This window comes from Cellulomonas sp. P5_C5 (assembly GCF_054049655.1).
The window spans coordinates 1-47,235 of the sequence record NZ_JBFULY010000030.1; the positions used below are offsets into that span (position 1 = coordinate 1).

At 72.9% G+C, this 47,235-nt stretch carries 48 protein-coding genes; 18 read left to right on the top strand and 30 right to left on the bottom strand.

The genetic code is table 11. The features are described 5' to 3' along the window. A partial coding sequence (locus ACXJKF_RS18540) for an AAA family ATPase (protein WP_456789197.1) occupies positions 1–1,001 on the bottom strand: 1,001 nt, incomplete at its 3' end. Positions 1,002–1,111: 110 nt separating this feature from the next. On the opposite strand from ACXJKF_RS18540, the gene ACXJKF_RS18545 reads away from it, so the two are divergent. Both ACXJKF_RS18545 and ACXJKF_RS18550 read left to right on the top strand, forming a co-directional pair. Next, a complete protein-coding gene (locus ACXJKF_RS18545) occupies positions 1,112–2,194 on the top strand; it encodes a class I SAM-dependent methyltransferase (RefSeq protein WP_456789198.1) in 1,083 nt (360 codons plus the stop codon). A 32-nt stretch (positions 2,195–2,226) separates the two neighbouring features. Beyond that, positions 2,227–4,362, top strand: coding sequence for an alpha/beta fold hydrolase (locus tag ACXJKF_RS18550; protein ID WP_456789199.1), 2,136 nt, complete (start codon positions 2,227–2,229; stop codon positions 4,360–4,362). On the opposite strand, the gene ACXJKF_RS18555 is transcribed toward ACXJKF_RS18550, so the two are convergent. Then, positions 4,359–4,655: a DUF1905 domain-containing protein gene (locus tag ACXJKF_RS18555; RefSeq protein WP_456789200.1), complete on the bottom strand. Its 297-nt coding sequence runs from the start codon at positions 4,653–4,655 to the stop codon at positions 4,359–4,361. The two genes, ACXJKF_RS18550 and ACXJKF_RS18555, sit on opposite strands and share 4 nt — an antisense overlap. A gap of 71 nt (positions 4,656–4,726) precedes the next feature. On the opposite strand from ACXJKF_RS18555, the gene ACXJKF_RS18560 reads away from it, so the two are divergent. After that, the gene (locus ACXJKF_RS18560; RefSeq protein WP_456789201.1) at positions 4,727–5,242 is read left to right on the top strand and encodes a mycothiol transferase; all 516 of its coding nucleotides are present in this window, start codon (positions 4,727–4,729) and stop codon (positions 5,240–5,242) included. A 31-nt stretch (positions 5,243–5,273) separates the two neighbouring features. Here the strand turns inward: ACXJKF_RS18560 and ACXJKF_RS18565 are convergent, their stop codons facing one another. The 3 genes from ACXJKF_RS18565 to ACXJKF_RS18575 form a co-directional block, all read right to left on the bottom strand. Next, entirely contained in the window at positions 5,274–6,461 is a 1,188-nt protein-coding gene (locus ACXJKF_RS18565) for an MFS transporter (protein WP_456789202.1), read from the bottom strand. A 2-nt stretch (positions 6,462–6,463) separates the two neighbouring features. Then, positions 6,464–7,288, bottom strand: a complete 825-nt coding sequence (locus ACXJKF_RS18570) for a hypothetical protein (protein ID WP_456789203.1) — start codon at positions 7,286–7,288, stop codon at positions 6,464–6,466. Positions 7,289–7,565: 277 nt separating this feature from the next. Continuing rightward, complete coding sequence (locus ACXJKF_RS18575) at positions 7,566–9,194, bottom strand: DapH/DapD/GlmU-related protein (RefSeq protein ID WP_456789204.1); 1,629 nt, start codon at positions 9,192–9,194, stop codon at positions 7,566–7,568. Between the two features lie 65 nt (positions 9,195–9,259). Here ACXJKF_RS18575 and rlmC point away from each other — a divergent pair, with 65 nt between their 5' ends. Both rlmC and ACXJKF_RS18585 read left to right on the top strand, forming a co-directional pair. Then, entirely contained in the window at positions 9,260–10,381 is a 1,122-nt protein-coding gene (gene rlmC / locus ACXJKF_RS18580; RefSeq protein WP_456789205.1) for a 23S rRNA (uracil(747)-C(5))-methyltransferase RlmC, read from the top strand. Positions 10,382–10,420: 39 nt separating this feature from the next. Further along, entirely contained in the window at positions 10,421–11,551 is a 1,131-nt protein-coding gene (locus tag ACXJKF_RS18585) for a flavin-containing monooxygenase (RefSeq protein WP_456789206.1), read from the top strand. Here ACXJKF_RS18585 and ACXJKF_RS18590 read toward each other — a convergent pair. Next, on the bottom strand, positions 11,538–11,954 hold the full coding sequence (locus tag ACXJKF_RS18590) for a DoxX family protein (RefSeq protein WP_456789207.1): 417 nt from the start codon (positions 11,952–11,954) through the stop codon (positions 11,538–11,540). The genes ACXJKF_RS18585 and ACXJKF_RS18590 overlap by 14 nt on opposite strands. Positions 11,955–11,980: 26 nt before the next feature. Next, entirely contained in the window at positions 11,981–12,568 is a 588-nt protein-coding gene (locus tag ACXJKF_RS18595) for a dihydrofolate reductase family protein (RefSeq protein WP_456789208.1), read from the bottom strand. A 92-nt stretch (positions 12,569–12,660) separates the two neighbouring features. On the opposite strand from ACXJKF_RS18595, the gene ACXJKF_RS18600 reads away from it, so the two are divergent. Continuing rightward, on the top strand, positions 12,661–13,005 hold the full coding sequence (locus tag ACXJKF_RS18600; protein WP_056592058.1) for an ArsR/SmtB family transcription factor: 345 nt from the start codon (positions 12,661–12,663) through the stop codon (positions 13,003–13,005). Continuing rightward, the gene (locus tag ACXJKF_RS18605; protein WP_456789209.1) at positions 13,002–13,445 is read left to right on the top strand and encodes an SRPBCC family protein; all 444 of its coding nucleotides are present in this window, start codon (positions 13,002–13,004) and stop codon (positions 13,443–13,445) included. The genes ACXJKF_RS18600 and ACXJKF_RS18605 overlap by 4 nt, the downstream gene beginning before the upstream one ends. A gap of 6 nt (positions 13,446–13,451) precedes the next feature. Here the strand turns inward: ACXJKF_RS18605 and ACXJKF_RS18610 are convergent, their stop codons facing one another. Both ACXJKF_RS18610 and ACXJKF_RS18615 read right to left on the bottom strand, forming a co-directional pair. After that, entirely contained in the window at positions 13,452–14,021 is a 570-nt protein-coding gene (locus ACXJKF_RS18610; protein WP_456789210.1) for a DUF998 domain-containing protein, read from the bottom strand. A 154-nt stretch (positions 14,022–14,175) separates the two neighbouring features. Continuing rightward, positions 14,176–15,861, bottom strand: a complete 1,686-nt coding sequence (locus ACXJKF_RS18615; protein ID WP_456789211.1) for a hypothetical protein — start codon at positions 15,859–15,861, stop codon at positions 14,176–14,178. Between the two features lie 193 nt (positions 15,862–16,054). Between ACXJKF_RS18615 and ACXJKF_RS18620 the strand changes: the two genes are divergently transcribed. From ACXJKF_RS18620 to ACXJKF_RS18635, 4 genes are read left to right on the top strand one after another with little or no spacing between them, the layout of a single operon-like run. Beyond that, a complete protein-coding gene (locus tag ACXJKF_RS18620) occupies positions 16,055–16,567 on the top strand; it encodes a hypothetical protein (RefSeq protein ID WP_456789212.1) in 513 nt (170 codons plus the stop codon). A gap of 9 nt (positions 16,568–16,576) precedes the next feature. Then, on the top strand, positions 16,577–17,995 hold the full coding sequence (locus ACXJKF_RS18625; protein ID WP_456789213.1) for a flotillin family protein: 1,419 nt from the start codon (positions 16,577–16,579) through the stop codon (positions 17,993–17,995). A gap of 16 nt (positions 17,996–18,011) precedes the next feature. After that, positions 18,012–18,827 (top strand): alpha/beta fold hydrolase, encoded by an 816-nt coding sequence (locus ACXJKF_RS18630; protein WP_456789214.1) that lies wholly within the window; start codon positions 18,012–18,014, stop codon positions 18,825–18,827. After that, positions 18,811–20,307 (top strand): SpoIIE family protein phosphatase, encoded by a 1,497-nt coding sequence (locus ACXJKF_RS18635; protein ID WP_456789215.1) that lies wholly within the window; start codon positions 18,811–18,813, stop codon positions 20,305–20,307. The genes ACXJKF_RS18630 and ACXJKF_RS18635 overlap by 17 nt, the downstream gene beginning before the upstream one ends. Positions 20,308–20,340: 33 nt before the next feature. Here the strand turns inward: ACXJKF_RS18635 and dhaK are convergent, their stop codons facing one another. The 4 genes from dhaK to ACXJKF_RS18655 form a co-directional block, all read right to left on the bottom strand. Then, a complete protein-coding gene (gene dhaK / locus ACXJKF_RS18640; RefSeq protein WP_456789216.1) occupies positions 20,341–21,336 on the bottom strand; it encodes a dihydroxyacetone kinase subunit DhaK in 996 nt (331 codons plus the stop codon). A gap of 74 nt (positions 21,337–21,410) precedes the next feature. Continuing rightward, positions 21,411–22,031 carry a dihydroxyacetone kinase subunit DhaL gene (gene dhaL, locus ACXJKF_RS18645; RefSeq protein ID WP_456789217.1) on the bottom strand — a complete coding sequence of 207 codons (621 nt, stop codon included), beginning with the start codon at positions 22,029–22,031 and terminating at the stop codon, positions 21,411–21,413. Between the two features lie 26 nt (positions 22,032–22,057). Then, positions 22,058–22,834: an HAD-IA family hydrolase gene (locus tag ACXJKF_RS18650; protein WP_456789218.1), complete on the bottom strand. Its 777-nt coding sequence runs from the start codon at positions 22,832–22,834 to the stop codon at positions 22,058–22,060. Next, entirely contained in the window at positions 22,831–23,691 is an 861-nt protein-coding gene (locus ACXJKF_RS18655) for a class II fructose-bisphosphate aldolase (protein ID WP_456789219.1), read from the bottom strand. The genes ACXJKF_RS18650 and ACXJKF_RS18655 overlap by 4 nt, the downstream gene beginning before the upstream one ends. A gap of 123 nt (positions 23,692–23,814) precedes the next feature. Here ACXJKF_RS18655 and ACXJKF_RS18660 point away from each other — a divergent pair, with 123 nt between their 5' ends. Then, complete coding sequence (locus ACXJKF_RS18660; protein ID WP_456789220.1) at positions 23,815–24,549, top strand: GntR family transcriptional regulator; 735 nt, start codon at positions 23,815–23,817, stop codon at positions 24,547–24,549. Here ACXJKF_RS18660 and ACXJKF_RS18665 read toward each other — a convergent pair whose 3' ends face one another. Next, on the bottom strand, positions 24,550–25,866 hold the full coding sequence (locus tag ACXJKF_RS18665) for an NYN domain-containing protein (RefSeq protein WP_456789221.1): 1,317 nt from the start codon (positions 25,864–25,866) through the stop codon (positions 24,550–24,552). 163 nt (positions 25,867–26,029) lie between these two features. On the opposite strand from ACXJKF_RS18665, the gene ACXJKF_RS18670 reads away from it, so the two are divergent. The 3 genes from ACXJKF_RS18670 to ACXJKF_RS18680 all read left to right on the top strand — a co-directional run bounded on the left by ACXJKF_RS18670 (position 26,030) and on the right by ACXJKF_RS18680 (position 27,237). Beyond that, on the top strand, positions 26,030–26,188 hold the full coding sequence (locus ACXJKF_RS18670; RefSeq protein ID WP_456789222.1) for a hypothetical protein: 159 nt from the start codon (positions 26,030–26,032) through the stop codon (positions 26,186–26,188). Continuing rightward, the gene (locus ACXJKF_RS18675) at positions 26,185–26,454 is read left to right on the top strand and encodes an acylphosphatase (protein ID WP_456789223.1); all 270 of its coding nucleotides are present in this window, start codon (positions 26,185–26,187) and stop codon (positions 26,452–26,454) included. Before ACXJKF_RS18670 ends, ACXJKF_RS18675 begins: the two co-directional genes overlap by 4 nt. A gap of 192 nt (positions 26,455–26,646) precedes the next feature. Continuing rightward, a complete protein-coding gene (locus ACXJKF_RS18680) occupies positions 26,647–27,237 on the top strand; it encodes a carboxymuconolactone decarboxylase family protein (RefSeq protein ID WP_456789224.1) in 591 nt (196 codons plus the stop codon). Positions 27,238–27,271: 34 nt separating this feature from the next. On the opposite strand, the gene ACXJKF_RS18685 is transcribed toward ACXJKF_RS18680, so the two are convergent. From ACXJKF_RS18685 to ACXJKF_RS18705, 5 genes are all read right to left on the bottom strand, one after another. Then, positions 27,272–28,390: a bifunctional 2-methylcitrate synthase/citrate synthase gene (locus ACXJKF_RS18685; RefSeq protein ID WP_456789225.1), complete on the bottom strand. Its 1,119-nt coding sequence runs from the start codon at positions 28,388–28,390 to the stop codon at positions 27,272–27,274. A gap of 95 nt (positions 28,391–28,485) precedes the next feature. Continuing rightward, on the bottom strand, positions 28,486–29,379 hold the full coding sequence (prpB, locus tag ACXJKF_RS18690; protein WP_456789226.1) for a methylisocitrate lyase: 894 nt from the start codon (positions 29,377–29,379) through the stop codon (positions 28,486–28,488). Continuing rightward, positions 29,379–30,905, bottom strand: a complete 1,527-nt coding sequence (locus ACXJKF_RS18695) for an MmgE/PrpD family protein (protein ID WP_456789227.1) — start codon at positions 30,903–30,905, stop codon at positions 29,379–29,381. The genes prpB and ACXJKF_RS18695 overlap by 1 nt, the downstream gene beginning before the upstream one ends. Positions 30,906–30,933: 28 nt before the next feature. Continuing rightward, positions 30,934–31,653, bottom strand: a complete 720-nt coding sequence (gene mtnN, locus ACXJKF_RS18700; RefSeq protein ID WP_456789228.1) for a 5'-methylthioadenosine/S-adenosylhomocysteine nucleosidase — start codon at positions 31,651–31,653, stop codon at positions 30,934–30,936. Then, positions 31,650–32,102: an S-ribosylhomocysteine lyase gene (locus ACXJKF_RS18705; protein WP_456789243.1), complete on the bottom strand. Its 453-nt coding sequence runs from the start codon at positions 32,100–32,102 to the stop codon at positions 31,650–31,652. The genes mtnN and ACXJKF_RS18705 overlap by 4 nt, the downstream gene beginning before the upstream one ends. Before the next feature lie 99 nt (positions 32,103–32,201). On the opposite strand from ACXJKF_RS18705, the gene ACXJKF_RS18710 reads away from it, so the two are divergent. Then, a complete protein-coding gene (locus ACXJKF_RS18710) occupies positions 32,202–32,669 on the top strand; it encodes an NUDIX hydrolase (RefSeq protein ID WP_456789229.1) in 468 nt (155 codons plus the stop codon). Between the two features lies 1 nt (position 32,670). On the opposite strand, the gene ACXJKF_RS18715 is transcribed toward ACXJKF_RS18710, so the two are convergent. Genes ACXJKF_RS18715 through ACXJKF_RS18725 form a run of 3 tightly spaced genes read right to left on the bottom strand, consistent with a single transcriptional unit; the run spans position 32,671 to position 35,303 of the window. Continuing rightward, positions 32,671–33,708, bottom strand: a complete 1,038-nt coding sequence (locus ACXJKF_RS18715; RefSeq protein WP_456789230.1) for an NAD(P)/FAD-dependent oxidoreductase — start codon at positions 33,706–33,708, stop codon at positions 32,671–32,673. Further along, entirely contained in the window at positions 33,705–34,229 is a 525-nt protein-coding gene (locus tag ACXJKF_RS18720) for an isoprenylcysteine carboxyl methyltransferase family protein (protein ID WP_456789231.1), read from the bottom strand. Before ACXJKF_RS18720 ends, ACXJKF_RS18715 begins: the two co-directional genes overlap by 4 nt. Then, the gene (locus ACXJKF_RS18725; RefSeq protein ID WP_456789232.1) at positions 34,230–35,303 is read right to left on the bottom strand and encodes a type III polyketide synthase; all 1,074 of its coding nucleotides are present in this window, start codon (positions 35,301–35,303) and stop codon (positions 34,230–34,232) included. It abuts the gene before it with no gap. Positions 35,304–35,405: 102 nt separating this feature from the next. On the opposite strand from ACXJKF_RS18725, the gene ACXJKF_RS18730 reads away from it, so the two are divergent. Next, on the top strand, positions 35,406–36,248 hold the full coding sequence (locus ACXJKF_RS18730; protein WP_456789233.1) for a UbiA family prenyltransferase: 843 nt from the start codon (positions 35,406–35,408) through the stop codon (positions 36,246–36,248). Between the two features lie 58 nt (positions 36,249–36,306). Then, positions 36,307–37,185, top strand: coding sequence for an LLM class F420-dependent oxidoreductase (locus tag ACXJKF_RS18735; protein WP_456789234.1), 879 nt, complete (start codon positions 36,307–36,309; stop codon positions 37,183–37,185). Between the two features lie 41 nt (positions 37,186–37,226). Here the strand turns inward: ACXJKF_RS18735 and ACXJKF_RS18740 are convergent, their stop codons facing one another. The 8 genes from ACXJKF_RS18740 to ACXJKF_RS18775 form a co-directional block, all read right to left on the bottom strand. Continuing rightward, a complete protein-coding gene (locus ACXJKF_RS18740; RefSeq protein ID WP_456789235.1) occupies positions 37,227–37,700 on the bottom strand; it encodes a VOC family protein in 474 nt (157 codons plus the stop codon). A gap of 105 nt (positions 37,701–37,805) precedes the next feature. Further along, positions 37,806–39,914, bottom strand: coding sequence for a LuxR C-terminal-related transcriptional regulator (locus tag ACXJKF_RS18745; protein ID WP_456789236.1), 2,109 nt, complete (start codon positions 39,912–39,914; stop codon positions 37,806–37,808). A gap of 128 nt (positions 39,915–40,042) precedes the next feature. After that, positions 40,043–41,323: an NAD(P)/FAD-dependent oxidoreductase gene (locus ACXJKF_RS18750; RefSeq protein ID WP_456789237.1), complete on the bottom strand. Its 1,281-nt coding sequence runs from the start codon at positions 41,321–41,323 to the stop codon at positions 40,043–40,045. Beyond that, positions 41,320–43,188, bottom strand: a complete 1,869-nt coding sequence (locus ACXJKF_RS18755) for a glycoside hydrolase family 15 protein (RefSeq protein ID WP_456789238.1) — start codon at positions 43,186–43,188, stop codon at positions 41,320–41,322. The genes ACXJKF_RS18750 and ACXJKF_RS18755 overlap by 4 nt, the downstream gene beginning before the upstream one ends. Before the next feature lie 19 nt (positions 43,189–43,207). Then, on the bottom strand, positions 43,208–44,758 hold the full coding sequence (locus tag ACXJKF_RS18760) for a GMC oxidoreductase (RefSeq protein ID WP_456789239.1): 1,551 nt from the start codon (positions 44,756–44,758) through the stop codon (positions 43,208–43,210). Positions 44,759–44,768: 10 nt separating this feature from the next. Then, entirely contained in the window at positions 44,769–45,536 is a 768-nt protein-coding gene (locus ACXJKF_RS18765; RefSeq protein WP_456789240.1) for a glucose 1-dehydrogenase, read from the bottom strand. Then, positions 45,533–46,588 carry a cytochrome d ubiquinol oxidase subunit II gene (cydB, locus tag ACXJKF_RS18770; RefSeq protein WP_456789241.1) on the bottom strand — a complete coding sequence of 352 codons (1,056 nt, stop codon included), beginning with the start codon at positions 46,586–46,588 and terminating at the stop codon, positions 45,533–45,535. The genes ACXJKF_RS18765 and cydB overlap by 4 nt, the downstream gene beginning before the upstream one ends. An 11-nt stretch (positions 46,589–46,599) precedes the next feature. Next, positions 46,600–47,235: cytochrome ubiquinol oxidase subunit I (locus tag ACXJKF_RS18775; protein ID WP_456789242.1), on the bottom strand; the 636-nt coding region annotated here is incomplete at its 5' end.

Below are 47,235 nucleotides of genomic sequence, written 5' to 3' on the forward strand. Positions count from 1 at the left end.
GCCCGGGCCAGGGCGGCGTGCACCGCGCGGCGGGCCGCGGGCGGGGCCTCGGCGTAGATGCCGGAGCGGACCAGGTCGTGGCGGAACGTGATCCGGGCGGCGTCGACGGTGAGCAGCCCCCCGCGCGCGGCCTCGTCGAGGTCGCCGACGGACACCCCCAGCAGGGCGCACGCGCTCGCGACCGTCGCCAGGTCACCGCCGGCCGCGGCGGCGACGAGCAGGGCGGTGCGGGTGTCCGGCGGGAGCGCGTCGGCGCGGCGGGCGAACGTCCGGGCCAGGGACGCGGGGACCGGCACCGGGGCGCCGGGCGGCAGGGCATCGACCCCCTCGTCGGTCATCTCGAGCAGCGCGAGCGGGTTGCCGCCGGCCGACGCCAGCAGCCGCGACCGTGCCTCGGCCGAGAGCCGGTGCCCGAGCCCGGCCGCGAGCGACTCCGCGTCGGCCGCCGCCAGGCCGCCCACCACGAGCTCCGGCATCCCGGCCGACCGGACCACGGAGGGTTCGTCGCGCGCTGCGAGCAGGACGACGACCGGGTCCGCGGTGAGGCGTCGTGCCGCGAAGCACAGCGCCTGCGCCGACGGTGGGTCGAGCAGGTGGGCGTCGTCCACGATCACCGCGAGCGGCCGGTCCTCGGCGACGCGGCTGAGCAGGCTGAGGACCGCGGCGCCGACGGCGAACCGCTCGCCGCCGGACCCGGGCAGCAGCGCGAGCGCCGAGCCGAGTGCCTCCGACTGCGGCGCGGGGAGGGCGTCGAGCTGGTCCAGCACCGGGCGCAGGAGCTGGAGCAGGCCACCGAACGGTACCTCCCGCTCGGCGTCCACGCCGGCCGCGCGCAGCACCCGCATGCCCGCCTCCGTCACCGCCGACGCGGCGTCCTCGAGCAGCGCGCTCTTGCCGATCCCCGCCTCGCCGGACAGCAGCAGGGTGCCGCTCTCACCCACGCGCGCGGCGGCCACCAGCCTGCTGATGACCTGCCGTTCGCGCTCGCGTCCGACCAGCACGGACCGAGTCTAGGGAGCACACCAGGGGGGTCCCCTGATGCGATGGCAGGTCCGCCGCGGCCAAGGTCGGAAGCGACATATCCGACACCTCCCCGAGGAGAGGCACGACCATGACCGACACCCTGCCCGCCCAGCGCACCATCGACCCCGACAAGCTCATGTCCTTCGTGTTCCGCGCCGTCGACGAGGTCGGCGCCACCCTGAACACCGCGCTGGTCGTGATGGGCGACAAGCTGGGCTACTACACGGTGATGGCCGACGGCCGCCCCGTCACCCCGGCGGAGCTGGCCGAGCGCACCAGGACGAGCGAGCACTACGCCCGCGAGTGGCTGAACAACCAGGCCGCGGGCGCCATCGTCGAGTACGACACCGAGACGCGCCGCTACACGCTCCCCGCCGAGCACGCCGTCGCGCTCGCGGACCCCACGAGCCCGGCCTACCTGGCGGGCTTCTTCCAGCTCGCCCTGGGCGCGGTCCACGACGCCGAGAGCATCTCCCAGGCGGCGCGCGACGGCGACGGCATCGGCTGGCACGAGCACCACACGGACGTCCACCACGGCTGTGAGCGCTTCTTCCGCACCATGTACAACGGGCACCTGCTGAACGAGTGGATCCCGGCTCTCGACGGCGTCGCGGCGAAGCTCGAGGCGGGCGGCACGGTCGCCGACGTCGGCTGCGGCCACGGTGCGTCGACGATCCTGCTGGCCAAGGCCTTCCCGAACGCCACGTTCGTCGGCTCGGACTACCACGAGGCCTCGATCGAGATCGCCCGCGAGCGCGCAGCGGCAGCCGGCGTGTCCGACCGGGTCACGTTCGAGGTCGCCCCCGCGACCGGGTTCACCGGCACCGGCTACGACCTGATCGCGATGTTCGACTGCCTGCACGACATGGGCGACCCGGTGGGCGCGGCCCGGCACGTGCGCGACGCGATCGCGGCGGACGGCACGTGGATGGTTGTCGAGCCGATGGCCGGCGACCGTGTCGAGGACAACCTCAACACCGTCGGCCGCGCGTACTACGGGTTCTCCACCCTGCTGTGCACCCCGGCGTCGTTGAGCCAGGACGTCGGGCTCGCGCTGGGCACGCAGGCGGGACCGGCGAAGATCCGCGACGTCTCCACGGCCGCGGGGTTCTCGGCGTTCCGGACCGCGGCGTCGACCCCGTTCAACAACGTGTTCGAGATCCGGCCGTGACGACGAGTCCTCTCCAGGCGGACACTGCTCGGGTGGGTTCACACCCGAGCAGGTCTGCGGACCCCGACGCCACCGGCGTCACGGTCCGGGACGGCGTCGAGCTGTCGTACGAGTTGTTCGGATCCTCGAACGGCCCCACGGTCGTGCTCGTGCCCACCTGGTCGATCGTGCCCTCGCGGTTCTGGAAGGCGCAGGTCGGCTTCCTGGCGCGCCACTACCGGGTCATCACGTTCGACGGTCGGGGCAGCGGCCGGTCGGGCCGGCCCGAGGGCGCCGACGCGTACACGGACCGGGAGTACGCCGACGACATCCTGGCGGTCCTGGACGCGACGCAGACCGCGCAGGCCGTCCTGGTCACCGAGTCGTGCGGTGCGTCGTGGGCGGTGCACGTCGCCGCGGGGGACCCCGACCGGGTCCTCGGCATCATGGCGATCGCGCCCTCGTGCGGTCTGGACGTGGCCACCCCGGGCCGCGACCACGTGCCGTGGGACGAGCCCCTGGACTCCTCCGAGGGCTGGGCGAAGTACAACAAGCACTACTGGCTCGGCGGCGGCTACGACGACTTCACGGAGTTCTTCTTCCGGAAGATGTTCTCCGAGCCGCACTCCACCAAGCAGATCGAGGACTGCGTCGGCTGGGCCCACGAGATCACGCCGCAGGTCCTCGCGGACACGACCGCGGGGCGGCTCGGGTGCGACGGTGCGGTGTGCGAGCCGGTCGCGCCCCTGGCCCGGCAGGTGACGTGCCCCGTCGTCGTCGTGCACGGCACGGAGGACCGCATCCGCCCGGCCGCGTTCGGCGAACGGCTGGCCGAGCTCACCGGCGGGGAGCTGGTGCTGCTCGAGCACGCGGGGCACGGCCCGTCGGCGCGGGACCCGGTGAAGGTCAACCACCTGATCGCGGCGTTCGTCGACCGCTTCGTGCCGCCCACACCGAGGACCACGTGGGTGCGGGCGGCGAGGAGGCCACCGAAGGCCCTCTACCTCTCGTCGCCCATCGGGCTCGGGCACGCCCAGCGGGACGTCGCGATCGCCGCGGAGCTGCGGGCGCGCCGGCCGGAGCTGCAGATCGACTGGCTCGCGCAGAACCCGGTCACCCGGGTGCTCGCGCAGCACGGCGAGCAGGTCCACCCCGCGTCGGCGTGGCTGCGCAACGAGTCCGGCCATATCGAGCACGAGGCCGGCGAGCACGACCTGCACGCGTTCCAGGCGATCCGCCGGATGGACGAGATCCTGGTGCACAACTTCATGGTCTTCGACGAGGTGGTGGCCGACGGCGGGTACGACCTCGTGATCGGCGACGAGGCGTGGGACGTCGACTACTTCCTGCACGAGAACCCGGAGCTCAAGCGGTTCTCGTTCGCGTGGATGACGGACTTCGTCGGCTGGCTGCCGATGCCCGACGGCGGCCCGCGCGAGGCGGCGCTGACCGCGGACTACAACGCGGAGATGATCGAGCAACGCGCCCGGTTCGCGCGCGTGCGGGACCGGTCCGTGTTCGTGGGGGACCCGGACGACGTGGTCGAGGACGACTTCGGCCCGGGGCTGCCGAGCATCCGGACGTGGACGGAGCAGAACTTCGACTTCGCCGGGTACGTCACCGGGTTCGACCCGGCCGAGCTGGAGGGCACCGAGCGGCTGCGGGCGTCGCTGGGCATCGGGCCCGGCGAGAAGCTGTGCCTGGTGACGGTCGGCGGGTCCGGCGTCGGGACGTCGCTGCTGCGCCGGGTCATGGACGTCGTGCCGCTGGTCCGCCAGCTCGCGCCGGAGCTCCGGTTCGCGTTCGTCACGGGCCCGCGGATCGACCCCGAGTCCCTGCCCGCGTGGGAGGGGTCGACGGTGCTCGGCTACGTGCCGGACCTGTTCCGTCACCTGGCCGCGTGCGACGTCGCCGTCGTCCAGGGCGGCCTGACCACGACCATGGAGCTGACGGCCCTAAACAAGCCGTTCGTCTACGTGCCGCTGCGCCACCACTTCGAGCAGAACCTGCACGTGCGCAAGCGCCTCGACCGGTACGAGGCGGGCCGGCACCTGGCCTACGAGGACGCGGTCGACCCGGACGGGCTCGCGGAGGCCATCGTCAAAGAGGCCAGCCGCGACGTGCGGTACCGCCCGGTGGCCACGGACGGCGCGGCGCGGGCGGCGGCGATGCTCGCGGACCTCGTCTAGACGTCCACCAGGGCGAGCTCGACGTGGACGGTGTCGCCCACGTCGAGCCGTTCGGCCTTGCGCACGGCCTTCTTCACGGGCAGCACGTACGTGTCGGTCGACGGGAAGATCGACGTCCGCCAGACGGTCGCGCCGACGGTCACCTCCACGCGCACGGACCCGAAGCCGCGTGCGGAGTCGCCGACGAGGTCCAGCACCTCGTCGGCGACCTGCGTCGGCAGGCTGACGAACGTCCACGCGTCGGTCTTGCGGGCGTCCCACAGCCACAGGGGGGCCTCGAACTCGTAGGTCACGGCACCGATCATCTCCCGTCGCGCGCACCGCGGCGGCTGGACGTAGCCTCTCGAAGACCGAGGAGGGCTGCATGGATGTCGCAGGACTGCTGATCGAGTCGTTCGGACGGGTGGACGGGCTGCTGACGCGCGCCGTCGACGGGTTGCCCGTCGACGAGCTGACGTTCCGGCCCGACCCGGAGGCCAACTCCATCGCGTGGCTCGCGTGGCACGCGGCCCGCGGCGAGGACGCGCAGGTCGCCGACGTGGCGGGCACCGAGCAGGTGTGGACCAGCCAGGGCTGGGCGGACCGCTTCGACCTGCCGTTCGACGACGACGCCACCGGCTACGGCCACAGCGCGCAGGACGTCGGCCAGGTGCGGGCGTCGTCGGACCTGCTGCTCGCCTACTCCCGCGCGGTCGCGGACCGCACGCAGGACTACCTCGCGGGCCTGACCGCCGCCGACCTCGACCGGGTGGTCGACGAGCGCTGGGACCCGCCGGTGACCCTCGGCGTCCGGCTGGTCAGCATCGTCGGCGACAGCTTGCAGCACGCCGGCCAGGCGTCGTACGTGCGCGGCCTGCTGGAGCGGTCGCGACGAGCATGACTGCCGCAGTCACGGGCGTGTGGCGGGTCCTTCACGCCTCCGTCGCGCGGGCCGGCTCGGAGAGCGTCGTCGGGCGGTCCCGCAGGCCGATCCGGCGCAGTGCCCAGGGACCAGCTACAGCACAGACCGCGAGGACACCGGCGAGCGCGACGCACACCGCGGCCCACGACGTGGCACCGTAGAGCACGCCGGCCGCCGCGGCGCCCACCGCGCCGCCCGCCAGCGCGGCGTTGCCCAGCAGGCTCATCCCGCGCGCGGTGCGGTTCGACGCGCTCAGCTCGGTCACTGCTGCCTCGTGGATCGGTACCACTGCCGCCCACGCCGCGCCGGTGAGCACCCACAGGGCGGCGATCGCGACGGGTCCGGGTGCGAGCGCCAGGCCCGCGGCGAAGGCCGCTGAGCCGGCCGTCGCCAGGGCGTAGACGGTGCGCCGGCCCCACCGGGCCGTCAGACGGTGCAGCGGCCGTGGCAGGACCGTCAGCGCGATGCCTCCGGGCAGGAAGACGAGAGCGATCTGGCCCACCTCGAGGTCGAACTCCCGCTGCAGGTGCAGCAGGAGGAGCAACCCGACCCCGGCCTCGGCGACGCTCGTCAGGGCCACGACTCCCAGCAGCGGAGCCAGTCGCCGCACGTCGTCCCGGGCCGAGCCCTGCGACGCCTCGGTCGTCGGCCGCGCGGCCGCCCGCAGCAGGGCCACCACGGCGACCAGGCAGGTCACCGCGATGCCGACGAAGACTCCGCGGTAGCCGAGAGCCGGCAGCAGCACCATGGCAGGAACCCAGTACAGCCACGACGCGAGCGCGACCGCAGAGAACAGCCGGGCGAACGCCTCGTCGTCCTGCGCCAGGCGCTCGGCGGTGATCGCCCGGACCGAGACCCACAGCAGCGCACCGCCCGCGCCCGTCGCCGCCGCAGCCGTGAGCAGCACGGTCCCGAAGCCCGGCGCCGCCGCGTACCCGAGGCAGCCGAGCGCGTAGAGCAACGCCCCCAGGGCGGCGACCCGGGTGCGCTCCCGGGTGTCCGCCAGCCAGCCGGCGACCGGGCGCATCGCGAACGAGACGACCAGCTCCAGCGAGACGAGGACACCGATCTGCGCGGGCGAGGCGCCGAGCTGGTCGCCTGCCCACAGGGGGAGCAGGAAGTCGAGGATGTCCGCCGACCCGCCGACGAGCGCCGCGGCGAGGACCGAGGAGCGGCGGCGGCTGTCCGGGCTCCTCATGCTCAGAGGCCGTGCGCCGCCACGAGCGCCTCGAGCTGGTCGCGGTGCGCGTCGACGAACTCCTGCTGGAGGGTGTGCCAGGCTGCTCGGGTCGACTCCGTGTACCCGGTCGAGTCGCGGCAGGTGAGGTCGGCGACCGCCAGGGCGATCTCCGCCTCCTGGACCTCGGGGTCGTCGGTGAAGAGGACGTTGCCGCCGTGGGTCGCGGCGGACGCCTGCAGCTCTGCCTCGTCCGGGGACGCGACGTCGTGACCGGCCTCGGACATGCAGGCGGACCACGCCGCGTCGCCCGCGTGCACCCGGGGGTCGTCGTTCGCGGCGAAGATCCACTCCTCGTAGTCCGCGTGCAGGCCAGCGAAGTCGGGGTAGGACGCCCAGTCCTGCGCAGGCTCGCCCGCGTATTGCGCAGGCTCCTCCACGGGTGCGGTCGCGCAGCCGTCGAGCGCCGCCTCGTACCGTTCGCGGTCCTGCGGGGAGAGGGTCTCGGCGTACGCGGCGTTCTGCTCGGCCGCCGTCGGCACGCTGATGCTCAGGCCCCCGTACCCCCACGCGCGCGCGAAGGGGAGGGTGTCCTGCGAGAGCTCGTTGTGGGGGTCGTCCGGCCAGTACAGGAAGCCGGCGTCGGCGACGCACGCCCGCATCCGGTCCTCGTTGATCCGCGCCACCGACCGCGCATCGACCTGCTCGAGGTAGGCGGTGAGGGGTCCGGGCGCCGGGCGCTCCACGGGCGGGACGGCCGGCGGGAGCTTCTCGGTGGTGCTCCCGGCGCACCCGACGAGGAGCGTGCCGGCGGCGAGGGCCCACAGCAGAGCGGTCCGGTGCGGCACGGCGTGCTCCTGTCGACCCGAGGGCGAGCGCTACGCCCGCCGCGTCCTGCCGACCCTAGCGCCGCTCCGGGGCGGCCGTCCGGCCGTTTCCCGCGTCCACGTAGGCCTCCCGACCAGCCGTGTGCGTATCTCGACGCGGGGGTCTGCCGCTCCTGACGGGGAAGGTGCCGCATGGACGTGGCCGGACTGCTGACCGAGTCGTTCGGGCGGGTGGACGGGGTGCTGACGCGCGCCGTCGACGGGTTGGGGGCGTACGTGCGGGGCCTGCTGGAGCGGTCTACCCGAGCGTGAGCGCCGACTCCGGCCGGTGCACGCCGCGCGGGCGGTAGCCGAGCGCGTCGGACTCGTCGAGCAGGTCGGCGGCATACCAGAGGGTCGCCAGCCACATCTCGGTGCCCTGCAGGGTGGGGGCGCTGCCGGGCCGGGTGTCGAACGCGAACCCGCGGCCCGGCACCCACCGCCGCACGATCCGCTCGGCGTGCGTGCGGGCGACCTGCTGGATCTCGGGCCACCGGTGGCGGCGGTCGTGCCGTGTCAGCCACCACAGCGGGTGCAGGACGTCGAGGGCGTCGCACGCGGTCTCACGGCCGGGGCCGAAGGTGCGGGGGTCGGCGGCGTGGCGCAGGACCGCGTCGATGGTCGCCTCGGTGCCGGGCAGATCCACGCCGAGCTGGGCGAACGTGCCGCGGACCGTCCGGTAGAACCCGTTCACGGGGAGCCGCAGGCCGTCGACGTCCCTCGGGACGCCCCAGAGGCCGGTGCCGGGGTCGCGGTGCACCAGGAGCCAGCCCAGCAGGGCGTCGACGACGCCGTCGGGCACCGGGCGGCCCGCCCGCAGCTCCCACGTCAGCGCGGTGCCCAGGGCGTCGGCGCGGTGGCCCGCCGACCAGGCGTCGTGCGGGAAGTCCAGGTCCGCCAGCGCGCGGACCACCCCGGCGGGGTCGAGCGCGGCGACGGGCGCGAGCGGAGCCGGCCAGGTGGATCCCAGCAGGTCGAGCGCGTAGCCGACGCAGAGCAGGTGGTAGACGTCGGTGTCGTCGCCGAGGCCCGGGAGCGGGACGTCGGGGACCGCGCCCCGCGACCCCAGCTCGTGGACCAGGCCGTCGTCCGACTGCCAGCCGTGCAGCCGGGCCAGGTGCTCGTCGCGGGACCAGGGTGCGGGCGGTGCGCCGAGCAGCAGGTCGGCGACCTCGATCGCGTCGCAGTGCGCGCGGACGGTCGGTGGGCCGCCGGGGGAGTCGGCCCAGTGCGCGCCGTCCCAGTGCCGCGCGAGCAGGTCGGGGGCGTCGGCACGCGCCAGGTCGGCGAAGGCGCGCAGGGCATCGGGCTCCGGCGCGACGGTTCGACGGTCCCGGACGACGCGTGCCGGGTTGCCGACGACCACGGCCCACTCCGGGACGTCACGGGTCACGACGGACCCGGCTCCGACCACCGCGTGCGACCCGATGGTGACGCCGTCGAGCACGACGACGTGCGAGCCGATCCAGACGTCGTCGCCCACCGTGATCCCGAGCGAGGACATCGGCTGCCGGAAGATCGGCTCGGTGGGGTCCGCCATGCCGTGGTCGAACCCGAGCAGGCTCGTCTGGCCGCCGATCCGCACCGCGTTCCCCAGCCGGACCGTCCCGCGCACGACCGTGCTGACGTTCACGGTGCAGTCGGCACCGATGACGAGGTCACCCGACAGGTGCGCGTGGGCGGCGACCGTCGACCTGTCGCCCAGCGTGAGCGTCTCCGGGTGGACCGCGGCCAGCCGGGACACCACGCAGTCCTGCCCGATCGCGTGGCCGCGGGCTCGCAGCTCGTCCTGGTACGCCGCCTGGTCGGCGCGGGCCGCGGGCGAGGCCAGCCGGTAGAACGACCAGGGCGCGTAGTCCTCGCGCAGCGCGATCTCGGGCTCGTCCAATGCACCGTCTCCCTCGTCGGAACCCCTGAATCCTTTCATGATCGCGGCCACGTAGGCTCGCCGCCATGCAGTGTGCCTACTTCGACGCGGGGGTCTGCCGCTCCTGCACCTGGATGGGGCGCCCGCACGGCGAGCAGGTCGCCGACAAGGAGCGGCACTGCGCGACCCTGCTCGGTGAGCGCGACGACTTGGTGTGGCTGCCCCCGGTCACGGGCCTGGAGTCGGGGTACCGCAACAAGGCGAAGATGGTGGTCGGCGGGACGGTCGAGCACCCCACGCTCGGGATCCTCGACGCCGGTGGCCAGGGTGTCGACCTGCAGGGCTGCGGGCTGTACCCCGGCTCGCTCGCGGCGACGTTCCCGCTGCTCGCGGCGTTCGTCACGCGCGCGAGCCTCACCCCGTACGACGTCCCGGCGCGGACCGGCGAGCTGAAGAACCTGCTGGTCACGCAGTCGCCCGACGGCGAGCTCCTGCTGCGGTTCGTGCTGCGCTCGCAGGAGCCGGTGGCCCGGATCCGCAAGCACCTGCCGTGGCTCCTGGCCGCGCTGCCGCAGCTGCGGGTGGTGTCCGTGAACCTGCTCCCGGACCACAAGGCGGTGCTCGAGGGCGACCGCGAGATCCTGCTGACGCCGACCGAGACCCTGCGGATGCGCATCAACGGGATCGACCTGCACCTGCGCCCGCAGAGCTTCTTCCAGACGAACACCGAGGTCGCCGCCGCCCTGTACCGGCACGCGGCGTCCTGGGTGGAGGAGCTGGCACCGACGAGCGTCTGGGACCTGTACTGCGGCGTGGGCGGGTTCGCGCTGCACGTGGCCGCGCCCGGGCGTGACGTCGTCGGCATCGAGACGAGCGTCGAGGCGATCGCGAGCGCGACCCTGAGCGCCGCCGACCGGGGCCTGACGGGCGTGCGGTTCGCCTCGGGGGATGCCACCGAGTTCGCGCTGAGCGCCCCGGCGCCCGACCTGGTGATCGTGAACCCGCCACGGCGGGGGATCGGCGAGGTGCTCAGCCGCTGGCTGGAGGCCTCCGACGTGCGGCACGTCGTCTACTCCAGCTGCAACGCAGCCTCGCTCGCCCGCGACCTGGCGGCCATGCCGTCCCTGCGCCCGCGACGCGCGCAGGTGCTCGACATGTTCCCGCAGACGACCCACTACGAGGTGCTCACACTTCTCGAACGCGGCTAGCCCTCTTGGACGGGCGTCCATAAGACGATAGGAAGAGGCATGAGCACCTCTCCCGTCCTCGTCATCGGCGCCGGACCCGCCGGCCTCGCGGTCGCCGCCTCGTTGAAGAAGCGGGGAGTGCCCGTCGTCGTGCTGGAGCGCGCCGACGACGTCGGCGCGTCGTGGCGGCGGCACTACGAGCGGCTCCACCTGCACACCACCCGCCGCTGGTCGGGACTGCCGGGCTTCCCCATCCCGCACCGCTTCGGCCGCTGGGTCGCCCGCGCCGACGTCGTCAACTACCTCGAGATGTACGCCGTGCACCACCGGCTCGACGTGCGCACGGGCGTCCAGGTGAAGCGCGTGGCGCGTGCGGGGTACGGCCGCTGGGTGGTCGAGACCGAGGCGGGGGAGTCGTTCACCGGGACGACCGTCGTCGTCGCGACGGGGTACAACCACACGCCGGTGCCGCCGCAGTGGCCGGGCGTCGAGTCGTTCCCCGGCGAGCTCGTGCACGCCTCGGCGTACCGGAACGCCGAGCCGTACCGCGGCAAGGACGTACTCGTGGTCGGCGCGGGCAACACCGGGTCGGAGATCGCGGTCGACCTCACCGAGGGTGGGGCGTCGCGCGTGCGGCTGGCCATCCGCACGGCGCCGCACATCGTGCGGCGGTCGAACCTGGGCTGGCCCGCGCAGGGCACCGGGATCCTCGTGCGGCACCTGCCCGTCCCGCTGGTGGACCGCATCGCCGCCGTCGTGGCCCGTGCCGAGGTGCCCGACCTCTCGTCGTACGGCCTGCCGCGCCCCACCACCGGCCTCTACTCGCGCGTCAAGGAGGGTTCGGTGCCCCTGCAGGACGTCGGGCTGATCGCCGCGGTGCAGGCAGGGCTCGTGGAGCCGGTCGCGGCGGTGGAGTCGTTCGACGACGACGGTGCCGTGCTGCTGGCCGACGGCTCGCGGATCACCCCGGACGTGGTCGTCGCGGCCACCGGGTACCGCCGGGGCCTCGAGCCGCTGGTCGGCGACCTCGACGTGCTCGACGACCGCGGCCTGCCGCGCGTGCACGGTCCGCGGACGTCACGGTCGGCGCCGGGCCTCTACTTCACCGGGTACACCAACCCGATCAGCGGCATGTTCCGCGAGCTGCGCATCGACGCCGAGCGGATCGCGGCAGCGATCAGCCGCGGCTGACGCGGCTCTCCCGCCAGGCCTTCCAGGCGCCCGTCGACCACAGCGCCCAGAGGACGAGCAGCGGCTGGAACACCAGCCGGATCGCGCGCGCCCGGTCCGAGTCGAGCCCGAACGCGTCCGTGCGCGTGACCAGCTGGGAGATGTTGCCCGGGAAGATCGCGACGAAGAACGCGGCGACCACCCAGCCGACCGCCACGCGCTGCTTCGGCAGCGCCACGAGCGCGCCACCGAGCGCCAGCTCGACCATGCCGGAGCCGACGACGACCGTGTCGGTGTCGACCGGGACCCACGGCGGCACCTGCGCGGCGAACTCCTCCCGCGCGAAGGTCAGGTGGCTGGTGCCGGCGAACAGCAGCATCGCGCCGAGCGTGATCCGGCCGATGGTCCGTGCGGGAGAGGTCATGCAGTCAGCGTCTCCCACGCGGGGCGTCACCGCACGACGCGGAACGTGAGGTGGGTGGCCTCGGCGGTCGCGACGAGCCCGGTCCGGACGAGCTCGGTGTGCTGGTTCCCGACGACGTCGAGCAGGCGTGCGCCGCGGTGCAGGAGCACAGGCACCAGGTTGAGGGTGACCTCGTCGACGACGCCCGCGCCGATCGCCTGCCGCACGATCTCGGCGCCGCCCATGACGAGCACGTCCCGGTCGCCGGCGGCCGTCACGGCCTGCGCGACCGCGCTCGCCACGCCGTCGGTGACGAACGTGAACGTGGCGCTCGTCATCGGCCGCGGCTCGTGCTCCCGGTGCGTCACGACGAACGTCGGCACCGGGAACGGGGTGTCGCTCCACAGGTCGACCCCGATGTCGTAGGTCCGGCGTCCGACCACGACCGCCCCGGTCCGCGCGAACAGGTCCGCGGAGACGGCGGCGTCCGCCGGGTCTGCGGCGGTCCCGGCAGCGGGGAAGAGCCAGCGGTGCAGCCGTTCGCCGCCGACCCCCATCGGGTCCTGCTCCGAGACGTCCGGACCGGAGCTGTACCCATCGAGGGAGACAGAGATGCTCACGCGCACGATTCCCATGCCGCGACGGTAGAGGTGGCCTCCGACACGGGTTGACGGGTCGCCGGCTCGGGCGTACGTTGAAGGTGTTCCTTAATTAAGGAGTTGCTGAAATGCCAGCTCGGGACGCGTTGAGCGTGGTCTTCGCCGCGCTCGCCGACCCCACGAGGCGCGCGATCCTCACGCACCTCCAGCAGGGCCCCTCGACCGCCGGGGACGTGGCAGCACCGTTCGCCATGAGCCGGTCGGCGATCTCGCAGCACCTGAAGGTGCTCGAGGACGCCGGACTGATCGAGCGGACCGTGTCCGCGCAGTGGCGCACCTGCGTCCTGCGCACCGAGCCGCTCGACGAGGTCGCGACGTGGGTGGACAGCCACCGGCGCCTGTGGGACGAGCGGTTCGACCTGCTGGACGAGCGGTTGAGGCAGCTCCACGAGCGAGAAGGAGAGGCACCATGACCGAGACCGACCAGAAGACCTTCACCATCACGCGCATCTTCGACGCACCGCGCGCGGCCATCTGGCACGCGTGGACCGACCCCGACGAGGCCGCGGCCTGGTGGCACCCGCGCGGTGTCGTGACGCCGCGGGACTCGGTCGAGCTCGACGTGCGTCCGGGCGGCACCTACAAGTACACGATGGTCGCCCCCGACGGCAGCACCTACCCGACGTTCGGCGTCTACCGCGAGGTCGTCGAGCCCGAGCGGCTCAGCTTCACGTGGGCCGACCCGGGCGACACGTCGGCCGACGCACCGCTGATCACCGTGACGCTCGAGGACCTCGGCGAGCAGACGCGGATGACGTTCCGACTGGACGGCCACAGCGGTCACCCCGGCGACGACGGCGTCCACGACGGCTGGGACCAGGCCTTCGACGTCCTCGTCGAGCACCTCGGCTGACGAGGCTCAGCGCGACGCAGCGCGCCTCAGGGCGACGACGACCACCAGCGGCCACACCGCCTGAGCGCCGGCCACGGCCCGCTCGGACAGGCCGATGAGGTCGCCGTCGCCCTGCAGCTCGATCACGAACCACCCGAGCAGTCCCGTGAGCACCACCGACGCGCCGACGGTGACGGCCGGCCGCAGGATGCCGGTCGCAGCTCGGTGCGCCGCCAGCGCCGGCCACAGGGCGAGCGCGCCGAACCCGATCCCGGCGGCGACCCCGTGAGCCTGGGGTGCGGCGTCGGACGGGAAGAGCGCGACGGCGAGAGTGGCGGCCCCGCCGATCGCGTGCAGCACCCGCGCCCGTCGCGGGACCGGCCGCAGCCCCGCCGCGGTCACCATGTGCGCGACCCCGGTGATCGCCAGGCCCGCCGTCATGATCCACGGGTCCGTCGCCGTCGAGGCCGCGAGCGCACTGATCGTCTCCTGCACGGGGTCGAACGACGGCTGTCGCGCGGCGGCGAGCGTCCAGCCGCCGATCATGGCGACGGGAGCGGCGATCGCGGACGCGAGCGCCCAGCGGGGGACTGTCATGACGGGCTGCCTCCTGGTCGGTGACGGGGGTTCGTCACCGACCATCCGCCGGATGGGTGCCGAGAGGCCACGGCGACGACCGGACGTCGCTCCCAGGTGGGTCGACGCAGCGCAGCTGCCGCCAGCCTGCCCGGACCCGGGCCGGCCCGCCTGGTCAGGAGGTCACGATGCCGTGGGACGCCGCGAGCACGCGCGGGGTCCCGCCGTCCGGGATCTCGACCGTGACCATCAGGACGCGGGGGATCGCGAGGCTGCTCCGCTCGCCCGTCTGGCCCGTGAGCTGCGCGAAGGTGGCGTCGTTGATCGTGAGGTAGTAGCCCTCCTCGACCGTGCGGACGTAGGAGACGTCGTAGGAGATGACGGCCAGCACGCCGCCCTCGACGGCGACGGCGCGGGCGGCGCCCGCGGGTCCCGTGAGGTCCGTGCCGTCACCGGCAGGGGTGACCGTCACCTCGACGCTGCCGCCGTCGGTGGGCGGGCTCACGAGGTCGCGCACCGTCTGCAGGGCGGGGACGACCTCCAGGCCGCCAGGATCACCGGTCACGACGAAGGTCCGGATCGCCTCCGAGGCTGCCGCGACAGCGGCCAGCTGCGGTTCCGTCGCCACGCTCGCCTTCCCGGCGTCCAGGGGAGCGGGGGTCGCGTCGTCCTTGCCGAGGTAGGTGACGGCGTTCTTGCGCCACGGGTCGAGCACGGTGGCGCGCTCGTAGACCGCCAGCTGGTCGTACTCCGGCTCGTCGTCCCCGACGGTGACGGAACCGCGGGTGACGAACCAGATCGGGTAGGCGGTGAACTCGGGCGCCCAGACGACGTCGGTCGTCGTCGTCATGGGGGTGCCGGCCGACGGTGCCACCCCGGCTGCCTGGTCGTAGAGCGTGGAGTAGCGGTCCAGCCGCAGGAGGGCACCCGTGTCGACGGACTCCCAGGCGGACGCGTCGAAGGTCTGGGCGGCGAGCGTGTCCGCGGCGTTGTTGCGCTCGTCGTAGGAGGCGAGCGCGGGGCCGACCTCGTCCGCCGTGATGGCGACGCGGACCGGCGTCAGGTCGGTCACCTCGGCGCGCGTCGGCACAGCGCAGCCCGACGCGACGAGTGCGATGCCGGCGCCGACCCCGAGCGCGCGCCAGGCGGCGCCCGGCCTGGGCGTCACCCGGTGCCCCTCGGCCCGGTGCTCCACGAGGACAGGGGACGGCTCCGGGGCGGCGGTCCCGGAGGCGTCCGCCGGCTCCCGCTCGCCGGCGGTGTCCTCCGTCCGGGCGCGGCGACGGCGCAGGACGACGGGCAGCACGATGAGCACCAGGCCCACCAGGGCGACGCCGACCGCGAGCGCGAAGGCGTGCGGCAGGGCGAGCCCCACCGAGAGGGTGAGGGTGCCGGGTGCCCCCACGGGCAGCGCGGCGACGGTGCGCAGCGAGCCGTCGAGCTCGAGGTCGAGCGCCTGCGTGCCCGGACCGGACGCAGCGGCCTGCCAGAACGTGGTCGTCTCGGGGGACGTCGCGGGGACGTCGAGCTCGCCGGGACGGTCCTGGCCCACCAGCGCGCCCCGCGAGCCGAGGCCGGTGATCGACAGTCGGTGGACCCCGTCGAGATAGCTGGCGACATCGACAGGGTTGCCGGCGCCGACGAAGACCGCGCCGCCGTCGGAGGTGGCGGTCACCCGCACGGTCGCGTCGCGGAACGCCAGCAGGTCCGGGGCCGTCATCACGACGTGCGCCGCGGCTGGCAGCGTCGTGGGGGGCAGGGTCGCGACGTCGTCGGGCCCGACGACGAGTGCGACCGCGCCGCCGACGAGCAGGGCGAGGCTGCCCAGGATGATGGACAGCACGGACAGCGCGCGACGCATGAAGGCTCCTTCGAAGGGGTCGGCGGGGAACGTAGCAGCGCAAACCGGGCGTCGACCGCCGTCATCCACAGGTGCCCCCGCGTCGGTCCGTTCGGGGACAGATCACGCTCGGGGCGCTAAACGTCCCCGCGGACGGGACTGCGCGGGGTATAACCAACGCGCCACGTCTCCACCGACCCGAGGACGCCGACGCATGCTGATCTTCTGGGTGATCGCCGGGGTCGCTCTGCTGCTCCTGGTCCTCACCGTCACCGTCGGCGACTTCCTCGACGGGTTCGTCGACGCGATCGACTTCACCGGCGGGTACCTGTCGTCGGCGGTCGTGCTGTCGTTCCTGGCCACGTTCGGCATCGTGGGTGGGCTGCTGCTGGCGACGACGGACGCGAGCGTGCTGCTCGCCTCGCTGGCCGGTGTCGTGGCGGGTGCCCTGGTCGGTGCCGGGGCCGGTGTCGCCACGCGGGCGCTGACCAACGGTCCGACGGCCCACCAGATCACCAGCAGCGACTACGTCGGCCAGGCCGCCACGGTCACCACCTCGATCCCGTCCGACGGGCTCGGTCAGATCTCGCTCGTCGTCGCAGGTCAGAGCACCGCGCTCGCGGCCCGCGCCGACGCCCCGGTGCCCACCGGCGCCGGAGTGACGGTCGTCGCCAACCTCGGTCCCGGCGTCGTCAAGGTCGCCACCACCTCCACCCAGTCTCTCTAGGAGCTCTCCGTGCCCGAATCCTGGCTCCCCGTCGCGGGTGTCGCCGGTCTCGTCCTGGTCGTCCTGCTCGTCGGCATGGCGATCGCCAAGCGGTACCGCGTGGCCCTGCCCAACGAGGCGTTCATCGTCACCGGCCGCAAGGGCAAGACCTCGAACGACCTGTCCGGGCAGAAGGTGGTGACGGGTGGCGGCGTGTTCGTGCTGCCGTTCGTCCAGCAGCTGTCGGTGCTCGACATGTCCTCCCGCCGGATCACGGTCGAGGTCAACGGCGCCCCGTCGTCGCAGGGCATCGCGCTCACCGTGTCGGGCGTCGCGATCGTCAAGGTGCACAACGAGGACGTCTCCATCCGCGCGGCCGCCCAGCGGTTCGGCAGCCAGCAGGAGGAGATCGACAACTTCACGACGAACCAGCTCTCCGGTGCGCTGCGTGCCATCGTCGGCAACCTGACCGTGGAGCAGGTCATCCGGGACCGCGAGTCGTTCTCCCAGCAGGTGCTCGAGTCCGTGACGGGGTCGCTGACCGCGCAGGGCCTGAGCCTCGACGCGTTCACCATCCAGGAGGTCACCGACCACGGCGGCGGGACGTACATCCTCGACATGGGCCGCGCGTCGGCCGCCGCGATCCGCCGCGAGGCCGAGATCGCGGAGGCGGAGGCGCGGCGGCTGTCCGAGGAGAAGCGGATCCACGCCGAGACGGAGGTGGCCAACTACCAGCGGGCGCTCGACCTGCGGCAGGCGGAGATCCTCGCCGAGACGGACCGCGCGAAGGCCCTGTCGGCCTCGGCGGGCCCGCTCGAGGCGGCTGCTCGCCAGCAGGAGATCCTCGCGCAGGAGGAGCTCGTCGCGGAGCGGCAGGCCGCCCTGACGGAGCGTCAGCTGGACACCACCGTGCGCCGCCCGGCCGACGCCGAGCGCTACCGCCTCGAGCAGCAGGCCGAGGCCCAGCGCATCACCGCGGTGAAGAGCGCCGAGGCGTCGAAGGCCGAGAACGAGCTCCGTGGTGCCGGTGAGCTGGCGCTACGGTCGGCCCAGGCACGCGCCACCGAGCTCGAGGGGGCGGCGCAGGCCGCGGCGGTCCTCGCGCGCGGCAAGGCCGAGGCCGAGGCGCTGCAGAAGCGGGCGGAGGCGTACAAGGAGTTCAACCAGGCCGCGGTGTTCGACCGCCTCCTGGAGACCCTCCCGGAGATCGCGAAGGAGCTCGCCGCGCCGATGGCCAACATCGACAGCCTCACCGTCGTCTCGACGGACGGGGCGTCGGCGCTGCCCAAGGCCGTCGCGGGGAACTTCCTGCAGCTCCAGGAGCTGATCAAGTCGACCACCGGCCTGGACCTGACGCAGATCGTGCACCAGCTGACGGACTCGTCGACGCTGGTCGTGCCAGCGGACTCGGTCCCGGCGACCAACGGGACACCGACCTCCGCCGCCTGACGCTTACGCTCGACCCATGACCGTGCTCACCCGGAACAACGTCGTGCTCTCGGGCGTCCCGGGTGCGCCGGCCATGGTGCTCGCGCACGGCTTCGGGTGCGACCAGAGCATGTGGCGGTTCGTCGCGCCCGCGTTCGAGGCGACCCACCGCGTGGTCCTCTTCGACCACGTCGGCGCCGGCGGCTCCGACCTGAGCGCCTACGAACCGCAGCGGTACGGCTCCCTGGCCGGGTACGCGGACGACGTCGTGCAGCTCCTGGACGCCCTCGACCTGGGCCCGGTGGTATTCGTGGGCCACTCGGTGAGCGCGATGATCGGCGTCCTCGCGGCGGTGCGTCGCCCGGAGCTGTTCGACCGGCTCGTGCTGGTCGGCCCCAGCCCGCGGTACGTCGACGATGATGAGGGCGGCTACAGAGGCGGGTTCTCTGCGGCGGAGATCGACGAGCTGCTGGCGACCATGGACGACAACTACCTGGGCTGGTCCGCGTTCATCGCACCGGTGATCATGGGCAACGCGGACCGGCCGGAGCTGGGCGAGGAGCTGACCAACTCGTTCTGCCGGACGGACCCGGCGATCGCCCGCCGGTTCGCCCGGACCACGTTCCTGGCGGACAACCGCGCGGACCTCGCGGGAGTCACGACGCCCGCCCTGGTGCTCCAGTGCCGCCAGGACGTCATCGCGCCCCCGGAGGTCGGCCGGTACGTCCACGAGCACCTCGCGGGCAGCGAGCTGGTGCTCCTGGACGCCGTCGGCCACTGCCCGAACCTCAGCGCCCCCGACCAGGTCGTCGAGGCCATCACGGCGTACCTGACCCGTGTCCCGTCCCGGTAGCGACGCCTGGGACCTCGCTCCCGTCGCGCTCCTGCGGCTGGACGGCGACGGCACGATCCTCGACGCCAACCGGGTGCTCGTCGACTGGGTCGGGCGCCCGGCGACGGGTCTGCGCCTCGCGGACCTGCTCTCCGTGGGCGGTCGCATCTACTGGGAGACGCACCTGTCGCCGCTGCTGCACATGCAGGGCCGGTTCGACGAGGTCGCGGTCGAGCTGCTGGGCGCGGACGGGCGCCTGCCCGTGCTCGCGTCGGCCGTCGTGCACACCGACGACGACGGCCGGCGCAGCGTCGACGTGGCGCTGTCCCGGGCCACGGAGCGTTCGCGGTACGAGCGCGAGCTGCTCGCCGCACGGACGGCGGCGGACCGGTCCGCGGACCAGCTCCGAGCGCTGCAGGCGACGACGGCCGCGCTGTCGCGGGGCGTCGGGAGCGACGGCGTCGCCCGCGCGCTCGTCGACACGGCGGTGAGCCACCACGGGGCGGCGGCCGCGTCGGTGTGGCTCGCGGCCGACGACGGCACGCTGGTGCGTCGCGCGACCGCGGGCGAGGTGCCGGCCGACGAGACCGGCGCCGTCCTCACGGTCGAGGGCACCGACACCGTCCAGCAGCACGCCGGCGGGGTCGTCGTCGTGGCGCTCGGTGACGCCACGGCCCCGCGCGGCACGCTCGTGCTGTGCCCGCGCGGCGACCCGTTCGACGTCGGTGTGCTCACCGCCGTCGGGCAGCAGGCCGGGCTCGCGCTGGAGCGCGCGGCGACATTCGACCAGAAGGCGTCCGTCGCGCACGAGCTGCAGCGCGCCCTGCTCACCACCCACCTGCGGGAAGACCACCGGTTCGCGGTGACCACCGAGTACCGCCCGGGCGTCCAGGCGCTGGAGGTGGGCGGCGACTGGTACGACGCGTTCCTGGTCGACGACGACCTGCTCGCGGTCGCGGTCGGCGACGTCGTCGGTCGGGGTCTGCACGCCGCGACGGCCATGGGGCAGCTGCGCAGCGCGGTGCGTGCGGTCGCCGGACCCGGCGTGGGCCCCGCGGAGCTGCTCACGCGGCTGGACCGGTTCGTCGCGCAGACGGACGTGGGCTTCATGGCGACGCTCGCCTACGCCGAGATCGACCTCACGACGGGGGCCGTCCGGTACGCGTGCGCGGGGCACCTGCCTCCGCTGCGCCTCACGGCGGGTGGTGCGCACGAGTTCCTCTGGGACGGCCGCTCGACCCCGCTGGGCGTCGGGGCCGCCCGCGCCGAGGCGTCGGCGACCCTCGACCCGGGTGACCTGCTCGTCCTGTACACCGACGGCCTGGTGGAGCGCCGCGACCGCTCGCTGCACGACGGCCTCGAGGCGCTGGCGAGCGCCGGCGCGGCCCTGCTCGAGAGCTCGGTCGCCGCGCTGGTGACGGGCCTGCTCGAACGCGCCCCGGCAGACCTCGACGACGTGTGCGTCCTCGTCGCGACCTGGTCACCACCGGCCCGGCCGTGAGCGCGCCGAGCGCCCACGGCCGGCCCTGGGGGCTCAGAACACGCGGTTGGCGATCTCGGCCGGAGCCAGCAGCAGCTCCGTAATCTCGTCGTCGAGCTGGACCAGCGTGAGGGACGCCCCCGCCATGTCGAGCGACGTGCAGTACTCGCCCACGTAGCTGCGGCCGACGGTGATCCCCTGCGCGTCGAGCTTCTCGTGCGCCAGCCCGTACAGCAGGTACAGCTCGCTGATCGGGGTGCCGCCGAGGCCGTTGATCATGAGCGCGACGGAGTCGCCCGAGGAGTACGGCAGGTCGGGGACGACGGCGCCGAGCAGCTCGTCGACGATCTCGTCTGCGCTGACCAGCTTCGCGCGACGGCGGCCGGGCTCGCCGTGGATGCCGACGCCGACCTCCATCTCGTCGTCGGCCAGCTCGAACAGCGGGGAGCCCTTGGCGGGCGGTGTGCACGGGGTCAGGGCGATGCCCATGGTCCGCGTGACGGAGTTGACCTTCTCGCCGATCCGGACCAGCTCGTCCAGCGACGCGCCCGCCTCCGCGGCGGCGCCGACGGCCTTCATGACGAAGAAGTTCCCCGCGACGCCGCGCCGGCCGACGGTCCACGTCGAGTCCTTGACGGCGACGTCGTCGTTGATGAACAGCGTCCGCACGTTCAGTCCCTCGGCCTCCGCCAGCTCGGCGGCCATCTCGAAGGCCATCTTGTCGCCCGTGTAGTTGTTGACCAGCAGCAGGACGCCCTTGTCCGAGGCCAGCAGCTTCGCGGTCTCCAGCACGTACTCCATCGGCGGTGCGGCGAACACGTCGCCGGGACACGCCCCGTCGAGCATCCCCCTGCCGACCACCATGACGTGCGCCGGCTCGTGGCCGGACCCGGAGCCCTGGATGATCGACACCTTGTCGGGGTTGGGGGCGTCGGCCCGCATGATCAGGTTGTACTCGGGGACGTACCGGAGGGTCTCGGGGTTGGCCAGGGCGATGCCCTTGAGCATCTCGGGGACGAAGTTCAACGGGTCGTTGACGAACTTCTTCATCAGTCATTCCTCCACATCGTCGTGATCGGTCGACCTGCCGCCGCGTCGCCCCCCGGAGCGCGGACGTGTGTGCGTCACCAGGTGTCGGCGACGCGTTCCGCCAGCACGGCGACGGCGACGGCACCGGGGTCCAGCGACCCGATGCTGCGCTCGCCGGTGTACGAGGCGCGTCCGCGACGGGCCTGCATGGGCCGCGTGGCCTCCGCGGCGTTGCGGGCGCTGACCGCCGCGGCCTTCGCCACGTCCGCGGGTGCCGACCCCGCCGCGAGCTCCCGCTCGATCGTGTCGGTCATCGGCGCGAGCGCGTCGAGCAGCGTCTTCTCGCCGAGGTCCGCGCCGCCGCGCGCCTTGATCCCCTCGATCGCGGCCCGCAGCATCGCGACCACGTCGTCGCCGGTGAGCTCCTGCTTGCCCTTGACCTGACCCGCCGCGCGCAGGAACGCGGTGCCCCAGATCGGCCCGGACGTGCCACCGATCCGGCCCGACATGACCACGGCGACCTTCTGCAGGAACGTGCCGGTGTCGGAGCGGTCGAACGTGTCCCACTGGGCCAGCACGTTCTCGAACCCGCGGGCCAGCGAGAACCCGAAGTCGCCGTCGCCGACGACCGAGTCGAGGTCCCCGAAGTACTTCTCGTTCTCGATGCAGCCTTCGGTGAGGGTGCGGACGACGGACTCGACACGGGCATCGGACACGGCGGTCGCTCTCTTCTGCGAGGTGGTCAGGGGGTGTGCAGGAGGTGCTCGACGTGCGACAGCTCGACCTGACCGTCGACGGCGATGCCGTGGGGGTCGCTCAGGACGGTGGCGGGGTCGTCGGGGAGGTCGCCGAGCGAGCTGACGACGAGCGCCGCCCCGGTGAAGTCCTCGTCGGCGGTGTAGCTGCTCACGGTGACGACCGTGCGCAGCCCGGCGCCGAGCGCGGAGCGCAGGCCGTTCGCGCTGTCCTCGACGACGACGACCTCCTCCGGGCCGACACCGAGCTCCTTCAGGGCGAGCAGGTAGATGTCGGGGGCAGGCTTCTTGGCGGGTACGACGTCCCCGGCGAACACGGTGAACTGCGCGGCGAGCTCGGCGCCGACGGCGTGCTCGAGCACCGCGCGGACGGACACCTCGGCCGACGTCGACGCGACGGCGAGCCCCCAGCCCTCCGCGGACGCCTCGGCGGCGATCCGTGCGATCCCCGGCCGCGCGGGCAGGACGCCGTCCGCGACCATCGCCGTGTAGTGGGCCGTCTTGGCCTTGTGCCAGCGCGCGACGAGGTCCCGCTGCTCGTCGGGATCGGCGGGCAGGTGCGCGGTCTCGACGAACACGGGCGTGAACACGGTCGCCAGGCGCTCCTTGCCGCCACCGATCGCCAGCAGGTGCCCGTACTCCTCCTCGCTCCAGTGGATCGGGAGGCCGGCCTCGGCGAACGTCTGGTTGAACGCGGGCAGGTGCCCGTCGCGCTCGGTGTCGGCGAGGACGCCGTCGCAGTCGAAGATCAGCGTGGGGCTCATCGACCAGCCTTCCCTGCGGAGCCGAACTCCTCGAGGTGCACCGCGATCGCGGCCTGCACGGCGGCGGAGATGTCCCGGAACATCGACGGCGGGTCCCACCTGTCCGTCGCCCGCGCCCGGGCGAGGTGCTGCTCGGCCGAGCGCATGTAGGCGACCTTCACGCCGGTGGAGATGTTGATCTTGGAGACGCCCGCGGCGATGAACGTGGCGAAGTCCTCGGCGGACAGCCCGGTACCGCCGTGCAGCACGATCGGGCGGTCGGTCAGCGCGGCGAGCTCGCGTACGCGTTCGGGGAGCAGGACCGGCTGTGCCTTGTACTCGCCGTGCGCGGTGCCGAGCTGCGGTGCCAGCAGGTCGACCCCCGTGCGCTCCGCGACAGCCGCGAGGGTCTCGACGTCGTAGGAGTGCAGGCTCACGTCGGACCCGACCCCGTCCTCGACGCCGATGATGTTCTCGATCTCCGACTCGACGTCGACCCCGGCGGCGTGCGCCTCCGCGACCACCTCGGCGGTCTCCCGCTCGGCCGTCGCCAGGTCCCGGTCCGAGGCGTCGAAGAGCACCGACGACCACCCGGCGCGGACGACGTCGGAGATGACGGCCCGGTCGGGGCAGTGGTCGAGGTGCAGCGCGACGGGGACCGGCACGTCGGCTGCGGCGTGCCGGAACATCGTCGTGACGAGGTCGGTCCCGATCGAGCGGACCGTCTTGACGGAGATCTGGATGATCAGCGGCGAGCTCGCGGCGACCGCTGCGGCGACCACGGCGCGCAGGGACAGGTCGTCGAGGATGTTCACCGCCGGCACCGCGTAGCCCTGCTCGCGAGCGGTCCGCGTCATCGCCAGCGTCGACGAGATCATGTGCCCAGCCCTCCCGGGAGGCGGCCCTGCGTCGTCGGAACGGCATCGTCCCGACCTTCGGCAGTCTAGACAGGTCTACTCATGCACGACCAGGCAGGCGAGATCCGTGAAACCCTGTGCCCCATGACGGACGTCCTGCAGCGCGAGTCGGCGGTGCCGCTCTACGCGCAGCTCGAGCAGATCCTGCACACCCGGATCACCAGCGGCGAGTGGCTGCCGGGCCAGCGCATCCCGTCCGAGAACGAGCTCAACAAGATCTACGGCCTGAGCCGGATGACCGTTCGGGGCGTCCTGACCAAGCTCGTCGGCGACGGCCTGCTGGTCCGCGTGCCGGGCAAGGGCACCTACGTCGCGACGCCCAAGATCAACGCGGTCTCGCCGGCCTACCGGGGGGTGCGCGAGCAGCTCGAGGGCCTCGGCTACGAGACGTCCACCCGGCTGGTCTCGGTCGGGCTCGAGACGCCGTCGTCCGGGGTCCGCGAACGCCTCGCGCTCGGCGAGGGTGACGAGACGTACGTGATCGTCCGCGTCCGCTCCGTCCAGGGGGAGCCGATCAGCCTGCACCGCTCCTACGTGCCGGCCCGCCTGGCGCCCGGTCTGGACGGGCACGACGTCGTCGCCAACCAGCTCTGCGTCGTCCTCGAGGAGCACTACGGCCTGCCCATGAAGCGCGTCCACGAAGAGCTCGAGGCCGTCGCCGTCAGCACGGAGGACGCCAAGCACCTGGGAATGCGGCGCGGCGAACCGGCCCTCCAGCTGCAGGACGTGATCTCCGACGCGCTGTCCCGCCCGTTCGAGTACTCGTCGATCGTCTTCCGCGGCGACCGCATGCGCCTGCGCTTCGACTACGACCGCTAGTCAGCCCTCCAGCAGGCCGCCGCCCACCCAGGAGCGGATCGCCGCGACGTCGCCGGTGCTCATCTGCATCCGCGCGCCCCGGCACAGCCCGACGACGTTGTCGGCCCACGCCGTCGCAAGGTCGCGCGCAGTGACCGACGACGTGAGCCGCAGCCCGGCGAAGATGATGCCGCCGATGACGAAGTTGACGGTCGAGCGGCCGATCTTGGCGCCCGCCTTCTGGCACGCGTCGCGCACGCGTCGGGAGGTCTCGGCACGGTCGAACGGCTGGGCCGCGAGGTCGGCCGCGAGCGCCGTGAGCAGGACGCGGTAGGTGGACTGGCTGAGGCCGGGCGTGTCGGTGACCGCGACCACCTGGTTCTGCAGCGCGCTGGGAGCCGTGTCCGTGGCGGCACCCGGCAGGTCCGCCTCACCGAACCGCGTGGTGTCCCACACCCAGCCCGGCGGACGCGACGAGACGCCGACCTCGGGGACGACCTTCGCCAGCCAGGGCAGGAACCCACCGGAGCCCGCCCACCGCGTCTCCGGCAGGGACGGCTCGGTCTTCTGCGCCAGCTGCGCGACGGTGCCCAGCGGCACCGGGCGGTCGGCCGTCTGCACGCGCTGGAGCACGGCCTTGCGCGCCGCGGAGGTGGCCGGCGGTGCGGCGACGGCGGGCTCCGGCGCCGCCTTCTTGGCGCGGGCGGGCGGCGTCGTGGCCGCGGGCGGCTCCACGACGACGGAGGGCTCGACGACCACGTTCTCGACCGGCAGCGCCGACGCCGTGTGCGTCACCAGGTCCGCCAGCTGGTCGGCCGTGATGACGGAGTCGGCGACGGCCCGGTACGCGCTCGCAGCAGGACTGGCGGTCATGATCGTGACCCGACGGTCGGCCGCGCGGCAGCGCAGGGCCAGGGGAGTGAAGTCGGCGTCGGCGGACACGATGACGAACTCCTCGTAGTGCGTCGGCGCGTCAAGCGCGTCGACGGCGTCGAGGACGAGGTTGATGTCGGCGCTGCTCTTGCCCTGCTGCGTCAGCGACGGGCAGTCGACCACCTGGAAGCCGGCGCGCGTGAAGTTGGGGCGGAACTGCGAGAACCGCGACGGGTTCAGGTAGCACGCACGGATGAGGAACCGCCGCGTGAAGTCGCCCTCGGAGTCGGTCCCGGACTCCAGCTCGCCGAGCCAGTGGGCCGGGTTGGTGGCGAACGCCTCCGCGGCCACGGGGTCGAGGCGCTGCAGCCCGATGTAGACGTTGTCGAAGTCGACGAACAGGGCGGTCCGGAAGCGCCGGACGGTGTCGGCTCGGTCGGCAGGGGTCACGCTCGGGGAAGTCACCCGCCCATCCTCCCTGGTGCAGCGACCGGTCGGGTACCCGACCCACGTGTCCCGCACCACCGGCAGCCCCGGATCCGTCGGCTCGCCGGTCCAGGCGACGTGCCCGCCGCCCAGGTCGTCCGGGTGGGTCGCCGGAGGCAACCCCGACGGCCACACTGGGCGGATGCACCTCCTGACCGGCGCAGGGCGGCGGGGCTCCGCCGCCTGCACCGAGCACCTGCGGGTCCCCGACCTCAGCGTCGGCACCTACGTCGCCGAGGACCTGCACGTGCTCGTCGTCTTCGGGCCGGCCGAGCACAGCAACGCCGGGGACGCGACGTGATCCGCCGGCACCTCGTCGTCCGTGGGACGGTGCAGGGCGTCGGCTACCGGTGGTCGCTGTCGCGTGAGGCGCGCCGGCTCGGCGTGCACGGCTGGGTGCGCAACCGGGCCGACGGAGCTGTCGAGGCCGTGGCCGAAGGCCCTGACGAGGCGGTCGCGGCACTCGTCGCCTGGTGCCGGTCCGGCCCAGGGGGTGCCCAGGTCTCGAGCATCGACGTCGTCGACGAGGCGCCGGAGGGTCTGACGGGGTTCGAGATCGAGCCGTGAGCCGTCAGCGGACCCAGACCCGCAGCGGCCCGACGGGCTCGAACCCGACGCGACCGGGGGAGCGCCGTGACGCAGGACGGTGGGCAGACCCGCGGACCGGCAGACGAGGTTGCACCACACAGCGTTGTTCGCGACGGCAACGACGATCCGCCGTGCTCGACGCCGACGGACCGGCACCGCCATGATCGGCCCATGAGCTGGATCCAGGACGCCACGCCGGACGACGACCCCACGGGCGAGGTGACGGAGGCGTTCGAGAAGGACAGGTCGTCCCTGGGCCACGTCGCCAACTACACGCGGGTCTTCGCGCACCGACCCGCCGTCCTGCGGGCGTGGCAGGGCCTGAACGGGGCGATCAAGGGCATGGACCCGCGGCGCTACGAGGTGGCCACGACCGCGGCGGCGCTCCGGCTGCGGTCCAGCTACTGCGCGCTGGCGCACGGGAAGGTCCTGGCGAGCGCGCACATGAGCCCGGACGCGGTGCGCGCGCTCGCGGACGGCGAGGACTCGCCCGAGCTGACCGAGGTCGACCAGGCGGTCGCCCGGCTGGCCGGCAAGGTCGCCGCGGGTGCGGCGGACATGCACCCGACCGACCTCGACGAGCTGCGCGCCCTCGGGTGGACGGACGACGAGGTCCTCGACGTGGTGCTCGCCGCAGCCGCGCGGTGCTTCTTCAGCACGGTCCTGGAGGCGGTGGGCGCGGAACCGGACGCTGCCTACCGGGTGCTGGACGCGCCCATGCGGGAGGCCCTCACCGTCGGGCGACCGATCGCCTCGACCTGACCCGCACGGCGTCCGTACCGTTCCGTCGTGTCGGCTATGGGACGTCTCGCCGCGCCGGGCCCACGTACTGGCTCAGCGGACGGATCAGCGAGTTCGCACCCAGCTGCTCCATCACGTGCGCCGTCCAGCCGGTGATCCGGCTGGCGACGAACAGTGGCGTGAACGTCGGGGTGTCGAAGCCCATGAGGTGGTACGCAGGCCCGGTGGGGTAGTCGAGGTTGGGCAGGATGTTCTTGCGCTCGGTCATCGCGGACTCCAGCGCGTCGTACAGGTCGAGCATGTCCTGCCGGTCGTAGTGCTCGACCAGGCTCACCAGCGACTCGCGCATCGTCGGCACGCGGGAGTCGCCGTGCTTGTAGACGCGGTGGCCGAAGCCCATGATCTTGCGCTTGCTCTCCAGGGCGTCGTCGAGCCATGCGGCCGCGCGGTCCGCGGTGCCGATCTCGGTGAACGTGGCCATGACCGCCTCGTTGGCGCCGCCGTGCAGCGGACCCTTGAGCGCGCCGACCGCGCCGGTGACCGCGGAGTGCAGGTCGGACAGAGTCGAGGCGATGACGCGCGCCGTGAACGTCGAGGCGTTGAACGAGTGCTCGGCGTACAGCACCATCGACACCTCGAACGCCTTCACGACGACGGGGTCCGGCACCTCGCCGAACGTGACGTGCAGGAAGTTCTCCGCGAACCCCAGGTCGTCGCGCGGAGCCACCGGGTCCTGCCCGCGGCGGCGGCGCTGGTCGAGCGCCACGACGCCCGGCAGCTGCGCGAGCAGCCGCACCGACTTGGCCAGGTTCGCCTCGCGCGACGAGTCCTCGGCCGTCGGGTCGTGGGCGCCCAGCACGCTCACCGCCGTGCGCACCACGTCCATCGGATGGCACGTGGTGGGCAGCGACAGGACCGCGGCGACCACGTCGTCGTCCAGCGCGCGCTGCGAGCGTTCGTCCTGCTGCAGCTGCCCCAGCTCGTCAGGGGTGGGCAGCTCGCCGTGCCACAGCAGGTACGCGACCTGCTCGAACGAGCACTTCGCCGCGAGCTGCTGGACGGGATAGCCGCGGTACAGCAGCGAGTTGCTCGCGGCGTCGACCGAGGAGACCTCGGTGGTGTCGACGACCACGCCGGCGAGGCCCTTGTGGATCTGGACGTCGGACTCGGTCATGCGGGGTGCCTCCATCGTCGTTGACGGATCGGGACGTCCGAGGATGTGCGCGCTCGGGCGGCCACTTCCTCGGACGCTGTGCCTGCCAGAAGAGCTCAGAGCCTGAAGTTGAACACGTTGTCGTCGAACTGACCGTAGGCCTCGTAGTCCAGCAGGTCGTAGAGCTCGGCGCGCGTCTGCATGCGGCCCAGCAGGGACTCCTGGGTGCCCTCGGTGCGGATGGTGTCGAGCCCCGCCATCGTGGCCCCCATGGCCAGCCGGAGCAGCGTGACCGGGTAGATGACGATGTTCATGCCGATGTCCTCGAGCTGGCGCGCGGTCAGCAGCTCGCCCTTGCCGAACTCGGTCATGTTGGCCAGCAGCGGCACGTCGACCGCCGCGCGCATCGCCGCGAACTCGTCGGCGCTGGCGAGGGCCTCGGGGAACACCGCGTCGGCGCCGGCGTCGACCAGTGCCTTGGCCCGGTCGATCGCCACCGCGAGGCCGTCGACCGCCCGGATGTCGGTGCGGGCGATGATGAGGAAGTTCGGGTCCCGGCGACCGTCGACGGCCGCCCGGATGCGCTTGAGCGCGGTGTCGTCGTCGACCACGGCCTTGCCGTCGAGGTGCCCGCAGCGCTTCGGGTTGACCTGGTCCTCGATGTGGCAGCCGGCGAGCCCGGCGTCCTCGAGGCCCTGGACGGTGCGCGCCACGTTCATGGGCTCACCGAACCCGGTGTCCGCGTCGACGATCGCGGGCAGGCCGGTCATCCGCGCGATCTGCCCGGCGCGCTGCGTGACCTCCGTGGCGGTCGTCAGGCCGATGTCCGGCAGGCCCAGGTCGGCGGCGAGCACGGCCCCGGACACGTAGACGCCGTCGAAGCCCTTGGCCTCGATCAGCCGCGCGGACAGCGGGTTGAACGCGCCGGGCAGCCGCAGCAGCCGCCCGGACGCGAGCGCGTCGCGCAGGGCGACCCTCTTGTCGGCGGGCGTCGTCGTCGCGTAGAGCATCAGAACAGTCCTTCCGGCGTGCTGACCGTGTCGAGCAGCCCCGCGGGGGCGACGACCGTGAGGCCGGCGAGCTCGTCGGCGGTCAGCGACGGCAGCCGCTGTGCGACGTCGAGGAACCGCTCGATCTCGTCCTGCGCGAGCACCCCGGCCGCGAGCGACCGGAACTTGGCCACGTACTGCTCGCGGGCGAACGGCCGGGCGCCCAGCGGATGGGCGTCGGCCACGGCGAGCTCCGCGACGACGACCTCGCCGCCGGTGGTGGTGATCTCGACGCGGCCGCCGAACGCCTTCTGCGCGGGGTCGCTCGAGTGGTACCGCTCGGTCCACGCGGGGTCCTCGGTCGTGGTGACCTTCTGCCACAGCTCGACGGTGTCCGCCCGGGCGGCCCGGTCGGGGGCGTAGGACGCGACGTGGTCCCAGGTCCCGTCCTGCAGCGCGACCGTGAAGATGTACGGGATCGAGTGGTCGAGCGTCTCGCGCGACGCCGTCGGGTCGTACTTCTGCGGGTCGTTCGCGCCGGAGCCGATCACGTAGTGCGTGTGGTGCGAGGTGTGGATGACGATCGACGCCACGTTGTGCGGGTTGGTCAGGTCCGGACGGTCGTGGTGCAGGCCGCGCGCCAGGTCGATGAGGGCCTGCGACTGGTACTCCGCCGAGTGCTCCTTGGTGTACGTGTCGAGGATCGCGCGCTTGGCCTCGCCGGGGGCGGGCAGCGGCACGTCGTACGCGGCGTCGGGGCCGTCCAGCAGCCACGCGATGACGCCGTCCTCGCCCTCGTAGATGGGCGTCGGCGACGTCTCGCCGCGCATCGCCCGGTCCACGGCCTCGATGGCGACCTTGCCCGCGAACGCCGGGGCGTAGGCCTTCCACGACGAGATCTCGCCCTTGCGCGACTGCCGCGTGGCCGTCGTCGTGTGCAGCGCCTGGCCGACCGCGTGGAAGATCACCTCGGGCGGCAGGTCGAGCAGCGTGCCCAGACCGGCGGCCACCGACGGGCCCAGGTGGGCGACGTGGTCGATCTTGTGCGCGTGCAGGCTGATCGCACGGACCAGGTCGACCTGGATCTCGTAGCCCGTGGCGATCGCGCGGACCAGTGCGGCCCCGTCGCGACCGGTGTGCTGCGCGACCGCGACGATGGGCGGGATGTTGTCGCCCGGGTGCGAGTAGTCGGCCGCGAGGAACGTGTCGTGGTAGTCGAGCTCGCGGACCGCGACCCCGTTGGCCCACGCCGCCCACTCCGGCGAGACCCGCGTCCCCGGCTCGACCCCGGAGACCGTCGCCCCGTGGCGAGAGCCCGCGTACGGGTGCGCGAGCGCCTGCGCGCGGGCCGTCGACGGGGGAGTGCGCGTCAGGGACGCGACCGTGACGGCCGCGTTGTCGATCACGCGGTTGATGATCATGTCCACCACGTCGTCCGGGACCTCGACGGGGTCGGCGGCGACCTGCGCGATGGCCCAGGCCAGCTGGTCGGTGCGCGCCAGGCGGTCGGCGCTCGGGTGCACGCGCACGGCGTGGTTCTGGGTCATCGGGTCGCTTCCTGGTGAGAGGGGACGGTCAGCGTGCGTGGGCCATGTCGCCGACGGCCAGCCGTCGGAGCACCTCGATGACGACGGCCGCGGATCGCTCCGCCGCGTCGTCCACGTGCGTGAGGAAGTCCGCTCCCGCCACCGGGCCGCACAGGTCGGAGATGCCGCGGACCGACAGGAACGGCACGCCGTACAGGTGCGCGGTGTGGGCGAGGGCCGCCGACTCCATGTCGGTCGCCATCGCCGCCGGGAACGCCGCACGGATCCGGTCGATACGGCTGCCGTCGATGAACGCGTCGCCGGACAGGATGGTGCCGGTCAGGACGCGCAGGTCGACGGACGCGGTCACGGCGGCGTCGTGCAGGATCTGCTCGGCCTCGTACACCTCGGGCATGCCCGGGACCTGGCCCAGCTCGTAGCCGAACGCGCGCGCGTCGGCACCGGAGTACAGGTACTCCGAGCCCACCACGACGTCCCCCACCCGCACGTCGAGCCCGACGCCGCCCGCGCTGCCGGCGCTGATGACGGCGCGCGGGTGCGTTCCCTGGATGGCGACGGCGGCGGCCGTGGCGGAGTTCACCAGGCCGATCCCGCACTGGACCAGCAGGACCTGCCGGCCGCAGACGGTGAGGAGGCGGTGCTCGGCGTGACCCATCGCGGTGGGGTCCCCGACGACGTCGGCCAGCGCGAGGAACGCGGCCGACTCGTCGGGCATCGCGGTGACGATGACCGCGTCGACGGCGATCATGCGGTGACGGTCGCCCACTCGTCGCGGGCGGCCAGGAACGTCTTCGCCGCCTCCTGGGCACCCGCGAGCGTGTGGTTGGCGCCCCACCCGCACTGGACCTCGTTGGCGGCCGGCACCTCGGTGGCGGTCGTGATGTCCGTGAGCGTGTCCTGGACCAGGCCCAGCACGTCGTCGTAGGCCCACTCGCCCTGCAGGATCAGGTAGAACCCCGTCTGGCAGCCCATCGGGGAGAAGTCGATGACGCGCTCCGAGTGGTTGCGGGAGTGCTCCGCGAAGAGGTGCTCGAGGGAGTGAACCGTCGGCATCTCGAGGTGCGCCACGTTCGGCTGCGTGAACCGGACGTCGTACTTCTGGATCACGTCCCCGGCGGGCAGCTGCTTGGTGTCGGCCAGGCGCACGTACGGCGCGGCGACGGTCCGGTGGTCGAGGTTGAACGACTCGACGTTCATGCGGGGCTGGTTCACGGCTCAGGTCCTTCTCGATCGGCGACGGACCATTGTCTCCCGTGCGCGCCCGACCGCCGAACGCGGGTCACCTACGATCGGGCCGTGCCGATCCCCGAGTTCATCCTGACCCTGCGTGCCGCGGTCGGTCACGGCGACCTGTGGTTGATGGGCGTGACCGCCGTCGTCGTCCGGGAGGACGAGGTCCTGCTGGTCAAGCGCGCGGACGACGGCTCCTGGACGCCCGTGACGGGGATCATCGACCCGGGCGAGGAGCCTGCCGTGGCGGGCGCTCGAGAGGTGCTGGAGGAGGCGTCGGTCGTCGCGGTCGCGGAGCGGCTGACGTGGGTGCACGTGCTGCCGCCGATGGTCTACGATAACGGGGACCGCGCGCAGTACCTCGACCACACGTTCCGGTTCCGCTACGTGTCCGGGGAGCCGTTCCCGGCGGACGGCGAGAACACCGAGGCGGGCTGGTTCGGCCTCGACGCGCTGCCGCCGATGTCGGACGAGATGCACGCACGGATCGCGAGCGCGCTGGCTCCTGCCGGGCCGGCCGAGTTCGTGTCCTGACTCAGCGCGCGAGGCGTTCCACCACGGCGCCGTACAGGCCGGGTGCTGTGACGGCCAGCGGCACGATGCCGCTGCGCAGGGGCGACCCGGCGGCGGCGAGCAGGCCGCGCGTGAGCACCCGGTAGTCGCGGGTGGCGGCGGTCCACGCCTTCTCGTAGGCCGCGTTGGAGCGGCGGACGTCGTCGCCGAGCGTGGCGACGGCGGCGTGCGCCTGCGCGAGCCCGACGCGTACCCCCTCGCCGGTCAGGGCGTCGACGTAGCCCGACGCGTCCCCGACGAGGCGCACGCGCCCGGCCGTGCGGCGCTGGCTGCGCTGGTAGAGCGGGCCGGCACCGCGCGCGGGACCGAGCCGGTCGGCATCGCCGAGGCGGCCGCGCAGGGCGACGAACGAGTCGAGCGTCCGGTCGTAGTCGTGGTGAGCGGGGCCCAGCAGCGCGACGCCGACGACGTCGTCGGCCACCGGGGTGACGTACGCCTCGACGGACCGCCCCCAGTGCACCTCGACCAGGTCGGTCCACGGTGCCACCCGGCAGTGTCGGCGCCCCCCGAGGCGGCGGGCCCGCGCACGCTGGTGCGTCGCCAGGTCGACCTGTCGACGCACGGTCGAGTGCAGGCCGTCACAGGCGAGGAGCCAGCGTCCCCGGAGCCCCGCGCACCAGACGGAGGACCCGTCCTGGTCGACCGCGCCGGCCCGGCCGGGGACGACGACGGCGCCCAGCTCCTGGGCGCGCCGGGCGAGGGCGGCGTGCAGCACGGTCCGCCGGACACCACGCCCGGGTGACTCCGTGAAGAGGTGGTCCGCGGTGCGCGCGCCGCGCACGTACCGGATCCCCGTGAGGGTGTGGCCGGCGGGATCGACACCGAGGCGGGCGAGGGCGGCGACCGCGCCCGGCATCAGGCCCTCGCCGCACGCCTTGTCCACGGGGGTGGCGCGCGGCTCGACGACGATGACGGACAACCCGGCGAGCCGACCCTCGATGGCCGCGGCGAGGCCGATCGGTCCGCCGCCGATGACCAGCAGGTCGGCGTCGGGGGTCATGCCGCGGCCGGGCTGACGGAACGGAGCGCGCGCTCCTCCGTCGGGATCCGGAAGCCGAGCAGGAGCACGGCGTTGAGCACGGTGAACGCGATCGCGGTGACCCACGCGGTGTGCACCAGGGGGAGGGCGGCACCCTCGACGGCGACGGCGACGTAGTTCGGGTGGCTCAGCCAGCGGTACGGGCCGCGGCGGACCAGGGCGACACCCGGCACGACGATGACCCGGGTGCTCCACTGGTTGCCGAGCGTCCCGATGCACCACCAGCGCAGCGCGTTCGCGGCGAGGACGAACGCCAGCGCGGTCCACCCCAGGGCGGGGACGAACGGCCGGTCCGCCACGTGCACCTCGACCACGCACGCGACGAGCAGCCCGGTGTGCAGCGCGACCATCGGCGGGTAGTGCCGCTTGCCCGTCTCGATGCCACCGTGCGCGAACGCCCAGGTCACGTGCCGTTGGGAGACGATCAGCTCGGCCAGGCGCTCGAACGCGACGACGACGATCAGCCAGTCGTACCAGCTCACCTACGACTCCTCGGGCCAGCGCAGCAGGACGGTCTCGGTGCACACCCCGGGACCGACGGCGAACAGCACACCGGCAGACCCGGGGATCTGCCCCCCGGTCGCCAGCTCGTCGGCGAGCACGTGCAGGACCCCCGACGACGACAGGTTGCCGACGCGCGCCAGGGACCGCCAGCTCGCCGCGAACGCCTCGTCGGGCAGCTCGAGCGCGCTCGCCGCGGCACGCAGGATGCGCGGTCCGCCGGTGTGCGCCACCCACGTGCCGACGTCCGCGACCTTGAGGCCGTGCGCGGCGAGCAGGTCGGCGACCCCGGGGCCCAGGTTCTGCTCGACGATGTCCGCCAGGCTCGCGGCGAGCACGATCCGGAAGCCGCTGCCGCCGATGTCCCAGCCGAGCACGTCCGTGGTGCCGGGGACCAGGTCGCTGCGCGAGTCGACCACGTCGACGCCGGCGGGCACGTCGTCCACCCGGTCGCTGCCCACCATGACGACGGCCGTGGCGCCGTCGCCGAACAGCCCGCTGGAGACGATGTTCGCCATCGAGTCGTCACCGTGCTGCAGCGTCAGCGAGCACAGCTCGACCGACACGAGCAGCGCGACGTCCTGCGGGTGGCCCTGCAGGTGGTCGCGCACCCGGGCGATGCCTGCGGCCCCCGCGACGCACCCGAGCCCGAACACCGGGACCCGCTTGACGTCCGGGCGCAGCCCGAGCCGCTCGACCAGGAGCACGTCGAGCGACGGGGTCGCGATGCCGGTGATGGTCGTGACGAGCAGGTAGTCGACGTCCTGCGCGCCCAGCCCGGCCGCGTCGAGCGCCTGCCGGCACGCCTGCGCCGCCAGCGACGTCCCCTCGCGGATGAACGTGTCGTTCGCGACCGTGAAGCTGGTCAGGTCGGCGTACTGGTCGAGGGGCAGCGCCAGGTGGCGGGTCTCGATGCCGGTGGCCGCGTGGATCCGCTCGATCGTCGCCAGGCGGCGAGGGTCCGAGGTGAGCAGCGGGGCGATCGCGGCGGTGATCTCGCTCTGGGCGTGCGCGTGGCGGGGAAGGACGGGGGCAATTGCGGCGATGCGCGCCATCCGGGCATCGTGCCACGCGGTCGCACGTCCGGCACGCGTCCTGGGTGTCGCGCCGAACCTTCACCCACCTGCGACGATGGCGCGTCGAGACGGAGGTGGCACGTGGGGACGAGACTGCGGCAGTCGCTCGTCGTCGACCTCGCGCTCGCATGCCACCCGGGCCCGGCCGTCGCGGTGACCGTGTTCGCGATCGCGATGGCCGCGGGTGCCGACGCGCCCCCGTCGACGACGGCCCTGGTCGGTGCCGCGGTCCTGGCCGGTCAGCTCTCCGTCGGCTGGTCCAACGACTGGATCGACGCGGACCGGGACGCGGCGGTCGGTCGCACCGACAAGCCCGTGGGCGCGGGGCGGCTCGCGGTGGGGACGGTCCGCGCCGCGGCGCTGGTCGCGGCCGCGTCGTGCGTGGTGCTCTCGCTGGCGCTCGGCTGGCGCCCGGGCGTGGTGCACCTGGCGACGGTCGCCTCCGCCTGGGCCTACAACGTCCGGCTCAAGAGCACCGTCTGGTCGTGGGCGCCCTACGCGTTCTCGTTCGGGTTCCTGCCGCTGGCGATCGCGCTGGCGCTGCCCGGCTCGCCGGTCGCCGCCTGGTGGGCCATGGCGGCGGGCGCCCTCCTCGGGATCGGCGCGCACGGGGCGAACGTGGTGCCGGACCTCCAGGACGACCAGGCCACCGGGGTCCGCGGCCTCCCGCACCGGGTGGGCGGGACCGCGACGAGCATCGGGACGGCCCTGGCGCTGGTCGGTGCGACGCTCCTGGTCGTCCTGGCACCTCCTGGCCCACCACGAGCGGCGGCCGCGGCGGTGCTCGTCGCCGCCGTCGGCCTGACCATCGTGGGGACGGTGCTCGCGCTCGGCGGTGGTCGCCACCGCCTGCCGTTCGCGTTCGCCATCGCGGTCGCCGCGGTCGACGTGGTCCTGCTGGTCCTGTCCGACTGGGTCGCTTGACTTCGAGCGCACTCGAAGCGGCAGGGTGGCCGGACACCCCCAGCCGAAGGAGCCCCTCGTGCGCGTTGGCGTCCACCTCTACCGTTTCGACTCCGTCGAGCCCGCCGCGCTGCGCCAGGAGCTGGCCGACGCGGCCCGCGCCGCCGAGGACGCCGGGGTCGCCTGGGTGTCCGTGATGGACCACTACTTCCAGATGGTCGCGGCCGGCTTCCCGGCCGAGGACCCGATGCTCGAGGCGTACACCACGCTCGGCTACCTCGCGGGTGTCACGTCGGACGTGCAGCTGGGCGTGCTGGTCACGGGCGTGACCTACCGGCACCCAGGGCTGCTGGCGAAGATCCACGCCACCCTCGACGTGCTCTCCGGCGGCCGCGCCACGCTCGGCATCGGAGCCGCCTGGTACGAGGAGGAGCACCGCGCGATGGGGGTGCCGTACCCGCCGCTGTCCGAGCGGTTCGAGCGCCTCGAGGAGACCCTGCAGATCTGCCGGCAGATGTGGGACCCGACCAACGACGGACCCTACGACGGCACGCACTACCAGCTGGCCCAGACCCTGTGCTCGCCGCAGCCGCTGACCCGGCCCGAGATCCTCGTCGGCGGCTCCGGCGAGCGCAAGACCCTACGCCTGGTCGCCCAGTACGCGGACGCGTGCAACCTGTTCACCTCCACGCCCGACGAGGTCGCGCACAAGCTCGAGGTCCTGCGCGCCCACTGTGCGGACCTCGGCCGGGACCCGGCCGAGATCCGCGTGACCATGCTGTCCCGCGGCGAGCGGCTGCTCGCCGGGGACGTCGACGGGTTCGTCGAGGAGATGCGCGCCTACGACGCCCTCGGCGTGGAGTCCGTGATCCTCACCCCGGCGGACACGAGCCTGTCGGCGTGGGTCAAGGACACGGTCGCCCCCGCGGTCCCGCGCCTGGCCCAGCTGGGCCGGTAACCCGAAGACTTCGTCCTGCTGGGCAGGACGACGTCTTCTGGCTACGCCGTCGCGTCCGCCGCCGCGTGCAGGGCCGCCACGTCGATCTTGTTCATCGTGAGCATCGCGTTCATCGCGCGGCTGGCGCGGCCGGGGTCCGGGTCGCCCAGCAGCTCCGGGAGCGCAGCGGGGACGACCTGCCAGGACAGGCCCCAGCGGTCCTTGAGCCAGCCGCACCGGCCCGGCTCGCCACCGTCGGCGATCAGCGCGTCCCAGACGCGGTCGCACTCGGCCTGGTCGGGGACGGAGACGGCGAACGAGAACGCCTCCGTGAACGGGAACGCCGGCCCGCCGTTGAGGGCCTGGACCTCCTGGCCGTCCAGCACCATGCTCACGGTCAGCGCGGTCCCGGCCTGCGGGGCGCCCTCGGGGTACCGGGCGACCGACAGGATGCGCGAGTTGGGGAAGATCTCGACGTAGCGCTCGGCGGCCTGCTCGGCCTGGTCGTCGAACCACAGGAACGGGCTGATGCTCATCGCGGTGCCTCCGGAGTGTGTGACGCGAAGCCTGGTGCCCTGCGTCCCTTCGTGAGGTGGTCGGAGCCGCCCCGACGATCTCGACATCGACCGCGGGACGAGTTCCTACGGGCCGTCCAGCACCTCCCAGCGCGCCACGGCCTCGTTGCGCGAGGACACGCCGAGCTTGCGGTACGTCGAGATCGCCTGCGTCTTGACGGTGTTGCGGGAGATGCCGAGGCGTTCGGCGATCAGGGGGAACGTGAGGTGCGTCGCCAGGAGCGGCAGCAGCCGGACCTCGGCGGGCGTGAGGGTGTCGGGTCGGCGGCGGCTCACCGTCTCCTGCAGGACGGCGACGAGCGTCGCGGCACGGTCCGGCAGGTCGCCGAGCCCCGGCCTGCGGCGCACGATCTCCTCTGCCTGCCGCGCGGTCGCGGTGGCGCTGTGATGGTCGCCCAGGGCGAGCGACGCCTGGGCCGTCGCCAGGAGGGCCTGCGCGGAGACGACCGGCAAGGCGTACGTGAGCAGCGGACTCAGGGCCAGGGCGCGCCGGGTGTGCTCGACGGCCTCCGAGCGCAGGCCGAGGTGCACAGCGACGCGGGCGGCCCAGGCGAACACGAGCGCACTCGACCAGTAGGAGCCGTAGTCGCCGTCGGTGACGATGGACGTCGCTCGGCGCACAGCGCTCTCGGCCGACGACCAGTCGCCCCGCTCGACCGCGATCGACGCCCTCTCGCACAGGACCATCGCAAGAAGCGGGCCGATGCCCGCCACCTCGGCGGCCTCCTGCGCCTCGACGAAGAGGTCGTCGGCGTGGTCGAGGTCGCCGTCGAGCAGATCCGCGAGCGCCTCGGTGTGGCGCATCGTGGCGCGCAGCGGACTCGCGGGTGACAACCCCTCCCACGCGACGCGTGCGTCGCGGCGCATCTGTGCCGTGCCGTGCCGCGCCTCGATCGCTTTCAGGTATGCGAGCGTCCCCTCGACCGTGCTGCCGTCGGAGAGCGTGCCGGTCGCGGGCACCCCCTTCGCGATCGCGGACCACCACTCGGCACGGCCGGGCTCGCCGACCAGCGCGAAGATGAGCGCTGCGTGCGCCGCGATCGCCGGGAAGGCGCGGACGTCGTCCGCCTCCTCGAGCCACGACATCCACCGGTGGACGGAGTCGATGCCACCGCTGGCCCAGGTGCGCTGCGACCAGGCGAGGACGAGCCGCGTGAGCTCGGCGACGTCGCCCGCCAGGTGCGCGTGCTCGATCGCCTGGTCGGGGACGTCGGCGTCGGCGTACCAGCGGGCGGCACGACGGTGGAGCTCGGGCACCAGCGTGGGCTCCTTGCGGTGCAGCTCGGCGCTCAGCAGGTCGCGCAGGAGCGGGTGGCACCGGTAGCGGTCGCCGTCGCGGCCCACCTGCTGGATGACCCCGTGCGCCGCCAGGTGCTCCAGCGCCGCGCCGGAGGAGCGCGCCCGCAGCACCGCGTCGCACAGCGGTCCGGACAGCTCGTCGAGGATCGCGCAGCGCACCAGGAGCGTGGTGTCACGACCCCGGAGGCCGGCGAGCACCTCGGTGCGCAGGTACTCGCGCATGAACACGTCGTCGCCCGTGAACGTCCGGGTGCCGTCCGCGCGCAGCGCCATCCCCGCGAGCGAGACCGCGACCGGCCAGCCCTCGGTACGACCGAGCAGCTCGTCCGTCGCGGTGGGCGAGAGGGTGATCCCGGACCGTGCCAGCACCTGGGCGGTCTCGTCGGGGTCGAAGGACAGCTCGGCGGGGCCGAGCTCCAGCAGGTCGCCTGCGGCGCGCAGGCGCGCGATCGGCAGGCGGGGTCGCGCCCGGGAGGTGAAGCCCACCCGCCACGTGTCCGGCAGTCGGTCGATGACGTCGGTCAGCACGTTGAGGCTCGCCGCCGAGGTCATCGCCTCGACGCCGTCGACCAGCAGCGTGCTCGCGGGGGAGGGGGCAAGGGCCCGGACGAGGCCCGCGACGGTGACGATGCCCGGTCCCGCACCGGCTGCGCTGCCGATCGCTGCCAGGAGGGTGGCGGGGTCGTTGTCGGCTTCGGTGCAGGTGTGCCACACCGCTGCGCCGGCCAACCGGTCCGCCCACTGGCCGAGCACCGCCGACTTGCCGAAGCCGGGACCGGCGACGATCGCGACGACCCGCGCGGGTGAGTCGACGAGGGCGTCGACCAGCTCACCGCGGGCGACCAGCCCGACCCCGGCGCGATGCCGGCGCACCACGGGGTGCTCCGGGCCCTGCGGGATCGCCGACTGCCGCTCAGCGGCGGATGAACCGTGCAAAACGGGACGTTCCCCCACGTCGAGCACGCTACCGGTCTCCGGGCGCAGCACAAGGGTGCCTGGACGGGTCAGCGTCCCAGGTCGATGTGGGGTACGTCGTCGGTGTCGTCGCCCCACGCGATCCGGCGCGGTGCGTCGTGCGACTCGACGGTCGCCGCGTGGTCGCGGTCGAAGTAGTCCCAGGCCCAGCTGAGGAACGCGTCGGTGCGGCTGTGCACGCCGCTCAGGAGCATCGCGTGCACCCCGAGCCAGGCGGCGAACGCGATCGGGCCGTCGACCTCGTGGCGGTGGGCGCCGACCTCGGCGACGGCGGCGTTGCGGCCGATCATCGCCATGATGCCCTTGTCCTTGTAGTGGAACGGCGCGAGGTCGTCGCCCTGCGTGGACCGCAGGATGTTCTGCGCCGCCCACCGTCCCGACTGCTGCGCGACCGACCCGAGCTGGGGATAGGCGCTCGCGCCCGAGGGGATGTTCGCCACGTCGCCGACCGCCCAGACCCCGGGGTACCCCTCGACCCTGAGGTCCGGGCGGACGTCGATCCGCCCCCCGCGTCCCGTCGCCGCGCCGGCGGCCTGCGCGATGGTGGCGGCGGACTCCCCACCGGCCCAGATGACGGTCCGGGTGGGCAGGCGGGTGCCGTCGTCGAGCTCGACGGCGTCCACGAAGACCTCCTTGACGCCGGCGCCCAGGCGAAGATCGACACCGGCCTTCTCGAGGTGCTTGTGGGCGTACTCCTGCGCGCGCGTCGAGAACTGGCCGAGCACCGCGTGCCCGCGGTCGACCAGGTGCACCCGGGCGTCGGCGGGCATCCGGCCGTGCGCCTGCAGCGCGGCGACGAGCTCGGCGAGGGCGCCGGAGACCTCGACGCCCGTGGGTCCGCCGCCGACGACGACCACGTCGCGGGACCCGGTGTCGCCCACGAGGGCCTCCTCGACCAGGGCGCGGTGGTGCAGGCGCAGGCGTTCGGCATCGGCGACCGAGTACAGCGGGAACGCGTGCTCCGCCGCGCCCGGGATGCCGAAGAAGTTCGGCTGCGCGCCCGCGGCGAGGACGAGGTGCTCGGCCGTCAGCGACGTCCCGTCGTCGAGAACGAGCGTGCGGTCGGCGAGCGACGCCGACGCGACGGCCCCGAGGACGACGTCGACGCTCGGCACGTCCGCGAAGATCGTGCGCAGCGGGCGCGCGACGTCCTCGGCAGGCAGCTGCGACGTGGCCACCTGGTAGAGCAGGGGCTGGAACTGGTGGTAGTCCGTGCGGTCCACCAGCGTCGTGCGGATCCCCGCCTCGCCGAGGGTCTGCGCCGCGGCGACGCCCGCCAGGCCGCCACCGAGAACCAGCACATCGGTCACAGCGACATCTCCTCGACGCGCTCGGCGAGGATGATCCGTGCCGCGGCCTCGATGAGGGCGAGGTGCGAGAACGCCTGGGGGACGTTGCCCAGGTGCCGCGCGGCGTCCACCTCGTACTCCTCGGCGTACAGCCCGAACGGTGAGGCGATCCGCAGCAGGCGCTCCATCAGGTCGAGCGCGCGCTGCTTCTCGCCGACCACCATGAGCGCCGAGACCAGCCAGAACGAGCAGATGACGAACGTGCCCTCCTTGCCGGACATCCCGTCGTCGGTCTCGTCGGTCTTGTACCGCAGCACGAACCCGTTCTCGGAGAGCTCGTCGGCGATGGCCAGGACGCTGGCGTGCAGCCGCTCGTCGGTCCCGGGCAGGAGGCCGAAGTGCGCCGCGAGGAGGTTCGACGCGTCCAGCGCATCGGTCTCATAGTGCTGGCGCAGCACGCCGCGGTCGCTGACCCCGTGCTCCAGGATGTCGGCCTTGATCTCCTCGGCGATGGCGCCCCAGCGCGCCTCCAGGTCGGGCTCGCCCCGGATGCCCGCCAGCTGGGCGGCGCGGTCCATCGCGACCCAGCACATGATCTTCGAGGAGACGTAGTGCTGCGGCTTGCCCCGGGCCTCCCAGATGCCCTGGTCGGGCTCCTGCCAGATCGCGGCCGCGCACTCCGCCTGCGCCTTCACGACGGGCCACAGCCGCGCCGGCAGCCGGTCGCTGCGCCGGGTGTGCAGCAGGATCGAGTCCAGCACCGCGCCGAAGACGTCGTTCTGCTTCTGGTCGAAGGCGCCGTTGCCGAGGCGGACGGGTCGCGCGCCCTGGTACCCGGTCAGCTCGTCGCGCGTCGTCTCCGTGAGGTCACGCCGCCCGTCGATGCCGTACATGATCTGCAGCCCACCGTCCTCGTTGGGCTCGATGTCCGCGACGAACTGCATGAACTCGTCGGCCTCCCAGTCCAGCAGCAGGTAGTGCAGGGCCTGCAGCGTGAAGGTGGAGTCGCGCATCCAGGTGTAGCGGTAGTCCCAGTTGCGCTCACCCCCGGGGGTCTCGGGCAGCGACGTCGTCAGCGCCGCGACCGTCGCGCCGGTGGGCATGTAGGTCAGGCCCTTGATGACCAGCGCCGACCGCTCGACGTAGGGGCGCAGCCGGTGGTCAGGCATGCGGGCGCGTCCCAGCCACCGTCGCCAGAAGTCGCGGGTCGCGGCGATCCGTGACACGGCGTCCGCCGCGTCGGCCGGGCCGTCGAGCGAGGTGGCCCAGGACAGCGAGCAGAACACGGTCTCGCCGGCGGAGATCGAGTGCCGGCCCTGGAGCGCGTCGCCGTCGACCCCGAGCGCCAGGTCGGTGTGGAGACGCATCGACACGCCCGCGCCGGTGATGTCGGCCGTGTGCGCGCCCGGGGCCTCGAGCGACCACGGCTGCCGCGTCCGGCCGTAGTCGAAGGCCGGGTCGCACAGGAGCTCCATCTGCACGGACCCGTCCAGGCACGTCGCCGTGCGCACCAGCAGGTGCTCGGCGTCGTCGTCGGCAGGTGGCCTGGTGTGGGGAGTCGTCTCGTCGGGGCCCGTGCGCGGGGCCATCGTGAGTGCGTCGCGGACCTCGACCCACCCCGACGGCGTGTGCCAGGTGGTGACCAGGACGTTGGTTCCCGGGTCGTAGGCGCGCGACGTCGGCACGTTGATCCCGTACGGCGCGAACCGGAAGTAGCCGGCACCCCGGTCCAGGAGGCTGCCGAACACGCTCGGGCTGTCGAACCGGGGCACGCACAGCCAGTCGACCGACCCGTCCGGAGCCACGAGCGCCCCGGTGTGGCAGTCGGACAGAAAGGCGTACTCGGCGATCGGCGGGAACGGCGACGCGGGGCTGTTCGAGTCCACGTGATCCTCCTGGGTGCGGTCAGGCGAGCCGGGCGAGCAGGTGGTCGCCCACGCGCAGGGCGTTCGCCATAGCGGTGAGCGCGGGGTTCACGGCGCCGATGCTGGGGAAGAAGCTGGTGTCGACGACGTACAGGTTGTCCACCTCGTGCGTCCGGCAGTCGCGGTCGAGCACCGACGTCGTGGGGTCGTCGCCGAACCGGACCGTGCCGGCCTGGTGCGCGCACCCCGCGACGGGGATGTCGTTCTTCATGTACAGGTCCCGGGGGACCAGGTGGTGCGGGTGCATGCCGAGGTGCCCGAGGTTGTGCTTGACGCGGCTGTACAGCTCGTCGAGCGGCTGCCGGTTGTTCGGCGTGTACGTCAGCACGATGTCGCCGTGGTTGCCGAGGGTCACGCGGTTGTCGGGGTCGGGGAGGTCCTCGGCCGACAGCCAGAAGTCGACCGCGTGCTCCGCCACCTCCTCGAGCGCGAACAGCGGCGCGAGCTTCGCGATGGGCTTCTCGCCGCGGTACATCGGTGCGGACGACTTGCCGACCATCTGCACGTTGCCCATGGGGAACGCGAAGTGCTCGTCGCCGAAGTAGTAGTCGTTGACCCCGAGCGTCTTCTGGAACCGGGTGTCGTTGCGCTCGATCGAGATCGCCAGGAACGCCCGGCTGTTGTGGAACATGTAGTGGCGACCGACGTGGTCGGACCCGTTGGCCAGGCCGTTCGGGTGCCGGTCGTTGGCGCTCTGGAGCAGCAGCTTCGCGGAGTTCGCCGCACCCGCCGAGACGACGACCACGTCGCCCGAGAACCGCTCCTCGACGCCGTCGACGTCCGCCACGACGGACGTGACCGTGCGACCGGAGTCGTCGGTCTCGAGCCGGCGGACCTCGGCGTTGCGGACGAGCGTGACGTTCGGGTGCAGCACCGCGGGGCGGACCGCGATCACCTCGGCGTCGGACTTGGCGTGCAGGAGGCACGCGAACCCGTCGCACGTCGCGGACCGGATGCACGGGCTGTAGGCGGGGTTCGCCTCGTCGAGCATGATGCCCGAGGGGGAGTGGAACGGGTGCAGCCCGATCGCCGACATGTCGTCGAACAGCCGCTGGATGCGCGGCTCGTGCGAGACGGGGGGATACGGGTACGGGCCGCTCGACGGCGGTTCGGTGGGGTCCTCTCCGCGCGCGCCGTGCACCTGGTAGAGCTCCTCGGCCTGCGTGTAGTACGGCTCGAACTCGTCGTACGCGACCGGCCACGCAGGCGAGATGCCGCCGTGGTGCTGGAGCTCCCCGAAGTCCCGCTCCCGCAGCCGGTAGAGCGCGGCACCGTAGAACTTCGTCGCGCCGCCCACGTTGTAGTGCACCTGCGGCTGGAACGCCTTGCCCTCGTGGTCGTACCAGGTGTCCTTGGAGACGTACCGGTTCTTGACGAAGGTCTCCGTCGCGTCCCAGTTCTGGGGCTCGCGCGGGAGCCAGTCGCCGCGCTCGAGGATGAGGACCTTCTTCCCCGACGGGGCGAGCCGGTGCGCGAGGGTCCCGCCGCCGGCGCCGGACCCGATGATGACGACGTCGTAGTGCTCGGTCATCTCGTCCGCCTCACAGACCGGGGCTGCTGTGCATGATGCCGCCGTCGGCGAAGACCGTCGTGGCGGTGAGGTAGGTCGCGCCGTCACCGGCGAGGAAGGCGACCAGGCTGGCGATCTCCTCGGGCTCGGCCATCCGGCCCAGCGGGATCGCCGCGTCGAGGGTCTTCATCTTCTCGGGGTCGTTCATGGTCGAGGTGTTGATGGGCGTCGCGACGGCGCCCGGTCCGACGCCGACGACCTGCACGCCCTGCGGTCCCAGCTCGACGCCCGCCGTCCGGGTGAGCATCCGCATGCCGCCCTTCGACAGGCAGTACGCGGTGTTCCCTGGCATCGGCCAGTCCTCGTGCACCGAGGTCATGTTGATGATCCGGCCGCCGGTGCCCTGCTTGATCATCTGCTTGGCAGCGATCTGGGTGCCGAAGAACGCGCTCTTGAGGTTGATGTCCATGACGCGCTGGTACTGCTCCTCGGTGGTGTCGAGGACCGACGTGCGCGTCTCGATGCCCGCGTTGTTGACCATGATGTCGAGCCGGCCGAACGCCTCGACCGTCCGGGCGACGAGCCTCTCCAGGTCGGCGACCTTGCTGACGTCGGCGTCGACCCCGATGGCCTGGTCGCCGAGGGCGTGCACCTGCCGCTCCAGCTCCTCGGTGGCCTCCGGGTGGGCGACGAAGTCGATGACGATGTTCGCCCCCGCCTCCGCGAGCGCAAGGACGACGGCCTTGCCGATGCCGCTGTTGCCGCCCGTGACGATGGCCACTTTCCCGTGCAGGCTCATGTGAGTGCTCCTTCGTCGAGGGGTGCGGACGGACCCGAGGCCGGGTCCGGTGGTTCAGCCGTCGGCGGGCCCACGACACGTCGGCGGAAGACGAAGTACGACCAGCCCTGGTAGAGCAGGATCAGCGGCACCAGCACGAGCGCGACGACCGTCATGACCTTGAGCGCGTACGGCCCGGACGCGGTGCTCGTCACGGTCAGGCTGTCGGCCGCCGACGTGCTGGAGACCAGGACGTTCGGGTAGAGGTTGGCGAACAGGGTCACGACCGTCAGGGCGATCGCGACGGCCGTGGCGGTGAAGGCCCAGCCGTCCCGATGTGCCCGCACCAGCAGCGCGGCGGCGAGGACCGCGACGACCGCGAGCACGGGCGGCACGGTGCCGCGCAGCGCGGGGGCGCCGGACACGGCGGGGGTCGCGACGGCGAACGCGAGCAGCAGCAGGACCGCCGGCACCAGCGCGACGTTCGCGGCGCGCTGCGCCCGGGTGCGCACATGCTCCGTGGTGCGCATGGCGAGGAACGTGGCCCCGTGCAGGACGCACAGCGCGGTGAGCGTGAGCCCGACGAGCAGGCCGTAGCCGGTGACCGTGTCGGTGACCGAGCCCGTGAACTCCTCGGTGGAGTCGACGGGCAGGCCCGCGAGCAGGTTGCCGAGCGCCACCCCCAGCAGCAGGGGGCACAGCAGGCTGCCGAGCGTCAGGCTCCACGACCACGTCTGGTGCCACCGTGTCGCTTCCATCCGACCGCGGAACTCGAACGAGACGCCGCGGGCGATGAGCGCCACGAGGAGCAGGACGAGCGGCAGGTACATCGCCGAGAACCACGTGGCGTACCAGCCGGGGAAGGCGGCGAAGATGCCCGCCGCCCCGACGATCAGCCACACCTCGTTGCCGTCCCAGAAAGGTCCGATGGAGTTGATCGCGACGCGCTGCTCCGTGTCGGTGCGGCCCACCACCTTGTGGAGCATGCCGACGCCGAAGTCGAACCCTTCCAGGACGAAGAAGCCGGTCCAGAGGAACGCGATGATCACGAACCACAGGTCAGGCAGGGTCATCGGACACCTCCTCAGAACGTCAGGGCGGGGACGCGGGGCTGGTCGTCGTCGACGTGCTCCTCGGGTTCCTCGAGCTCGAGGCCGCGGCGCGCGTACCGCATCATCAGGAACACGTTGACGGCGCCGAGGAGCAGGAAGATGCCGTAGAAGACGGCGATGCTGATGATCAGCTCGGTCCTCCCGACGGACGTCGAGACGCCGTCCTTGGTGAGCATCAGGCCTTGGACGATCCAGGGCTGGCGACCGTTCTCGGTGAGCATCCAGCCGGCCGTGTTCATCAGGAACGGGAAGGCGACGGCCCACGTCGCGACGAACAGGAACGCCCGAGCGGTGGGTAGTCGTCGTCGCCAGACGAGCCACAGGCCCCACAGGGCCACGAGCGCCGCCAGCGAGCCGAGGTAGGCCATGACGCGCATCGACCAGTACTGGATGAACACGTTCGGCACGTAGTCGCCGGGGCCGTACTCCTCCTGGTACTGGGCGTTCAGCTCGTTCATGCCCTGCACCTCGCCGTTCCAGGTCCCCGTCGCGAGGATGGACAGCAGGTGGGGGATCTCGATGATCTTGGTGGGGTTCTGGTCGTTGTTCCCGCCGCCGATCTGGAACGCGGAGAACGAGCAGGGCTGGCACGTCTCCCACTGCCCCTC

Coding starts and splice junctions, on each gene's coding strand:
- ACXJKF_RS18545 (WP_456789198.1), top strand. CDS start 1,112: ATGACCGACACCCTGCCCGCCCAGCGCACCATCGACCCCGACAAGCTC.
- ACXJKF_RS18560 (WP_456789201.1), top strand. CDS start 4,727: ATGGATGTCGCAGGACTGCTGATCGAGTCGTTCGGACGGGTGGACGGG.
- ACXJKF_RS18565 (WP_456789202.1), bottom strand. CDS start 6,461: ATGAGGAGCCCGGACAGCCGCCGCCGCTCCTCGGTCCTCGCCGCGGCG.
- rlmC (WP_456789205.1), top strand. CDS start 9,260: ATGCAGTGTGCCTACTTCGACGCGGGGGTCTGCCGCTCCTGCACCTGG.
- ACXJKF_RS18585 (WP_456789206.1), top strand. CDS start 10,421: ATGAGCACCTCTCCCGTCCTCGTCATCGGCGCCGGACCCGCCGGCCTC.
- ACXJKF_RS18590 (WP_456789207.1), bottom strand. CDS start 11,954: ATGACCTCTCCCGCACGGACCATCGGCCGGATCACGCTCGGCGCGATG.
- ACXJKF_RS18595 (WP_456789208.1), bottom strand. CDS start 12,568: ATGGGAATCGTGCGCGTGAGCATCTCTGTCTCCCTCGATGGGTACAGC.
- ACXJKF_RS18600 (WP_056592058.1), top strand. CDS start 12,661: ATGCCAGCTCGGGACGCGTTGAGCGTGGTCTTCGCCGCGCTCGCCGAC.
- ACXJKF_RS18605 (WP_456789209.1), top strand. CDS start 13,002: ATGACCGAGACCGACCAGAAGACCTTCACCATCACGCGCATCTTCGAC.
- ACXJKF_RS18610 (WP_456789210.1), bottom strand. CDS start 14,021: ATGACAGTCCCCCGCTGGGCGCTCGCGTCCGCGATCGCCGCTCCCGTC.
- ACXJKF_RS18615 (WP_456789211.1), bottom strand. CDS start 15,861: ATGCGTCGCGCGCTGTCCGTGCTGTCCATCATCCTGGGCAGCCTCGCC.
- ACXJKF_RS18620 (WP_456789212.1), top strand. CDS start 16,055: ATGCTGATCTTCTGGGTGATCGCCGGGGTCGCTCTGCTGCTCCTGGTC.
- ACXJKF_RS18630 (WP_456789214.1), top strand. CDS start 18,012: ATGACCGTGCTCACCCGGAACAACGTCGTGCTCTCGGGCGTCCCGGGT.
- dhaK (WP_456789216.1), bottom strand. CDS start 21,336: ATGAAGAAGTTCGTCAACGACCCGTTGAACTTCGTCCCCGAGATGCTC.
- ACXJKF_RS18650 (WP_456789218.1), bottom strand. CDS start 22,834: ATGAGCCCCACGCTGATCTTCGACTGCGACGGCGTCCTCGCCGACACC.
- ACXJKF_RS18655 (WP_456789219.1), bottom strand. CDS start 23,691: ATGATCTCGTCGACGCTGGCGATGACGCGGACCGCTCGCGAGCAGGGC.
- ACXJKF_RS18660 (WP_456789220.1), top strand. CDS start 23,815: ATGACGGACGTCCTGCAGCGCGAGTCGGCGGTGCCGCTCTACGCGCAG.
- ACXJKF_RS18670 (WP_456789222.1), top strand. CDS start 26,030: ATGCACCTCCTGACCGGCGCAGGGCGGCGGGGCTCCGCCGCCTGCACC.
- ACXJKF_RS18680 (WP_456789224.1), top strand. CDS start 26,647: ATGAGCTGGATCCAGGACGCCACGCCGGACGACGACCCCACGGGCGAG.
- ACXJKF_RS18685 (WP_456789225.1), bottom strand. CDS start 28,390: ATGACCGAGTCCGACGTCCAGATCCACAAGGGCCTCGCCGGCGTGGTC.
- prpB (WP_456789226.1), bottom strand. CDS start 29,379: ATGCTCTACGCGACGACGACGCCCGCCGACAAGAGGGTCGCCCTGCGC.
- ACXJKF_RS18695 (WP_456789227.1), bottom strand. CDS start 30,905: ATGACCCAGAACCACGCCGTGCGCGTGCACCCGAGCGCCGACCGCCTG.
- mtnN (WP_456789228.1), bottom strand. CDS start 31,653: ATGATCGCCGTCGACGCGGTCATCGTCACCGCGATGCCCGACGAGTCG.
- ACXJKF_RS18705 (WP_456789243.1), bottom strand. CDS start 32,102: ATGAACGTCGAGTCGTTCAACCTCGACCACCGGACCGTCGCCGCGCCG.
- ACXJKF_RS18715 (WP_456789230.1), bottom strand. CDS start 33,708: ATGACCCCCGACGCCGACCTGCTGGTCATCGGCGGCGGACCGATCGGC.
- ACXJKF_RS18725 (WP_456789232.1), bottom strand. CDS start 35,303: ATGGCGCGCATCGCCGCAATTGCCCCCGTCCTTCCCCGCCACGCGCAC.
- ACXJKF_RS18740 (WP_456789235.1), bottom strand. CDS start 37,700: ATGAGCATCAGCCCGTTCCTGTGGTTCGACGACCAGGCCGAGCAGGCC.
- ACXJKF_RS18760 (WP_456789239.1), bottom strand. CDS start 44,758: ATGACCGAGCACTACGACGTCGTCATCATCGGGTCCGGCGCCGGCGGC.
- ACXJKF_RS18765 (WP_456789240.1), bottom strand. CDS start 45,536: ATGAGCCTGCACGGGAAAGTGGCCATCGTCACGGGCGGCAACAGCGGC.
- cydB (WP_456789241.1), bottom strand. CDS start 46,588: ATGACCCTGCCTGACCTGTGGTTCGTGATCATCGCGTTCCTCTGGACC.